The sequence below is a fragment of the Halobacillus sp. ABR2_026 genome (genome assembly GCF_056158545.1).
Genome location: NZ_JBSWTM010000001.1, coordinates 2272215 through 2328387 on the forward strand (window position 1 = coordinate 2272215; position 56173 = coordinate 2328387).

The window sequence follows — 56173 nt, forward strand, 5'->3', positions numbered from 1 at the left end:
ATTACTTTTGATGATATCGTTCATGCCGATAAAAAATAAGATATAGTCCGCGTCTTCAATTGATTTCATAACCGCCGCTTCGTTCATTTGGCTGAGCATACCGTCACTCTGCTGACCAGGGATGGCATAATTGTCTACCGTGACGTCGTGCTCTTTACGGTCATCGAACCACTGCTGAAGATTTTCGACATACCCGTGCCCACTGTCATCTCCAACGCCATAGGTCAATGAATCACCAAGAGCGACAATCTGTTCCTCATTTTTATGAGCGACCGATGATTGAAAACCAACCACGCCAAGAACAATTGCGGCCCCAACAATCAGGCCGATGGCCCATTTCTTATGTTTACTCATAGCTGCACCTCCGAATACGCCTCCTTTTCCCTACCTGATTCGGGTCAAAACCTGATTCTGATGGGGGATCCTGTTCATTTTAAACCTTGTTCACAAATGAAATTGTTTTGCGTGTTCTTTCGCAAAATCGATGATTTTTTGATACGTTTGCGGATCGAATTCTTTTTTCGTGGGATTATAAAGCGCCGCGTTATCTTCATCTATGATTTTGATACGTTCGCCACCTCTTACGTAAAGGGTGACATAAAGAAATGGATCCCTCATACCGAGTGTCACCCGCACCTCTTTCGGAAATTCAGCGGTCAGGAGCAGTCGGTCTTCCACTTGATTCAAACTCAATTGACTTTGAAATTTCAAATGATCGATCCCTTTGATTTGCAATTGTACGCACTCCCCATTTTTCATTATACTTACCTAACTATACGTCTTTTTAAACTTCAATGCTCCTGTTTGTTCCTTTTTTCACAAAGCTTTTACATACCGTCTATCCTCCTCCCCAGGATAACCGTTTACATGTTCTCTTTCCTAAACTTCATGTAAAAATATTATTTCACAAGTGAAATAATGAGCATAAAACCCGGCACCGCTCCCGTACCTTTCCGTACCAGGTACAGGATTTCAGTTCTCGGTACCAGGTACCACCATTCAGAAAACCGTACCTGGTACCAAACAGGTGGTACTCACAAAAGAAAAGAACCAAGGTCTCTCCCTTGGTCCTTCCCCTAACTCCTATATAAATGAGCATCTAAACCATCGTTAGGATTGTTCTTTTATCACAACACCGCGTCTCATCATTTCATCGATATAGACATCGCCAGGGACGATGGTTTCCGGTGGACATACACCTCGTTTGGAGACGGTGCCGGATCCGATCATTTGAGCCACTACGGAGATGGTATTCGCTGTCGCTCTTGCCATCGCTGTGACGTTTGTCGACCGGTCTTTGTACGTGACCATTTCATATTCGTAACCCTTCGACGCACCGGATTTCTCTCCACCGACTATGACTCGTAGAAGGACAGCATCGTCCTTATCTTTTAATTCAAGAATCGGATCAATGCTTTTCAGCAGGACTTCTCTCGTTTTGATCTCCATCCCACGGATGTGGACGGTCTCATCGGCTCCAGTCAAATTGAGATCGACCAGCAGCTTCATTTTTTCAGCATGCCCCGGGTAACGGATCGTCTTGTATTCCAAATGGTCGATATTCGGATAAGATTTTAAAAGCGTCGAAGTTCCTCCTGATGTATGGAAGGCTTCCAGAGGTCCGAATCGTTCAAAGTAGATGTTTTCGATTTCGGTCAACGACTCGACCTCACGGAGTCGGCCGTCCCTAATGATCGTTGACGGATCTGAATAATGATCCAACAAGCCTTCCATTGAAAATACATGGTTATATTCGAGCGGCGGATCCGGTCGGACAGGTATGCCTCCTACGAACAACCGGATCGATTGGAGCTTGTCCAGTTTTCCTGCCCCATACCCTGATAGGATATTGATCATCCCTGGGGCTACACCGAGGTCCGGGATGACGGTGACGCCCGCTTCTTTCGCCTGTTCATCCAGCTCCAGCACTTTATCTGTGATGTGACCGATATGACCGCCGAGATCGACGGAATGGACACCGACCTCAATGGCTGTACGGGCGACGATTTCGTTGAAGGAGTAAAAAAGGGCATTGATAACCACATCATACGAGCGGATGAACGCCGCAAGTTCGTTCCGATTGCCGGCATCCACTTTAAATCCTTGTATTTTAGGAGAACCCAACGATCGACAAACGCGTGTCGCCCGGTCCAAGTCGATGTCGGCCAAACCGACTTTCTCCACCCCTGAACTGTGGACGAGATCGCGTGCTGCTTCTTTTCCCATCAGTCCAGATCCTAGAACAGCTACTCTCATAGTCCGCACTCCTTTACCTCTATGAAATTACTCGACATCGATCTGAGCGCGCTGCAGTTTTCCACTGAAATCCACGTAGACCGCTTTCCATTCTGTGAAGACATCAAGAGCGGCCACACCTGAATCCCGATGACCGTTGCCTGTCCCCTTCGTCCCCCCGAATGGAAGATGAATCTCAGCTCCTGTCGTCCCTGCATTCACATATACGATGCCTGTATCCAAATCGCGCTGTGCCGCGAATACTTTGTTAACATCTTTTGTAAAAATCGAGCTTGATAGTCCGAATTCCACACTGTTATTGATTTCTACCGCTTCCTCAAAACTCTTCACAGGAATGAGGGATACCACAGGCCCGAAGATTTCTTCCTGTGCGATCCTCATGTCCGGCTTCACATCCGTAAACAACGTCGGAGCAAAATAATTCCCTTTCTTATGCTCCCCGTTTTCCATGATGTATCCACCCGTCAAAAGTTTTGCACCCTCTTCTTTCCCAATAGCGATGTAACTTTTCACTTTTTCAAGACCCGCACGGTTGATGATCGGCCCTACTTTGATCGATTCATCGAGACCATAGCCGATGGAAAGTTTGCTGATTTCCTTTTGAAGGCGCTCTTCCAGCTCATCTTTGACACTCTCATGAACCATGACCCGGCTGCATGCTGTACAGCGCTGACCACTTGTTCCGTATGCGCTCCACAGAATTCCTTCAACCGCGAGGGACAAATCCGCATCTTCCATGACGATGACACCGTTCTTTCCGCCCATTTCGAGTGATACTTTCTTCAGACGCTGCCCACATTTTGCTGCAATTCCACGGCCGACTTCATTCGATCCTGTAAAAGAAATGACGCGGATATCATCCTGTTCGATCATCGCTTCACCGACTTGGGATCCAGATCCGAACACGACATTGATGACCCCTTTCGGCAGCCCTGCTTCCTGGAAAATTTTCGCCAGTTCAAAAGCCATCATCGGTGTTTCTGTCGCCGGCTTCCAAACGACGGCATTCCCTGCGACGATTGCCGGGAATGACTTCCAAGTCGCGATGGCAATCGGGAAATTCCATGGCGTGATGATCCCGACCACCCCTATCGGCGCCCGGACACTCATCGCGAATTTGTCCTTCAATTCTGATGGGGTCGTTTGACCGAACAGCCGACGCCCTTCTCCAGCCATATAAAATGCCATATCGATGCCTTCCTGCACCTCTCCGCGCGCCTCTTCAATCACTTTTCCATTTTCCATCGTCAATAGCTGTGAGAGGCGTTCTTTTCTTTCTTTCATAATCAAACCAACACGGTACAGCACTTCCGCACGTTGAGGCGCAGGTACGAGTGCCCAGCTTTTTTGGGCCCTTTTGGCTGCAGCGGTTGCTTTTTCTACATCAGACGCTGCCGATAACGGAACATGGACCAGTGTCTCAGATGTCGCCGGGTTGATGACCGCTCGTCTCTCCCCTGTAGCTGGTTCCGTCCAATCTCCATTTATGAAATTCCTTAATTGATCTTCTTGAATCAATGTCACGATGATTTTCCTCCTTTGTTTCTTAATTGGCTGATCGTCGTGGATAAGGAAACCTGTTCAGGATCCGTTTCCACTTCGATGACGACCGGCTTGTCCAGAGCCAGCGCCCGGGCCAAAACTTTTCTAAACTCATCGGCTGTGGTCACATGAAAACCGGCGGCTCCCATGTTCTCGGCTATTTTCGAAAACGCAACGTCACCAAGGTCCGTCCCGATGACTTTTTCCGGAAAATGAATTTCCTGATGCATCCGAATCGTTCCGTACATTCGATTATTAAAAACGATACTGATCACAGGAATGTGATAACGGACTGCCGTTTCCAATTCCTGAAGAGTCATCATGAACCCGCCGTCTCCGGATAAAGAAACGACTGTACGGGAAGGATGCGCCAATTTCGCACCGAGAGCTGCCGGCATGCCATACCCCATCGCCCCTGACGTAGGGCCGATGTACCGATGCTTTGTAAATTGAAAATACGTGTGCAGCCAGCCCGCAAAATTTCCGGCATCATTCGTGATCATGCTATCTTCAGGGAGACACTTCTGTAGACAGGCGATGATTTCACCAATCAACATCTTGCTTCCAGGAGTCTCCAACGTAGATTCATAAGCTTCCCGACATTCCTCTGTCCACCGGGACACATCCTTCCCGAACTCCGCTGCTGCAAGTGCCTCAAGACATTCCCTGGCATCTGCCACAATACCGAGATCCGGAGGGAAGACGCAGCCGATCACTTCATCATCTATATCGCAGTGAATGAGAGACTGTGTCTCAAAAAGCGTATAATCCTGTGTTGTCACTTCCGATAACCTCGTCCCGACGGCGAGAATCGTATCTGCTTTGGCGACCGTTTCCAATATGTTCGGATGAGTTCCGAGGCCAAGATGCCCGCCATAATGAAGGTGATGATTCGATAAGACATCATGACGTCTGAATGTGCTGATCACCGGCGCTCCGCATTTCTCAGCCAGCTGCTGCAAAGCCTTTTCAGCCCCTGAAGACTTGACCCCTCCACCAGCTAAGATTAACGGACGTTCGGACATTCGGAGCCGTTCGACAGCTTCCGAAATTTCATGTGAGGCAGGTGCAGGTACAGGTCTCTGTACAGCAGGACCAAAGGCCATCAGGGCTTCTTTCTTCAACACATCCTCAGGAAGAGAAAGTACGACCGGCCCCGGTCTTCCGCTCATAGCGATTCTCAAAGCCCTTTGGACAATCTCCGGCGCCCGCGGCGGTTCCCGGATTTCCGCCACCCATTTGGCAATTGGACGAAAAAAAGCTTCCAAATCCACTTCCTGGAACCCTTCACGCCCCCTGAAATGCGTGTGGACCTGTCCTAATAGCACGACTAAAGGAGTCGAGTCCTGATAGGCCGTATGGACCCCAATGGCTAAATTTCCGGCCCCGACCCCTCTTGTCGCCATGACGACGCCGGGCTTCCCACTCGCTTTTGCATAACCTTCGGCCATGAAGGAGGCCCCGCCTTCATGGCGAGCCGAAATCAGTTCAAGCTCCGACGACTGCAAGATGGCATTCATCACCGGGAGGTAGCTCTCTCCCGGAACACAGAACACTTTTGATATCCCCTGCCTCTCCAGACAGGCAACGATAGCTTCAGCTGCGGTCATTCGACGTTGATCCATAGCTTTCACCCGCCTTTCATCGCTTTTTTCATACGGATGGATGCTTCGTGAAGCCTTTCAATCGGTACAGACAGACTCATCCGGAAATAACCTTCCCCCTTCTGACCGAAGGCAATCCGGGGGTGAGGATGATTCCGGCCTCGTCGAGCATTTTTTCAGCGAACCCTTGAGAAGTATAGCCCTCAGGGACACGTGCCCAGATAAAAAATGTGCCCTTCGGCATTTGTGGATGGATATTCATCGCCTGAAGCGCACTCATCATCAGATCGAGCCGCTGTTTATAGGTCCGGTTGTTCGTTCGTACTGAAGAAAAGTCACTTCTTAATGCTGTGGCACCAGCGAGTTGAATCGGTAAGAATTGACTTGTGTCCATGTTGCTCTTGAAAACACTCAAGGATCGGATAAGATCCTTATTTCCAACTACATAGCCCAAGCGCCAGCCGGACATGTTGAAAGTCTTGGATAGTGAACCAAATTCGACGCCGATATCTTTCGCATCAGCTGCCTGTAATAGACTAGGAGCTTTGTAATCTCCAAAAGTCACCAAGTCGTAGGCGGCATCATGGATCAGGGAAAGCTTATGTTCCTTAGCAAACCGTACCGCTTCCTCAAACGTATCCAGTTCCACCGTTCCCCCTGTCGGATTGTTCGGGTAGTTGAGGAGCATCATCTTCGACCTAGAAAGATCCCTGGAGGAAATGTGATCGAGTTTAGGAGCATACCCCTCCTCCTCATCCAATGGGAAACGGACATTTACTCCATGAGCCAGATGGATGGCTGATTGATAAACCGGGTAACCCGGATCAGGAACGAGCACACCTTCCCCAGGGTCCAGGACCGCACAGATCAAGTGGGCGATCCCTTCTTTTGATCCTATGAGGGTCAAAACTTCCGTGTCCGGGTCTAGCGTCACATCATAATGAGATCTATAGAAACCGGCGACAGCTTCCCGGAATTCCCGGCAGCCGCCATACGGAGAATATTTATGGTTCTTCGGTTTGCGCACTTCTTCTGTCATACGGTCGATGATGAAGGGTGGAGTCGGTAAATCCGGAGCGCCGATCCCGAGATCGATCACATCGATCCCTTGAGCAATTAACGCCAGTTTCTTTTTATGAAAAATAGAAAATAAATAAGGTGGCAGGCTCTGGACCTGCTTTGAGCTGTAATTCATGGAAAGACCCCCTTCTACGTTCTGGTTGTCCCACTGCTCTATCCTATTAGTGGAATAATCATTCTATGAAACAAAGTTTCCGGTCATGTTTTCTCATGTGTTACATATAGTGTGATATAGCCCATGAAGGACAACTCCCCTAATTCCATTGATCTGCGTTTCCCAAGCCAGTTGGATTCATACGTCGTATGGGTTCTTCTGGCTTTTTCCTATCGTGAAAGGGTGTGATGCATCGTGACGGCCGCATTAGAAGGCGTCCGTGTCCTTGATCTGACACGAGTTCTCGCCGGTCCATATTGTTCGATGATCCTCGGGGATTTAGGTGCTGAAATCATCAAAGTCGAAGCTCCGGGGGGCAGTGATGAAACCCGCTCATGGGGCCCACCTTTCAAGGAAGGTGTGAGCGCCTATTATCTTTGTGCTAATCGCAATAAAAAAAGTTTGACGCTCGATTTGAAATCTGAAGAAGGCAGGGAAGTGATGAAACGACTCGTCCGGACATCCGATGTCGTCGTTCATAATTTCAAGACAGGGACGATGGAGCGTCTCGGCTTCAGCTTTGATACCTTACGTAAAATCAATCCTCGTCTTGTCTATTGTTCGATTACAGGATTCGGGGAGACGGGGCCCAGTCGACATCTGCCCGGTTATGATTTCATCATCCAGGCGATGAGTGGTCTGATGAGCATTACAGGCGATGAACAGTCCGGCCCGCAAAAACTCGGAGTGGCCATCACCGACATCCTCACAGGTCTTTATGCCTGCATCGGAATCCAGACCGCTCTCCTCGAACGGGAACGCTCCGGAGAAGGGCAGAAAGTTGATCTGTCCCTGTACGACTCTGCTGTCAGTTCTCTCATTAATATAGGCAGTAATTTTTTAATGAGCGGAAACGTCCCTCAAAGACTCGGAAACAGGCACGCCAACATCGTTCCCTACCAGACCTTCCAATCACAGGATGGTGAGATGGTCATTGCTGTCGGGAACGACCGTCAATTCACTGCATTATGCCAAGTATTAGGACAACCAGCTCTTGCAGCAGACCCTCGTTTTTGCACCAATGCTCAGCGAGTGGAACACCGGGAGGAACTGACCGGAATTCTTCAGGAATCATTCAAGAAAGAAAGAACAGAGATATGGAAAATGCGCTGCCGGGAGAAAAACATCCCGTTCGGACCAATCCAATCGATCAAGGATGTCTACGAAGATGACCAACTCCAGGCAAGAGACATGTTCATCACCTGCCAGCATCCAACGGCCGGTGACATAAAGATGATCGGCAGTCCACTCAAACTATCCCGCACACCGGTGGATTATCAAAAACCCCCTCCGGGACCGGGTGAACATACAGTAGAAATCTTAAAAACACTTGGTTTTGATGAACAGACGATTCTCCAATGGAAAAAGGATGAAAAGGTTTAGGAGGGAACAAAATGGATTTTCAGTACAGTGATGAACAAGTGTTGTTAAGGAAGACGGTCAGAAGTTTTGTCGACCATGAAATCATGCCCTACATCGGTGAGTGGGACGCCAAAGGGCACTTTGATCATCAGACTTTGAAAAAATTAGCAAAGCTTGGTCTCATGGGGGTGTGCATCCCTGAAGCTTACGGAGGTAGTGGAATGGATTATAATTCCCTTGCCATCGTTTGTGAGGAGCTCGAGCGTGGAGATACAGCTTTCCGGACCGCGGTTTCCGTCCATACAGGGCTGAACAGCATGACCCTTTTGCAATGGGCGACTGAGGCACAAAAGCAGAAATATTTATCCCCACAGGCGAACGGGGAGAAAATTGGTGCCTTCGGACTTACAGAGCCCGCCGCTGGATCAGATGTGGCCGCTTTACAGACGACAGCCGTTCATAAAGGAGATCATTATGTCTTGAATGGACAGAAAACGTGGATCTCCTTATGTGATGTCGCCGACCACTTCCTCGTGTTCGCCTACACAGATAAAAGCAAGAAACACCACGGCATTTCCTGCTTTATCGTTGAGCGCACGTTTGAAGGATTTTCATCAAAAGCGACCAAAGGAAAACTCGGCATCCGGGCAGGTAATACAGGTGAATTGTTTTTCGATCAGATGAAAGTCCCTCAAGAAAACCTGCTCGGACAGGAAGGCGATGGATTCAAGATTGCGATGTCTGCCTTGGACAGCGGACGCTTCACTGTAGCTGCAGGAGCCTGCGGGCAGATCATGGCCTGCTTGGAAGCGAGCATCGATTATTGCCATGAACGGGAAACGTTCGGAAAAGAAATCGGCAGACATCAGCTCGTCCAGCAAATGATCGCAAAAATGGAAGCCGGCCTGCAGATGAGCCGCCTACTCGTCTTCCGCGCAGGAGAACTGAAAAACAAAGGCGTCCGGAACACGAGAGAAACATCGCTCGCGAAGTGGCAGGCTTGTGATTTCGCCAACCAGGCAGCTGATGATGCCGTACAGATTCACGGAGCCTACGGTTATTCGAACGAATATCCGGTCGAGCGCTATTTAAGAAATTCCAAAGCACCCGTCATCTATGAAGGGACGCGGGAAATTCACACGATCATGCAGGCGGAATATGTCCTCGGATATCGGACGGACAAACCATTGAGCCGAATGCTTCCTGCTTGGAAAAAATGAATATAAAAAAACAAACGTGTACGTTGTACACGTTTGTTTTTTTACGGTCATTTATGCTCTTCATACTCCCGCTTCAACAGCCCCATCCAAATTGAATCGTGATATTCCCCATCATAGAACAAGTCTTCCCTAATTCTTCCCTCTTCCTGAAAGCCCAGTTTTTTATAGGAATGAATGGCTCGATGGTTAAAAGAAAAGACATCCAGTCCGATTCGGTTCAAATTCAGTTTTTCAAAACCATACTCAATCAAAAGGGCCATCGAAGCAGTGCCATATCCCTTTCCCCAATAGGCTTGATCGAAAATGGAGATGCGCACAACTGCCTTTCGGTTCAAATGATCGATTTCAAGCATCGCCAAGTCCCCGATCATTCGGTTTCCTTCTTTCAGGCAAATAACTAAGTCGATTCTGGAATCGTCCCCTTGAATGCGCTCGAACCACTGCTGGACGCCCAGCCGGCTGAAAAATGCTTGTGTCCCTGTAAGCTTCCTCCCTACTTCATCCCATAACGCCTTTGTATAGAACCACTCTAAATCCTCTTTTTCAATCGGTCTCAAATATAACTGTTCATCTTCTAAAAATTTGATAGGATTTCCTGTCATCCCCCATCCTCCTTCGTCATTCCCTGCTTTAATCATAAATGGATACAGGTTCTGTTGAATAGGACAACTTTGACTTAGAATCGAACAAAGAAAAGCTCACCTGATCAGGTGAGCTTTTCCTTCTTATAAATAATTTTTTTAAGCGTTTCTGGAGAGAGGTGGTACGTCCTCGATAACTCTTCAAAGGACTTCCCTTTTGCATAATCTTTCTTGATGGACATATTCCTCTCTGCCAGTTCGTCTTTTATTCCCGACAAAGCTCCCCACTGTTCATGACGTTCAGGGGATTTCGGCACATAAAGGATTTCTCCCTGGATGTAGGTTTGCAGTTCTTTTAACAGCTTTTGAGGTAAGACTTTTTGTGCATTCACGTACTTCATTTATGCCAGCTCCTTATTAATTGGTGGCTAAATCATAAGGGGCAAAGCCAAATGAATATTTACGCTATGACGATTTAACGAACTCTATCCTCATGCAAAGAATCGCCATAGATTCATTGGCTCTGCATGAGCATTTCTCGTTTTCCCTTTTCTGGAAACCCATAACTCCATGTCTTTCACCTCAATTCATCTTTCATTTTATTTGGATATTCTGATTCGAACAACATAGGAATTATTGTTTCACACTCTTTGATAGGAACAGAGATGCATCCTGTTTCATGAAAATCTGCTTCCCGTAATGGAACGTTTTGACATGGTTGTAAAGGAATCCTGCCTTTGATAATTTCCCTTTCAGCTGATCGTGGGAAAAGCCCGGGTGAACGTTTGGGTGCTCAATCCGGTCGTTCAAGTCGAAATCAACGATTAACAACTCCCCGCCTTCGTTCAGGCAACTGTACATTTTCTCAAGGATTTTATCCGTATTCGGAATATGAAGCAGAACAAGTGACATCAAGATTACATCCACCTTAGTGTCTGGAGATTCAATCATGAAATCTGCACATTCAACAGTGGCGTTGGTCAGGTTTTGTTTTGAAATTTTTGTATGAGCTACATCCAGCATCTGTTGGGATGAATCGACCAGACGAACAGACTGTACAAGGTCCGAGACCTCCAAACCGACAAGGCCTGTTCCGCTGCCATAGTCCAGAAGGCTTTTGGACGAATGATGCTTGAGCTCTTCTCTGACTTCTTGGACGATGATATCAGCTAATTCTTTTCTTTCTTCCGTATCGTATTTTTTGGCCAGTTGTTCAAAAATATTGCTCTCCATGTCTTTTCCTCCATTCGGGATACTGTTCTATGATCCTGTTTGGAAATTTGGATCATCATAATGAGACAACAGACCATTCTTCTCCAGATGATTCTTGATTTCATCCACTAATGGCACGTGAGCAGCCACTGAAAATTTCCATGCCTGCTTCATTAGAAATTCTTCTTTTTCCATCCGCTCCCTAGCTTCAACCAAGTCCTCGAGCGATCGTTTGACCGGTTCCGGATTACTTTTCGCTAGTTGATTACGGTAATGTCTCGTAAAGTCGTTCGCTGTACAACCATTGACCTTAATAAAGTGTTTTTTCAAATTCTTCATAACAAAAGACCGAGTCCGGTCATCAGTGATTCTGTGACCTACGTGATGCAGATGCTTACAATCATGACAAAACCTGCACAGAGACTGGATGTCCTTCAAGATCAACAGGTACCTCTCTTCGTCATAGCTCCATACTTCATGAGCCTGCAGTTTCTCTTCGTCCGAAAATCCGCAGATTTGGCATCGGTGTCCTGCCTGTTCATGGACATGTCTACGAACAGCCGCCCACAATGAATAGGGGATAGCGTCTCTGACGGTTCTATTTTGTGCATAAGGCGGCTTGCGAATTTCAATTGATAATTTCCAACCTGCCATATTGTCCTCCCTATGTAACGTGCAGCAGTGAATGGCCACACGAGTCTCCGTCCCTTCTATGAAAATATTATACGGCTGATGAATAGGTAATGAAAGGAAAATAGCTTGCTCTTCTCTTATTCTGGCTTTCTTCAAAACCTGACCCCCACATTCGTTCTTCCGAAACCAGGTACACCATTCTTTCATTCCGGTACCGGGTACGCAAAAAAAGAGACGCATACCTGGTACCAAATATGTCACTTCTGTACCTGGAACCACAAGAGTAGCTGCCACGAAAACCTTATCCTTGTCGGTATTTTATCGATCTCTACGCATAAATGTGTAAGAAGGAGGCGTTGTGTATGGGGGATCTGGTTCCCTTTCCAAAAAAAGAGCCGACAGAATTCATCGTGCTGACCCCTGAAGAACGAGAAGAATTCGCCCATTTGACCTACCAGTTGATGGTAGAAGAAAGAATCATTCCATTCCTGCGATCTAAACGTCGGTTGAAAAAATTGATGAAAATCGGGTTAGAACGCGCAAAAGAGGAAGGTTACCATAAATAGGACCTTCCTCTTTTCTCACTCTTTCCATAAAAACGAACTCCCATCCTGCATGACCACATTCGGATGCTGATTCAATTCCTTCGCAAGGGATAACAAGGCTTCATCTTTATATTTTGCCTCAATCATACAGTCAATATGGTCTGTAGATCCATTGGTCTTCCTGACAAAATCCAGGAACATGCCGGTATCGATATAATCCGCATGACTTTTAAAGTCTTTCCCACTTTTAGGACTGGATATATGCATCTTAACTGGAAGTGGGGAATGTTTCCATGTATGGACGACCCGCTGCCAATGCATTTCCCAAGGGTCGCCATCATTATTGGCAAAATGGTGGTGCAAATCGAATACGAGCGGAATGTTCAGCTTTTCGCAAACATAAAGACCATCGTTCAGCGTGTAGGATGTATCATCGTTTTCAAGCATCACCATCTTTTGGATACCGGCCGGCACTGAAGCCCAATTTTCAATAAAACGCTCAAGCGATTTTTCCTTGTCATTGTAACGGCCTCCGATGTGGAACACACACCTGTGGACAGGATCGATGCCCATGTAATGGAGAAGGAGATAGTGATATTTGAGAACCTTCATAGACGTTTTAAAAATCTCCCGGTCTGGAGAATTAATAACGACGAAATGGTCAGGATGAAAGTCAATCCTCATGCTGTTTTCGTTCGCAAAAGCCCCTAATTCTTCCAGGTCTTCCTTTATCGGCTTCAAGTAATCCCACTCGCTGAGCTGTTCGTGTGTGGCCAGTGGGACAAGTCGTGAACTCAATCTAAAAAAATGGATGTCATGGGCTTTGTTATGTTTCAATAACCTCAAGCAGTTATGGATGTTCGATTTCACAATTCTCTCCAACTTGCGGGTGGCTGCTTCTACATCTCTCATTTCTGAAAAGCGTTTATTGGTTTGAGAGGGCGAGGCATTTTGCACATTCAAACTCATCGCCACATAACCAAGCCGGTACAAAGTCATCCTGTTCACCTTTTTCTTTTTTGCTTAGCTTGTGCGCCTAGAGTACTCCTTATGTAGGGAAGGAACGATCTGAATTTGAGACTACAACGTACCTGTAATCAAAAGAGGAAGGAATACGAGTAAGAGAAGCCGCAGCATAACGTTACGGCCCTCAGAAAAGAAATGCTTTCCTGATAAGCATTAAAAGTCAGTAAACCAATCATTCTATATGGTTTACCGCATGTAAACTGGCCTGTACGATAAACCTTTCTGGAGCGCTGCCGATAAAATCAAAAGGATAGCACGTCGTCAGTGTAAGTGTCGGTGTTTCACGGTCCACGATGACCGTTCTGTCGTCTTCATCGGTCACCCATGTCTTTTCCACTATATATTCATACCTTTTCTCTTCGTATTCAAAGAATAAAGAATCTCCTTTTTCGATATCCCCAAGCTTTGTAAATACCGTATCCCGGTGGCCGCTTAAAACCGTATGGCGCTTTTCGTCAGGAGTGGTCGTCCACGGGCTGACGAACATTCCAACCCCTTTATGCAAAGCGTTCTCATCGGTGCCCCAGTACGTAGAATACCCGCTGTTTAACAATGGAATGATCAAACGACCTACTTCCTCTCCTTTTTCAACACCAGTTTTCTCATTAGAAAACGTAGGTTCTTCTACTTCCTGAACCTCGGGTCTCACCCAGACTTTCTTTTGAATCTCTCCCTCCGTCTGCCATCCACTCATCTCTTCGGAACTGACTTTTTCAACCGCTCTTGTCGAATCCCACCATTGGAAGGAAAAATACATCGTGGATATGAACCCGGTGATAACAAGAGCATATAAGAATTTATTCAGCATGACGCCCTCTCCTTCCACTGGCTTTCTATAAACTATGTAATCTGATTCCATTATTGATCACACGGAATTTCCATTCATTTTCCAATAACCTATTAGCGGGTAAAATAAACCTTTCTGATGGTATAAAAAAGGCAGACAACTGTATGTTGTCTGCCCCTCTTCTTACTCTCCGCTTAAGTAGCCATTTTCATTCAAGAATGTTTCCGCCACTTCTCTGACGGAACGCTCTTCTACGTCCACTTCATAGTTCAATTTACGCATCGTTTCACTATCAAGCTCAGTCAAAGGTTTAAGGATTTCTTCAATCTCAGATTTGTTTTCATGGGTTTCCTTCGTCATAACCAAAGCCGCATTATAAGAAGGGAAGAAGCTTTGATCATCTTCGAGATTGATCAAATCAAGCTCTTCAATCCGGCTGTCTGTGGAGAATCCTACAGCTACGTCGACTTCATCTTTATCAATCGCATCGTACTGAAGACCATAGGTCATTTCTGACACGTTTTCATCACCAAAGTTGAAACCGTACAATTCCTCAACCCCAGGCAGACCATCTTCACGTTCTGCGAATTCTGCATCTGTCCCGAATTTCAATTCTTCAGGGTTGTCATTGATGTATGCGGCTAGATCACTAATAGACTGGATACCTAGTTCATCCGCTTGTTCTTTCTGCATGACAAGCGTGTACGTATTGTTCACATCTGAGAGGTTCGTCCAATACACGTCGTTACGTTCCATATCCAATTCTTTCACCGTGTCAAAAGCTTCCTGAGTATCAGCGATCGGTTCTTCTTCCATGTAAGTGACAAGACCTGTCCCAGTGTAATCCCAGGATACATCCACCTGTCCGTTCGTCAAGGCCTGACGCAGGGCAGAACTGCCAAGGTTACTCTTTTCCTCAACCGTATATCCTTGATCTTCAAGCATGATCGTAGACATTTGAGCAAGCAGGAACTGCTCCGTAAAGTTTTTTGCACCTACCGTTACTTTCTTTTCATCGCTGCCGCAAGCGGCAAGGACGAGAGCACTTAAAAGCATCGTGATCATGGCAACATGTATCTTTTTCATCCTTCATTCCTCCTGTTTATACTGATTCAATCGCTGATTTACGGGCTAAGCGGATCCCCTTCGGCACGAGCAGATGCTCGACGCCTCTGAATATTAAGTCAACAACGACCGCAAGCAGTGTAACCGGGACGGCACCGCTGATCAGAGTCTGGTTATCAAACAATTGGATCCCCGTGAAAATCCATACACCTAATCCGCCACCACCGATCAAATAAGCAAGCGCGGCTGTCCCGATATTCAAGACGACAGCCGTCCGTATGCCGGCAATGATCGATGAAGCTGCAGATGGCAGTTCGATCTTGAATAAGACTTGTGCCGGTGTCAGTCCCATCCCTTTTGCTGCGTCCTTCATTTCAGGACGGACTGAATCCAGCCCGGCAATCGTATTTTGTAAAATGGGAAGTAACGAATAAATATAGAGCGCGACAATCGCAGCTTTCACCCCGATTCCTAAGAAACCCATAGCGAGGGCCAGAACAGCAAGACTCGGGATGGTCTGGCCCAAGTTCGCCATATTTACGATCAACCACTCCGAACGGCGGAAGGAAGGTCTCGTAATAAGGATTCCGAGCGGAACTGAAGTAAGAATGGCAAGGCCCGCTGATATTAATACGAGTTCCATATGTCTCGTGAGCAGTTCCATGAACTTAGTGGGCTCATCGAAAATCTTACCGAACATGTTCTCGCTGAACGCCCAGAAAAAGAAGGCGATTACAAGGGCCCAGAGGATGATTCGGATGACATAGGACGTCACTTTTTTTGCGTTCATCTTTTAGCCTCCTTTATGCGCCTTTCACTTCTTGGTGCAGGAATTTTTCAATCAAGTCGAAGGTCAGGCTTCCTTTTGCCTGGCCTTGGCGATCGACGATCACCAGTTGATCCGCTTCCTGATTCAACAGCATGCTGATTGCGATTCTTAAAGAAGTATCGATCGAAATTTCTTTTGTATCCATAATCGTCTCTTCCTTATGCTTCAATCCGAACGTCGTAACCAGATCTTCGACACTGTAGAGAGACATGCTCCTCAACACCCGATCCTTCCCTACGAAATCGGATACAAAATCGTTGTTTGGGCGGATGAGCAGTTCTGACGGACGGTCATACTGCTGAACTTTCCCATCACGAAGCAAGGCGATTTTATCCCCCATGCGTACGGCTTCATCAATATCATGACTGACGAACAAGATGGTCTTTTTCACTTCTCTTTGAATGGCCAGAAATTCGTCCTGGACTTTTTCCCTGATGATTGGGTCTAGAGCTCCAAACGGTTCATCCATAAGCATCACTGGCGGGTCAGCAGCCATCGCACGGGCAACCCCTATCCGCTGCTGCTGACCTCCGGAAAGTTCATGCGGGAACCTTCGCCGGTAGTCATCCGGGTTAAGACCGACCAAATCCATTAAGTAATTGAAACGGTCTTTTTTCTTTTTGCGGTCCCAACCGAGAAGATCAGGGACGATCATGGTGTTATCTTCAATCGTCATGTTCGGGAAAAGACCATTGCTTTGAATGACATACCCTGTATTCCTCCGCATTTTGATCTTATCCATTTCGCGTACATTTTGACCTTGAATTTTGATCTCCCCGCCCGAAATGGATTCCAATTGGTTGACCATACGAAGAAGAGTTGTTTTCCCGCAGCCGGAAGGTCCAAGAAGAATGACAAGTTCTCCATCTTCAACGGTCATGGAAATATCATCAATGGCTTTGACATCCCCACCATAAACTTTCGTTACATCATTAAATTCAATCATGCGTCCACCTCTTTCTTTACGATCTAATACCTTTCGGCGTAATCCGGGCCTGAATGAATTTCAGGAGAAAGTCTGCAGCGAGTGCAAGCAGAGATACGAAAACCGCTCCCGCTAATACCATATTGCTGCTTCCCCGGCTGATGCCAGAGTTAATCAAAACCCCCAAACCACCCGATCCGATAAATGCGGCAATCGCACCAATTCCGATGTTCAAAACGGTAGCTGTACGGACACCCGCCATGATCAACGGAAGAGCGTTCGGAATTTCAACCTTCACAAGACGCTGGAAAGTCGTCATCCCAATTCCTTTAGCGGCATCCCTTATATTCGGGTCTACGTTTTGGATGGCTGTGTATGTGTTTCTAATGATCGGCAGTTGGGAATAGAGCACCAAGGCGATCAATGCTGGTAAAAATCCAATTCCTTGTCCAATAAGAGAGAGGACAGGAATCATAATACCGAACAAAGCGATACTTGGAATCGTGATAATAATAGACGCTACCTGCAGGATGGTTTCTGCCAAATATTTATTCGTAGTTAAATAGATTCCGAGCGGAACTCCGATTAATATGGCGATGACAATCGCAATACCAACGAGCTGCAGATGCTCCATCGTATAAGAAAAAATCGTCCCCCATTCTCGTTGGACGTAATTCATAAAGTCGGCCATCTTTTATGTACACCTCCTAAATCTAAACGTTTCATCGCTTTAACTATTAGCAAACGAATACAATGTTACACAAAATAAAGTTTATACACAAATAAAACTTTGTACAGTATATCCTGTACAAAGTTCAATAAAACGCTTACAATTATGAAAAATCTCCATCATTCGACCTTTTCCTCCAATATTCTACCTAATTTGAAATTTCTACAAATAAAGTTCCGTCAGGGTTGACTTGAGCGACCAGGACTTCTGTCTGATTCGTCACGCCATGTGTCTTTAACTGATCGCTTAGCCAGGCTTGACTGTACCCACTTGCATTCAATTGATCAACGAGGATTTGTCCCTGCACCATGACTACATGAGAGAACACAGCAGGTTTCGGTTCTATTTTCATATCACGAGGGTTAAGAGGGGAATAGTCGGCTTTTCGCAAAACACTTACGGAACCATCCGTTTCCAAAATGGCGGTCTGAACCTCACTGAAGCTGAATACTCCTGCTTTCCTCAATTCAGCAATAAGTTCGTCAACGTTGAAACGTACTTTTTTCATGTTCTCCACTATAATTTTCCCATTGTCAATCAGCATCGTCGGTTTACTGTTCACCAACTTCCGGATCGTTAAACTTTTGATGGTTAAATAATCAATCAGGAGCACCAGCACAGCAAACGTCAACAAACCTAAGGATCCTCTTGCCAGACTGACACTGGGGGAGAGGAAGGTCGTTGCCGTCATAGACCCCATCGTGATCCCAGCGATAAAATCGAACAATGTCATCTGTGAAATCAGTTTTTTACTAAGGATTCTTGCTAAAACGTACAACCATATAAATACGGTCACACCTTTGACGATGAATTCCCAGCCAATATCCATATATGCTGTGCCCCTCCTTTTCGGATAGTATCCGTTGGAAAGGAAGGAATTATGTCCTTTTGATCCAGCAGTAAAAAAACAGCAGCCCTGTTTCAGGCTGCTGTTCCTTTCAATCATTCCGGTTCCGGAAGATACTTTGTATAGAAAGCCCCTAGAATGAAGCACACTCCGAGGGTGAACCATATCACAATGCCACCGAGCTCGAACATATAGGAGAGCAGAGCGACTACAGGTGCGAGGATAAACGCACCAGGGGTCACATAGCTTTTCCATCCGTGGGAATTTTTCATATCTTTCCTCCGCTTATAGAGGATGAACGTATAAAAAACTACGAGTACAACGGTTATTCCAATCATCAACAATTCCAAATTTCATTCTCCCCGCTTATGTATTTCTTTTCCTGTAATCCTGTTACACGTTTATCGAGTGCAGTTAAGGGCCCCTCCCTCCTTTTTGGAAAGACATCTAACGCTTCATCTTATCGTCAGAGAATTTGTAGGAAGTGGTCGGAGGAATGCCTGGATTTCCGTGAGGTACTGTGAGCCGCCTCCGGCTCTGCTTCCGTGTTCTCCTGTTGTGTCGGGTACTCCATAGAAGTCTCAACCACCGTATAGGAAGAAGCACGAAAAGACCTCGGATCGAACATATGAATCATTTATCCCTCTTCAACAAGATGTTTGTTTAATCAAGTAAGATAAAAGCATGAAAAAAGCTTTTATCTACGGGGTTAATACAGCGCTCAGGACGAAAACTCCTATAAAGTAAAAGCCGATTAAAGCTTTCCATGACAATGGCTTTCTCATGAAACCAATTATCTTCCTCAGCCATCGGAAAAGAGAATACATGAAAAGAAACAATAGTCCATATCCAATGAAGCTCCATCCTTCACCGATGAGGATGACGAGTGTGTTATGGAGTAACGTGAACAAAAGCATGAACAACAGAAACCATAGCTGTTTGAACTTAGCAAAATCGCTTTTCCTTGGTCGTTTTTCCTGCTGCATAAGCGAACCCCTCTCATATTGAAGCGCTGTCATTCCCCATAACCTTACCACTACCAGTTCCTTCTAGTCAAAGTAGTCCAGAAGAACTTTTTGGAATCTCTCTTTTTCTTCCAAATGCGGGTAATGGTTGCTCATTGTGAAAACGATATGGTCAGCCCCTGGAATAGCATCAGCCATTTCTTTCGAGTATTCAGGGGGACACTGGACATCATACGCTCCAGAAATGATCACCGTTTCTGCCGCGATTAGTGGAAGCTTCCGACTCACATCAAAAGTATGTAGTTCTCTTGAGAAAAAATTCATACGGGAAGTCGACATCTTTTTTTCAATCGAACCATTAAAATAATGGTCATGAAGATCCGGGTCTCTTAACGATAGTTTCGTCCGTTCCGTCGTCAGTATTCTCCTGGATTCAGGAGAAAGGTCTTTTTGTTTCAAAGACTCAACCAATCGCTGCATCTTGGAAAAATCGGGATGGGAGCTGTGATAAATGCAATCTTCTGAGAACGTCATATATTCCCGGGCTGCCGCATTCGCAATGATCAACGGGTGAAGATGAATAGAGAAGTAAATTCCATACACGACTCCTAGCATCCCACCGGTAGAGTGGCCTGCAAATCCCCACCGGTCAAGGCCGACCCCCTCCCTTACAGCTTCCAAATCAAGCACACTGTCCAACATCGTCATCTCATGGGCAGCTGTTACTTGATCTGAATTCCCACAGTTTTTCAGGTTGATTAAATAAACATGATGAGTATCGACGAATGCCTCTGCAAAGTAGTCTCCCGTTTCATTGAATTCCGAATATAAATGCGTGACCGCAAGAGGAGGACCTTCCCCTTTTTCAAACACTTCAAAAACACCTCGTTCTGTCTCGATCATCCTTGTTTCCCACTTCATACAGGTTCCCCTTTCTATATGAATAGTCTCCTCTACGATACCATATATGAAAGCGGTTTAATTAAAGAGTGCAGTTGTCGATCGATGACTGTTTGGTTGGTTCCAGGTACGGATTTTCGGGATAAGGTTCCCGGTACAGTGCTCTGCCGTTTTGGTACCGCGAACCGGAAAGTTAGATAGCGTACCTGGTACCGAATGAACAAAACGCAAAACCGGTACATCCATACTCCCTATGTGTACCTGGTACCCAATAGAGAAGGACAAGTACCAGGAGTGCTGTTCGACTTTTCACAATGTGAGCCGAAACGTTTGCTTGAATGGGTTTGCTCTGAAATAATAAAAACAAAATCAATGGACGGGGGTTTTTTGATGGAACGTTTCATCCGCTCCGATCAATATCACTTCATAAAACATCAGGCATATACCCTGCTGAATGGCCATATGACTACGAATGACCGTGCTGTCACCCAGGCACTCAAGTCTATGGCGGAGGAAAAAGTACTTGAACTATTCGAGGGTTTAGATGATGTTCACAAACAATTAATTGCTCAAGCGAGTAAGGTCGAGGATGAAACAGATGCCATCCTCTATTTTTCCAGACTGAAACAATACGTGGTCCCTTTTCCAAAGCTTAGCGAAGACGATATGAAGCGACTATTCCCTAAAGTAAAAAAGTTGAAAGTCCCTGCCATTCCAGAAGAAGAGTGGACTGACCTCTCCTATATCGGTTGGAACGATGTAGCTGCCAATCGTAAATATATGATCTCGACAGTAGATGGTGAGCTAACCGGTGTATACGGACATTACAAACCGTTGCAGCAGAAAGGCATCTGCTCCATTTGCCATGAACAAGAAAAAGTGGGCATGTTCACAGCTACGATCGAAGGCAGAAGGGATGAGGAAACCGTGAGTCGGGGCAATTACATTTGCCATGACAGCCGGAAATGCAATGAAAACATTCAGAGCCGGACACATCTTGAATCCTTCATCAAACGAATGAAAGAATAATAAAAACAGGTCCTTTCCTATACAGGAAGGACCTGTTTTATTATTCTTGTTCCGTCTCATAATCAGGTGAAACCGCTTTTCGGATGAATAATGCAACGACAAAAGTTATACCCGCAAGACCTAAAGCAAACCAATAAGCCTGGTGGACCCCGGCAGTCATAGCCTGATCCATCATTTCTACAGTCTTTTCACCTGTTTGGTTCCTGAGGTAATTTCTTTCTCCCTGACTCAGAATGCTCACAAATATTGACACTCCGAGAGCCCCACCGATCGGCTGCAGCGTGTTGGCAATCGCTGTTCCATGAGGATATAAGTGTTTCGGCAGTTCGTTCAAAGCGTTCGTCTGTGAAGGCATGAGCACAGCCGACACAGATAACATGAGCAAAATATATGCGAGTATGAACGACCAGGCCGGAATTTCAGGGTTGATGTTACTGAAAAACACCATGACAGCTACTAATGCAAGCGTACCTGGGATGATCAGCTTTCTTGGCCCGAACTTGTCAAAAAGCGTTCCCATAACCGGTGACATTAAGCCATTCAATAGTGCGCCCGGAAGAAGCAGTAAACCTGCTGCTTTCGCGGAGAAACCTAAAGGCCCCTGCAGGTACATGGGCATGACGATTTCTGAAGCAAACATCGCCATAATGACGATTACGAATATGGTAATGCCTCTTGCATAACTTTTATACCTAAAAACCCGGACATCCAATAACGGTTCTTCCAATCGCAGCTGCCTAAAAATAAAGAACAGCAGACTGAGAAAAGCGACAGTGAGTATCATTAAAATCGTCGGTGAGGAGAAACCAGCTCCACTCTCCCCTGCACTGCTGAAGCCATAAACGATTCCGCCGATCCCGATCGACGAAAGGATAATCGATAGCACATCCGCTTTCGGACGGGTCACTTCCCCAACATTTTCTAAATATTTGACGGCAAACAGGATCGAGAACAGAGCGAATGGAATGACGGTGATGAACAACCATCTCCAACCTAAAAAGTCGACAATGACCCCCGATAGTGTCGGACCGATGGCTGGTGCGAACATAATGACAAGACCGAATGTCCCCATAATCCGCCCGCGCACTTCTGGTTCATATAACAAAAGAAGAGCGTTCATGATTACAGGAATTAACAAACCTGTCCCCACGGCCTGTATCATTCGACCGGCAAGCAGCATCGGAAAATTAAAGGCAGCAGCGGCAATGATGGTACCTGCAAGGAACACCGTCATGACTCCTATGAACATCTGTCTCGTTGTAAACCATTGGATCAATAAAGCTGAAACTGGCATGAGAACACCCATCACCAGCATAAAACCTGTGGCCATCCATTGGACCGTTGGTGCCTTCAGGCCAAATACTTCCATTAATTCCGTCAGAGCTATGTTCAATAGCGTTTCATTAAGAACAGCAAAAAACGCTCCGATCATAAAGGTTACAAGAATGATTTTTCTGTTGTATTGCTTTTCCATAACGATCCCTCGAATTCTCTTTCTATATTTGAGCCTTCCTTATCTTATACCTTCCACTCATCTGCCAGCAATCCATAAACCTTGTGATCGACATAATGATCATACAACCACTCGACTGAGCGGATTCTTCCTTCCTCCTGGAAACCCAGGCGCTTAGGAATAGCTGCACTCTTCTCATTTTCTGCTGCTACCCGGATTTCTACACGATTCATATTCATATGTGAAAATGCATGGTCAATCAAAGCTTCGACTACCCGGGACATGACTCCTTTTCCTTGGAACGAATCTCCCAGCCAATAACCGATTTTCACCATTTCATGATCAGCATCGATTTCATTATAACCGGCCACACCGGCCACTTCACCATGATACATAACCAGGGTTGTCAAACTTCTCCCCTCTGCATACCCCTTTCTCCCTGACTCGATGAATGCCTTTGTATCCTCTATGGTCTTGGTAGTGTCCAGCCAGGGCAGCCACTCTCTGAGATGTTCACGCGAGTCATCCGTGACACGGAACAAAGCTTCGGCATCATTTTTCTCAGGAAGCTTTAACATCATTTCTTTATCAATGCTATGTACAAACATACTTTCTCCCCCTTTTTCATCATTTTACCATGAACCTTTGACAAGGAAGTAAAGTTAAGGTAAATTACAAATGTACGAACAATAAACTTAATGAATTATAAAATATTCGGTTTTTAGGAGTGTGTTCCATGGAAAATGTATTTGATTATGAAGATATACAGCTAATTCCCGCAAAATGTGTGGTCGATAGTCGTTCGGCCTGTGACCCTTCCGTTACACTTGGAAACTATACATTTAAGCTGCCGGTCGTCCCTGCAAACATGCAGACCATCATTGATGAAAAGATTGCGAATCAATTGGCCAGAGACGGTTATTTTTATGTGATGCACCGCTTCGATCCAGGTAGTCGTCTGGCTTTCGTCGAAAAAATGCACACCGAAGGATTGATCGCTTCTATCAGTGTAGGTGTGAAACCGGAAGAATATGAATTTGTTCAAATGTTGGCATCAAAAGAGTTGATTCCCGAATACATCACGATCGATATTGCCCATGGCCATTCCACAGCCGTCATCAATATGATACAACACATTAAGCAATTGCTTCCTGACACGTTCGTCATTGCTGGAAATGTAGGAACACCAGAAGCCGTTCGTGAACTAGAAAATGCAGGCGCGGATGCTACGAAAGTCGGAATCGGACCTGGGAAAGTTTGCATCACTAAAATCAAAACAGGTTTTGGTACCGGAGGCTGGCAGCTGGCAGCCCTAAGATGGTGTGCAAAGGCAGCGAGTAAGCCCGTCATTGCAGATGGAGGCATCCGGACCCATGGGGATATTGCAAAATCCATCCGTTTCGGGGCATCTATGGTGATGATCGGTTCCCTTTTCGCTGGACACGAAGAATCCCCTGGTGAAACAGTGGAAAGAGACGGCAAACTATATAAAGAATACTTTGGATCCGCTTCTGAACACCAAAAAGGGGAAAAGAAAAACGTGGAAGGCAAGAAAATGTTTGTGGAGCACAAAGGCGCCCTTCATGACACACTTACAGAAATGGAGCAGGATCTGCAGTCGGCAATCAGTTACGCAGGTGGATCTGACCTTGACAGCATCCGCCACGTCGATTACGTCATTGTCAAAAACTCGATATTCAATGGTGACAAAGTCTATTGAACATTGAACGGTTGACTATTCAGCCGATGAAAAAAAAAAGCCCTTTATAAGGGCTTTTTTTGTTCAGGATTTCACCGGTATATAAATATCAAGATGAGGATCGTCAAAATCTCTATCTACTGGATACTTTTCAAATTTCAAAGGAATTTCATCATAATAGATTTCCTCTGGGTTGAGAGCAAGCTCACATTTCCCTTCCCTGAACCATTGATAAATAGAAGCGTAGGTTTCACCAATATCCTTTCCCTTCGGATGATGTACCTTCAAATATCTCAATTCAGGTATCCTATGCTCTATAAACCCATGCGGAACCGGAGAATTTTCCACTTCGAAACCGCTGTAATGTACGAAACCACCTTCGATCCAGTGGTAAGAGCAACCCCATTGCACGTAAGGGTTCACAGGCCCAAGCTCCACCTACCTTAGCCTTCTCCACTTCTCTGATCATTTCTTTCAATTGAGGAATTTGTTGATAGGATCCCGTCCATTTTCTTCCTCTTATTCTAAAACTGGGCAGCGTAATAATGTCAGCATCCATACCATACCACCTCCTTCCATCCTTGAAGGATCAGCTTCTAGGGAGAACCTAGTGGTCTTGAGATAGACCCTTTCTGTTCATATTCCCCCAGGAACTTTTCCTTTTGGAAAGGAATAAGAATAACCCTTCACACCTCCACCAAACGAGAAGAGGGCGATACCAGAAGCTTTCGGTCAAAGCCCACACATACAATTGGACGACACTTTTAGGATCAGGATTTTTATGGTAGGTCCACTCCTCCAGCAGCACGGCTAAGGAAGAGATCATGGAGCCATAGACGACGGTCAGCATCCCGACCACAAGTGTAATCTCTACAGATACAAATGAGAAGAAAAGGCCGAGAATGATGATTAAATATCCCAAGCCTTCAAACAGGGCGCTTAACAGCTCCACGAACAAATAATAAGGAAGGGAAAAAACACCAATCCCGCGATAGCGCGGGTTTCCTAACATTTTCCTGTGCTTCCAAAGCGTTTCTGCCAGACCCCGCTGCCACCTTTTTCTTTGGGCGCGAAGGGAGGACATAGTGGAAGGAGCCTCTGTCCAGCAGACCGGATCCTGGATATATTCAATCCGTTGTTTAGATTTCTCATCCTTAAGGGTTCGGTGGATCCGTACGATCATTTCCATGTCCTCCCCGACGGTCCCCGGGTCGTAACCTCCCGCTTTAATGACACGGTTTTTTTCGAATACACCGAAGGCTCCTGATATAATTAACAGGATGTTTAACTTGGAAAGACCCAGTCTTCCAATGAGAAATGCACGGAAATATTCGACGATCTGCAAACGAAGCATTGGCTGTTTTGGTAGTCCTATCCGCTCGACAATTCCTTTATTGATCCTCGATCCATTCGCAATTCTGACGGTACCCCCAGTAGCGGTTACGGTTCCATTTGAATCGATAATCGGTTTCATCGTTTTCAACAGGGCATCACGGTCCAGGATTGAATCCCCATCGATGGCCGCAAAATAGGGATATTTCGAAAAATTGATCCCGGCATTGAGCGCATCCGCTTTTCCTCCATTTTCTTTTCTCAATAAGTAAAGGTTTGGATAGATAGATGACTGATAGCCTTCGACTATATCCTTGGTAGTAAAGTGACGCCTGACCGCTAAATCTATAAGGTTCATTTGGAACGTTTCAATCATCTTCCGAGCGGTACTGTCCTTTGACCCGTCATCAATGACAATGACTTCAAACTGCGGATAATTCAACGAGAGCATGGAACGGGCAGTACTGACGACTCCCACTTCTTCATTATACGCTGGAACGAGCACAGAAACCGGAAACGTATCTGTATTGATGGCCGTGTCCTCGATGAGTTCCTCTCGGTGAAGCCCGCGCTCCTTCCTGATTTGCGGACCTGCGATGAAAAACAAGGAAAGGTACACGACCGCGACGATGATCATATAAATGATGACAAGAAAGGCCACTGTTTCTATGATCCAGGTTAAGAGATCTACATTCATGCCGTTTCACCCACTTTCACACTCAGATGCTGTCTTGCCATCGATCGAGCAAATCGATCTTCATGATGATGGAACGTATAGGCAAGCAGATGATCTCCTTCAGGAAGTTTTTTCATCGCTTCACAAGCCGCATAACGGACCCACCATTCAGGATCACCAGCAAGCATTATTAGAGAGTCCTTCGAAGATGTTAACTGCAAACTGCCGGCAAGCTTTGCGGCGTACATTCGTTCTTCCCAAATCTCCGAATCAAAGAATCTGTTCAGAAGAGCCGGGTCGGAACAAGACTTCATTTCTGTCAAACTCCGCAACGATTTAAGTCGGACTTCTTTTGATGGAAAAGCGAGCATCTTTTCTACAAATGGAAGATGTTTCGTATCCTTTACTTCTCCAAAGTATGAGATGACCGCTAAATGGACCTGTCTTTGGACCATCCCTGGTTCATCTTCAATCAAAGCGAGCATCTGTTCAATGAGATCTTCTTGAAAACGGCGCAGCATTTGTTTGATGAGCCGCTGAGGTATATTTTCCGATCTCAGAAGGATGCGAATCAACCGTTCATCCTGAAAGGCAGAGAGAACCCTAAGAGTTTGACGGTACTCTTCATCATTCTCATTTAATTGCAGGAAATGTTCCCATACGTCATTTCTCAAATCTTCCATTTGAAAATCTTCAATATAGTAGAGCGTGTTCACCCGCTGTGCCCAGCTCCCTCTTCTTATATAAAGACGGTAAGCATCACCTAAGTGTGTTCTTGCGGATTCCCGCACTCTCGTATAATCAATCGATGGGTTGGATTGATCCACATAGCGATCAAGCATGCGCTCGACAAGGAGGATCCGGCACCTCTTATCGCTTGGGAAATCCGGGCATTCTTCTGATTCCCTTTTCAGGAATTCAAAGAATGGACGCTCACAAGCTTTCAAATAATTGGATAACATTTCTTCATCTCTTGATCGATTCATCTTTGATACCACCAGAGTAGCAAGTAAACTTAACTGGATAACAAGCAGAATCACCACTGTCCAAATGATAAATGAGATCATCCACTACCCCTCCTTCCATCAACGGGCGATTATAATGAACACATGTGCAACAGTCCCACGCCTATAGGCTTAAGTGTTATCCATAGTATGACAGGACGTTTCGCATTTTTCTATACATAAATGTTGAAAATGAAGGAAGGACTGCAAACGACTTAGTGAAGGTGGAATTCCTTAGTTCCAAAGGCCCTGGTGACGATCAGGCCCGTCGGGATTGTTCAAAGCTGTAAAAACAAAAGGCTCTGTTAAAGGTCAGTGTTAATATTTGTATCAACGTATGGAAGGGACAATGAAAGATAGGATGGCAAAAAGGGATTTATTTCCAATTATCGAAACCTTTAGATGATCTTCTTTCACGATGTAACCATTGAATCTTGTTGGATTATTATTTCGAAACTGAATTTTTAGCTAAATGGCAGGATTGTTTAAGACTTGATTTCGAGACTTTTGTTGAGTGGATGGGGGGCTACGGGGAATCGCTCGCTTTCCGCGGGGAGCGCGGTGAGCCTCCTCGGACTACGTCCTGCGGGGTCTCACCAAGCACTCTCTTGCTCGTAGATATCCGGTTTCTGCGCCTAGCGGCTAGTGAGACTTCCCTCGCTTCTGTACGATAAGTCAACATCGAATCCCTTCGTTCTTCGTGTTTCCTTTATCTCCTCCAGCTCAGTCCAGTCCATACGCCGCTGAACGAGGCGCCTGCACACTTAAGGTAGGAGTCTCGCCATTCCCCTCCGCCCCTTTGCCATATAAGTGTCTCGAAATCACTACTTGAAAAATCAGCTTGTATGGGTAAGAGAAGGGAATGATATCATCTCTACCCCATGAACGTTTAGCATACGCAAATGCTTGATACTACGTATGATCTGCCCGCCTAGGGGAGAAGAATTGGAAACTTACGAATCCATACAGATGTTCGAACCTCAACCATTCAAGCTCACCATTTTTAAGATGGCTTCGAGTCACTTATAAGGTAAAGGGGGCGGAGGGAAACGGTGAGACTCCTATGGGACGTGTGGGACAGGTGAGACCCCGGAAGGCGGAGCCTGAGGAGGCTCACCGCCCGCCCCATGGAAAGCGAACCTTTTCCCTGAGCCCCTAGAATCTTCCAAACATCTCGAAGCTGAGTTTTCAAGAAAAGGGAGCTCTAATTGAATAAGTTAAATATAAAAATGAGGAACTTCCATAAAATTGAAAGTTCTTTTTTTATAGTAATATCAAAAATAAACTTTAACAGAACCAAACAAAAAAAGCTCAGTACAATAACTGAGCTTCTCTTTACGGCTTTTCTTTATTCTTCCGCAGCTAATGCATCGGCTTTTGTTTTATGGACGGTTCCGAGAGGGTGCTCAGGCGGAGCGTAAATCGAATAAAGTTTCAATGGCTGCCTCCCGGTATTGGTAATATTATGCCATTTGCCGGCAGGGACCATAACGGCATAGTCATCTGATACACGCTGTTGAAAATTCAATTGATCCTTGGAGTCTCCCATTTGAACAAGCCCCTGCCCTTGTTCAATTCTTAAAAATTGGTCGACATCAGGATGGATTTCCAAGCCAATATCATCCCCCGGCGAGATGCTCATCAACGTCACCTGTAAATGGTCTCCAGTCCAAAGAGCTGTTCTGAACGTGCGGTTTTGTTTGGTTGCCTCATCGATATTCAAGACGAAGGGCTGACTGCCATAATCCTTCAGCACCACCCGCCCTTCTCCTCTTGAATAAGCGACAAGCCGGTTCGTAGTAATCATTTTATCGTGACAAGCCCGGTAAAAGACATTCCCAAGCGGCGTGCCCTGATTTTCTACATACGCTTTTTGGTAGTCTTCAAATTCCTCTACTCCCTGATCATAGCCAGTGCGCAGTCCATCTTCGAAAGTACGGACATCCACTTCTGACCTTTCATACTCAGGGGTTTCTCCAGTGAGAGACGTATAGAGATTCAAAAAGTGTTGGTAGTGCCTTTTTTCATTTTCGAGCACATGCTTGATTTCATTTCTATATGTTTCATCCGGGGCAACTTCCGCCAGGCGCTGAAAAAGCTGGACAGCTGATGCTTTCTTTCTGATTCCATTTCTTATATCTTCCTTGCTTTCCTCCTCACTTCTGAAAGGTCCTGCCGCATGGGGGCCATATGGAAATTGATTCATCCACCTCATTCCTTTCTCCAAAACTATAAACATGTCTATGCGTAAAAGGTACGAATCATACGTCTATACGTTTAGGAGAAAAGTAACCCCCCGTCCAAAGACAGGGGTTAAACATTCGTATGTGTAGCTTCCGTTTCCACACGATCCAGGAATTCTTCCACCACTCGATCATTTCCTTTTTTATTGGCAAGCTTCATCATAGCTTTTCCTACGAAATTCACTCCTTTGTTCTGACCGGAGTACGTGAGTTTCGTTTGACGCTCATCGACCTGTTCAAGGAAAAAGGAGGCGGTCACTTCAAACGCCCGGCCAATAATGAATGATATCTTTTTATGTTTGTGCGCCGGTGTGTCTTCATAAGCGAGAGTTTCTACTATATAAGTTTCAAGACGTTTGCCTTCACGGTATGTTTGTCGGTGTTTAGCCCCGACTTCAGTTTCCGTTTTTTCAATTAGTTCATGTTCTTCCACTTTAGGCATAATACGTTTGATGTGTTCATCCTTAAAAAGTTCCCACACTTCTTCGATAGGTGCTTGAATCATTCGATCGTTTTCCCACTGGATCATTCGTCTTCCTCCCTGCCGGATTGTAAAAATGTATCGATATCAGAAAGTTTCCCCCTCAGGTTTTCGATTTCCTCCTGTATCCTGTTTCTTTTTTCCTGCAATAATTCCTCTAGATGTGAAAAAGATTCATCTTTCATCACTTCCATCATTTCCTGGATTGAAAAACCCAGCTCACGCAATTTCGAGAGCATGACCGCTAAAAAATAGCTGCCATCATCATAATATTTGTAACGGGTATCAGGATGAATGTAAGCAGGCTCAAGCAGGCCAACCTCTGCATAATAACGCAGCGTTTCTTTACTCAAGCCTGTAAGTCGTGAAAATTCACTGATTTTGTACAAGCTGCAACCTCCCACTACACATAGTAAACCGTGGGGTGCACCACAGAGTCAAGTCCTCATTGTTTCCCAAAGCTCCATGTCCAGTTCATCTTCATCTTTCCAACTATGATACAGCTCAATATGCCAGGTTTGTGGTTCCCGCTCATACCCTTCACCTTCCATCCATTGGTGTAAAGATAGATAAGCGGCCCTGATGCCTCGACGTAAACCCTTATTGGTTGCAATGGCATAAGTCCACCTTACCAGTATCCATCGTGTTCCTACATGCACTCCCCTGGAATAAATGACCCGGTTTGGACATCACTTTCAGGAAAATGATCGTAAAGACTGGCAGACGCTCTAGAGATTCCCAACAAATAATCTTCGTCCTTACAATGGACACGATAGCCTATGAGGTCGATTCTTTCTTTTTCCTCAAGTGAGTATGTATTTTGGGTCACACTCGTACATCCGTCCCTTGGTTGTTGGTGCTTTCCACGGGTTCTATTACCCTTCCTCATCCGGTGTAAACGACCCCAGGGAAATACCCCACCGGTTTCAAACAGGATACGTGCCCGATTCACTTCCTGTCCTGATCAGCGACCCCTTTACGGTAAACATAGCTCACTCGTTCATAATCCATTTTGCTTTCGTAAAATCGATGGGTTCTCATCCGGCTGATCCCTGAGGAAAGCGCAATACTCCTATACCCAAGTTCTTTTGCCCAATTTTCTACGAAAGAAAGAAGCTTTTCTCCGTATCCTTTGGATCGATGACTTCCTGCTGTCACCAAGTCACACACCCATACGAAGCGTCCATAATAGAGGGTTGTCATTTCTTTAAAACCTGTAACCGCCGCTATTTCCCCTTCTGCATACAAGGCAAAAAGGTGATAACGGTCTACAAGGACCGCTTCTTTTACCAGCTCTGTGTATTCTTCTACTGTCAAATGATCCCTTAGTTCACTCATTACAGAAAACGCTGCTTTTATCTCATCATCTGTCTTCAATTCTAGAATTTCATCCATTGACAACTACCCCTTTCTCTTTTAAGCAAAAATCAAAAACATGGGAAATGCGATGAGGACTAACGACGTCCACAGGATGATGATTGTCAGGACAGGTGGCAGTTTTTTCTTTCCTTTTCCATCATACCAACCAGAAAATTGCCACCTGTTCCGGTAAAGGACAAACAGCACAGCATATACTCCAAGACCACCGATCCACTGATATTGTTCCGACCGTGGATGAATGCTGTATAAAGGACCGAGCACCACCCATACCACCACACCTCCGAATAGAAATATGAAAACGATCCGCAATAGCTCTGCCAGTACTTTCATGAACTAACCCTTTCCAAACTCTCAACAATTTTTGACCTATAGAAAGAAATTCAATAGATCATTCATAATTCCTTCATATAGAAACAGGAAATCATCTTATATGAGAGCGTGGATGTTCCACACCGCAGAAATTACACTTAGATTTTGTCGAAACAGGGTATGGGGATATATAAATAAAAAAAGGAGTGTCTTCCATTGACCTTTAAATTGAATCAACATGCACCAGACTTCAACCTTACATCCGTCCAGGGGGAGGAGTTCCATTTTTCCGAGGATTTAAAAAACAATGATCACTGGTACTTATTCGTATATTTCCGCGGCTCCTGGTGCCCGGTCTGCATGAGTGAGCTCGACGAATTCCAAAACTCACTACCTTATTTCAAAGACCACAACATCAAATTTGCAGCTATCACCCATGAAAACAAAGAGAGCCTGGAAAAGATGGTACGTGAACACGACTTCACCTTCCCTGTCCTAATCGATAAAAACCTTGAATTCCTATCCAACTACCACATTCATTATCACGATGAACATGCCCCTTACGAAGATCACGGGACCCACGGCGAACCTGCTTATTTCCTTACAGACGAGCAGGGACGCGTTCTTTACCAACAAAGACAAACGAGCCCATTCGGACGTCCTCATCCAGATGAAATCAGGAAAATCATCAAGTATATCAGAAAGAATATGAAATAAATCTCAGGCGGGCTTCTATTCGGAAGCCCGCCCACTATTTATAGGGCTTTTTCTGCAAATTGTACGGTCGTAGCCTTCTGAACATCAGGACCTTTTCATACTTATGAGAAGAATGGTAAAAAGAGGGTGATGTAATGATGGAAGAACAGATTCTCAAGGCGATTACAGAACTAGAACGAGCCGTTCATTCCAGGCAGACGAGCGAAGGAGTCTTTTCTTTTTGTTTTGAAAACAGCTTGGGCACAGATGCCAGTATGATCCTGTTGCTTCAATCGTTTACAAAAGAAAAGCATCTCCTACACCAGCTGTGCAAACGCATCGCCTCCCTTCAACACGAAGATGGCTATTGGAAACTTTACAAAGATGATAACGGTAACCTGTCGGCAACCATTGAAGCGACTTTCGCACTTCTCTTTGCAGGATTTTATGCAGAGACAGATCTGCCGGTGCTCAAAGCGAAGGAATATATCCGAAGGCATGGTGGGTTGAACCGCGCCCATTCCATGACAAAAATAACGCTTGCCATTTATGGCCAATACTCTTGGCCGAATGTTTTCCATCTGCCTGTCCACCTCATTCTCCTGCCGCCCTCCTCCCCTGTCTCATTTTACGATTTCAGCAGTTACGGCCGTGTACACATGGCACCTGTGCTCATTTTATCCGACCAGGCATTTGTTATGCGCGACCAACGGATTCCTGATATGAGTGATTGTCTTCGGAGAGAGAATGACCAATCCTTGGCAGAAGAAAGCCGCTCTCTTTTGTCAAACATAGAGAATGCTGTCACTTCTCTCTCAGGGATACCACACAAGTTATATTTGTTATCTAGACAAAGATTGTTAACTTATATGATCCAGCGTCGGGAGAATGATGGGACATTGTACAGCTATTTCTCCTCAACCTTCTACATGATTTATGCATTAATTGGCAGCGGGTACCGAAAGAATGACCCCTTAATCAAACAAGCGATTCAAGGATTGATCCATCATACCTGTCGAATAAACGAGAGCCCGCACATCCAAAATTCCCCACCGGATATATGGGACACCGCACTTCTTTGCCATACCCTGGAGCAGTCCCCATCTTCCTTTCAAGCTCTGGAGGCGTCCCGAACCTTTTTATTGAAGCATCAACACACAAAATTCGGAGATTGGATGGTGACGACCGACTACACGGAACCCGGTGGATGGGGGTTTTCAAAGAGTAATACCATACACCCGGATGTCGATGATACGACCGCCGCTCTAAGGGCGATTAAAAACGACGCTTCTACTGCTAACTATTTTACAAAAGGTTTGAAATGGACCCTCTCCATGCAGAATGAAGACGGCGGATGGCCTGCTTTTGAAAAAGGAAAAACAAACCCACTCATGAAATTCGTACCGATTGATGGAGCAGAGGCAGCTGCCACTGACCCTTCCACCGCAGATTTAACAGGCCGGACCCTTGAATTTCTTGGAACGGATGCTCGTTTTCCTCTGACAGATCCAAAGATACAAAAAGCGGTCCACTGGTTAAGAACACATCAGCAGAAGGATGGATCTTGGTATGGACGCTGGGGAGTCACCTATATATACGGCACATGGGCTGCGCTCATAGGGATGCGGGCAGTAGGTGTAAGTAAAGATGACCACTCAATCGTTAAAGGCGTCCGCTTTCTTGAAACGATACAAAATCAGGATGGTGGATGGGGCGAATCCTGCAAGAGCGATCAGCAAAAACAATACACTCCTTTAAATGAGAGCACACTCTCGCAAACCGCGTGGGCATTGGAAGCTTTAATGGCGGTTTACGAGCAACCTACGCCTGCCATTTCCCGGGGAATGGAATGCCTCGTCAGGAAACTGCAAATCAGGGACTGGACCTATTCATACCCTACAGGAGCAGGACTTCCCGGTCATTTTTACATTTACTATCACAGCTACAATTACATCTGGCCGCTTCGTGTTTTGAAGAAATACTTGAAACTATTGCATGAGTGAGGTTTATTATTGGTATGGAGGTGTTTTTACAGGCTTAGGACTACGAGGTAAAGGGTCGCTTTCCAGGTGTCGGACGCTGAGACCGTAGCCAGTTTGTAATTATCACCAACAAACGTTAACCGAAAAAGAGCGTGGCCCGATGGAGGTCACGCTCTTTTCTCTTCCATATACACTTCTTCTCGTTCATCGCTCGATGAATTGTCCAACTTGTACACCAATACCCCGCCAATCAGCAGGACGATACCCACGAGCTTGGTCCAGGAAAGAGGAGAAGCATCAAAGCCGAACCATCCTCCGGTGTTAATGAGAAATGCGATGACAATTTGAGATATAAGAGCAATCGATATAGCATAGGCGGGTCCGATCAATGTTACTCCCCGCATGAGGAAGAAGACGATCCCTACACCGAATACACCACCGAAAAGAAAGATTTTGTTAACATCACCGAATTCAAATAAGCTTCTTTGTTCAATGGAATAAAAGACCGGCAGCGAACAGACAAGGCCTAAACCGAGCACCAGTGAAGTCGTCGCCCACGCCCCCGTCTTTTCACTGACACGGGCATTGAATACATTTTGCAGACTGATCAATATACCAGCCACGATAGAGAATACAATTCCGATCATGGACTCCCTCCTTATTCATAAATGTTTCCATTTGCAAGGTGCCTGAGTCTTTCCAAGTCCTTGATTTTAATCGAGCCATTCGCTCGTTCGATGATTTCCTCAGAAACCATTTTCTTCAGCACTCGGTTTAAATGGCGGTAACTTGTTCCGACCCATTCAGCAAGTTCCGTCAAATTTTCGGTCCGCATTTCCTGATGAAAGAGGGTTCCTTCCCCATCAGAAGAGATCGAAAGAAAATAGCTTGCCACCCGAACTTCAACAGGATAAAGCATATGCATGCTCGTCGCCTGCGACTCCGAATAAAATTTGTGAGCCACTGTTTCCAATAAAAAACGCAGAAAAGCCGGGTGCCTCTCCTCCAATGACTTCAAGGCATCAAATGGAGCAGCAAGCATCACTCCTTCTGAAACGGCTTCAACCGAATTGATCACAGAACTTCCTTTGACATACTCCACATCCCCGATGACCCCGAGCGGTCGTTTGAAGCGGTTGATAAGTGATTTCCCTTCAGGGGTCAGGGTGTATATTTTGATTTTCCCTTCCACGAGCAGATACATCTCATCCAAGGTTTCGCCAGGAGCAAAAAGGACGTCACCTTTCGCGAACGTATACACTTTGAATTTCGGGATAAAAGCTGAAGGAAAAATGATGTCCAGCTCATACTTCTTAATGAACGAATAGGCATCAATTTGTTTGTTTTCTTTCATAGAATAAACTCCTTTGTTACAACTGGAAAAGGATGACACCTGCAAGCATCATGACCATTCCCACCCCTTGTCTTTTCGTGACAGGAACTTTGTTCTCACCGAACCAGCCTTTCGATTCGATGGCGAAAGCAGTTCCGATCTGGGATACGAGTAAAATCGCGATGGCGCTTGCAGGACCAATCATCTTAATGGCCGTCAATTCTGCGAAAACGACAACAACTCCGAACGTCCCTCCAATCAAATATAGGAACGGGACCTGTTTAAAGCTTTTCCCTTTTCCATCTCTGACATTAAAATAAATAACAATGGCGATTGAAAATGCGACGAGATGTACCATCGAAGTGGTGTGCCACCCGCCGATCGAATCACTCATCCTTGCGTTAAAGATGCCCTGCATCGTGATGCACAAGCCTCCAAGAAGTGAAAATATAGCACCTTTCATCTGTCATCCTCCTATTCTGAACTCTATTTAAAAGGATAGCGTTCATTCCGGAAAGGACATATGTCCTAAAGGCATAAAATAATGGGTAAATTTTAAAATGTCTTTTGGTTTAGTCTCATTTCAAACCGTATGTATGTCCTGTTTTCGTTAGTAATGACCACATGCTTGGCATAAGAAAAAGACGCTTTAGGAGGAAGCGTCTTTTTCTTTCATGAGCTGTTCGCTTTTTTGAACACGTTGTTCGAGTGTTTTTTTAAGTTGTTCTTTGTATTTTTCTTCAACGAGTATATAAAGGAAATCTCCGGCTTTGATTTCTGTTTCCCCGTATGGTGTGATGACTTCATTGTTGCGGATGATGGCGCTGATGTTGGCGCGGTTCGGGAAGCTTACTTCGTGAAGCTTCTTGCCGACGACCGCTGATTCAGCGTTCGTTTGATATTGGATCATTTCGGCTTTGGCTTTCCCCATCGAAATCAGTTCAATGCTGTGGTGTGGAATGTCTTTCTTCGGACCGACGAGGTTCATTTTTTTCGCTACCAGCGATATGGTAGAGCCTTGGACAAGCGCTGACGTTAAGACAACGAAAAAGACAAGGTTGAATAAATTCTGGCTATTCTGCAGACCTTCCACAATCGGAAAAGTAGCAAGTACGATCGGAACGGCTCCTCGCAGACCAGCCCAGGAAATGAACAACTTTTCCTTTGTCGAATAGTTCATTTTGATCAGCGACAGAAACACTGCGATCGGTCGTGCAATCAGGATGAGAACGATCGATAACAGGATTCCGTTGAGCATAATGGAAGATGTGAACAGTTCACTAGGAAAAACGTAGAGGCCGAGGATGACGAACATGAGGATCTGTGCCATCCAGGCGAAGCCTTCATTGAACTGGAAAATGGAGTAGCGGTAAGTCAATTCACTGTTACCGATGACAAGTGCCGCTACATAAACGCCTAGAAATCCACTCCCCCCGCTGAATGCGGTAATACTGTAAGTGGCTAAAGCAAAGGCGACTGAAAATATTGGATAAAGCGCACTGGAATCCAGTTTGATCCTGTTAATGGAAAGAGATGCTAACTTCCCTAATCCAAGACCAAAGATGAGACCGATTCCCATCTGCAGGAAGAATGTTGGAATGAGCATCCAGAATGATGCTTGTTCAGAAGTGATCAATTCGATAAGCGATAACGTCAAGAAAACGGCCATCGGATCGTTGGTCCCGGATTCCGCTTCAAGCGTCGCGCCCATTTTCGCTTTGATATTACGTTCCTTCAATGCAGCGAAGACAGCAGCTGCGTCCGTCGAACCTACGATCGCACCGAAAAGAAAGGACTCAAGCCAGCTCAAATCAAACAACAAATAAGCAGCAAGACCTACAAGAAGGGAGGTGATCAATACACCGGCCGTAGCGAGGGACAAGGAAGGAACGGCAACCGATCGTACCGTCCCCCATTTAGTGTGCAGGCCACCTTCGAACAAAATGATGACGAGAGCAAAGACTCCGATAACCTGAGCGGTTCCCGCATCACTGAAATAAACGATCCCCAGTCCTTCACTTCCGAAAGCCATACCGACCATGATAAACAGGATCAAGGCTGGAATTCCCCATCGACTGGAAAACTTAGCGACTAATACTCCGCTGAATAATAATAGTGCAGTAAGTAATAAAAATGAATCCGTCCCAAAAGCATCGAAAAACATGTAGATTTAGATTCTCCTTATACACCTTTTATAAGAATTGGTGTGGGTTTATGTCAAGAAAAAGTAGAGACTCTGCGGAACACAGTTAGCATTTGCGTAGAAATACATGGAGAAGTATGAATAATATTCTATAATTATCCTATATCCGCGCCTTTAAATCAAAGAAATCACCTTTTCTCTTTCAACCATTTATGCATCCACACAGCTGCCTGAGCCCCGTCTCCCATTGCTGTCGCTACGAACTGCGAATGATCGACGACATCCCCGGCTGCAAATAAGCCATCACAACTGGTCATTTTTGTGCGAGGATGGATGAGAAGGTGTCCTTTACTGTTAGTTTCAGCTCCAAGGTTTACGGCAAGTGCGGATTGGACCTTGTTCCCCTCAAATCCAAGGAAAGCTTTTTCCACTTTCCAAGTTTCCCTGCCTGCCGTCCCGATTGCTTCAAGCTTTCCATCCTTATGGAACAATTGAGTAATCTCAACATGCTGCACATGAATCTTTTTTTGACGGAGCTTGTCTTGAACTTCAAGGGAAAGGGGTTCGCTACCATGATTGAAAAATTCGAGATCTTCATTCCAATGCCCCAAAGTAAGTGCCATCCGTGCCCCTGCTTCTCCAGATCCAATGACCGCTGTTTTCTTACCCATGATCTCATAACCATCACAGTCCGGACAGACGTACGCCGATACCCCTAAACAGTCCAAGAGCCCCGGAATAGGAGGCAACTTTTCTTTTACCCCTGAAGCCATTAAGAGCGTTTGTCCCGGAAATACACGACCGCTCCCCGTTTCTACAGTAAACCCTTCCCGGACATTGACCACTTCATCCCATAAAAATTCTACACCAAAGGACTTGGCCTGCTTCCACCCATCCTGTCTAAGCTGACTTCCACTGACTCCACCCGGAAACCCGAGAATATTGTTGTACTGTTTACAAAGACTCGATCTTCCTCTGCCATGATCAATGACTAACGTGCTATGCTTATACCTCCCGAGCATGATGGCCGCCTGGAGCCCCGCCAATCCCCCGCCGATGATTATGCTGTCATAGGACAATGTCATCCTGCTCCTTTCTGTGGTCTTCTTACTTTCCCCCTATCGTTTCCACTCATTCCCCTTTATAATATAGAAGGACGAATCTAACGTATAGAAAAGGTGTTAACAATATGAGTTTATTGACAGTAAAAAACCTGAGTCACGGCTTTGGGGATCGGGCGATCTTTGATGACGTGTCTTTTCGTTTGTTAAGAGGCGAACACATCGGCTTGATCGGAGCGAACGGGGAAGGCAAATCTACGTTCATGAATATTATGACAGGAAAACTGGAGCCCGATGCCGGGAAGGTGACATGGTCTAAAAGAATCCGGATTGGATACCTCGATCAGCATGCTGATTTGAAGCAGGGCATGTCCATACGGGATGTGCTCCGCACCGCTTTCCAGTATCTATTTGATATGGAACAGGAGATGAACGACCTTTTCGCAAAAATGGGAGAGGTCGAACCGGATGAGCTGCAGGAGTTGCTGGAAGAAACAGGTGTCCTTCAGGATATGCTGACAAACAATGATTTCTACACCATTGATGCTAAAGTCGAAGAAGTAGCCAACGGGCTCGGTCTTCAGGAGATCGGTCTTGAGCGTGATGTTCACGATCTCAGTGGCGGACAGCGTACGAAAGTCCTTCTTGCCAAACTGCTTCTTGAGAAACCTGACATCCTGTTGCTCGATGAGCCGACCAACTACCTCGACGTTGAACACATTGAGTGGTTGCGGACATACCTGCAGAATTACGAGAATGCTTTCATTCTCATTTCCCATGATATCCCGTTTCTGAATAGTGTAGTCAATTTGATCTATCATATGGAAAACCAGGAGCTGACCCGCTACCCTGGTGACTATGATGAATTCCTCCGTGTCTATGATATGAAGAAACAGCAGCTCGAAGCCGCTTATAAAAAGCAGCAGAAAGAAATTGCGAATTTAAAGGACTTTGTTGCTCGTAACAAAGCGAATGCCGCTACTAGTAAAATGGCAATGAGCCGTCAAAAGAAGTTGGATAAGATGGATGTCATTGAATTGGATGCAGAAAAACCAAAGCCTCAGTTCAACTTTAAACAGGCCCGCACACCAGGGAAGTATTTGTTCGAGACTAAAGATCTCGTCATCGGGTATGATGAACCCCTATCCCGCCCGCTCAACCTCTCGATGGAGCGTGGTCAGAAAATCGCGCTCTCCGGTGCCAACGGGATTGGAAAGACAACCTTGCTGAAGAGCATCCTCGGAGAAATCCACCCGGTTTCAGGTTCTGTGCAACTCGGGGAACATCTCCATATTGGATACTTCGAACAAGAACTGAAGGAAATCAGTAATAATACGTGTATCGAAGAAGTATGGGAAGAGTTCCGTCACTTCACTCAATACGAAGTTAGAGCCGCTCTCGCGAGATGCGGGCTCACCCGTAAGCATATTGAAAGCAAAGTGCAAGTATTAAGCGGAGGCGAAAAAGCTAAGGTCCGCCTTTGTAAACTGATCAATAAAGAGACGAATCTGCTCGTTCTCGATGAGCCGACCAACCACCTCGATGTTGATGCAAAAGCTGAATTGAAGCGTGCCTTACAGGAATACAAAGGAAGCGTTCTTCTCATTTCCCACGAACCTGATTTCTATGAGGGTGTCGTTACTGATGTATGGAATTGTGAGGATTGGACGACAAAAGTTTTTTAAACGGTGAAAACCGCCGTTGAGCCAAGGCATCTGCTTTCCAAAATTTTTTCATTGACCTATAAAATAATCGCTAATAAAATGTGGTCACGATTTAGAGAAATGCTCTCTTTCGTGATCACATTTTTTATTGGAAAGGAGGTCTTTGTCATGCTCTATCGCTCCACGGTTTATCTTGTAGGAATGCTCATCAATTTCTTCGGGGTCGCCCTTCTGATCAACGCGACACTGGGGGCTGGCTTTTGGACTTCATTTTTTATCGGCGTCTCTGAACATTTCGGTTATACGGTCGGATTTTGGTATGGAGCTTTTCAATTGATCATCATTTTTATCAATGCCAAGTTGATGAATGCTCTACCGGAGTCGAGAGCTGTCATTCCTGTATTTTTGGAAAGTTTAATTTTAGACTTCTGGCTGGAGCTCGTCTTCGCGAATGTTGATCTGTCTTCTGCACCATTTGCTTTACAATTGTTGACGTTGCTTGTCGGTGTCGGATTCATCGGTTTGGGTGTGGCGATTTATATTCTGCCCCAATTCCCAAGAGCACCTGTCGACCAGCTGTTCCTGGCTGTTAGTGCAAGATTCAACCTGAGTCTTCAAGCAGGACAAACCTTGGTTGCGGTAATTATGACAAGCCTTGCCTTTGCCATTGGCGGCCCGGTCGGCCTTGGTACTCTTGCTCCGATGATCCTACTAGGACCGGTCATCCAATTCATGTATACGAGAGCTTATCCGCTGTATTATCGTCTGCATCCCGGCGGGGAAGCCGCTTATCAGGAAGCTACCTGAAGCATAATTCATGAATCACCTTTCCATCCTGTGGTATATTACTTCTGTAATCGCAAGGAGGAGGGAAACAATAATGAGTGACAAACAGACGAAAAAGCAGGAAATTTTACAAGCCGCTCAATTTAGACATGCAACGAAGCAATTTGACCCGAATCAGACGATTCCAGAAGATGATTTCAAATTCATCCTGGAGGTCGGCCGGTTATCCCCGAGCTCTTTCGGATTTGAACCATGGAGATTTCTAGTTGTTCAAAGTCCTGAATGGAGACAAAAAATTAAAGACACGGCGTGGGGGGCCCATGGAAAACTTCCGGATGCCAGCCATTTCGTTATTTTTCTTGCAAGGACCAGAAAAGATACTCAGTACGATTCCGAATACCTGCAGGATCATTTGAAGAATATTAAGCAGATTCCTGATGACTTCCTGGAGAAATTTCTCGGGCGTATCGAAGAATTCCAAAAAGAAGACTTTGAACTCCTGGATGGCGACCGCCCTCTTTATGACTGGGCTGGTAAACAAACGTACATTGCACTTGCCAACATGATGACGGCAGCAGCAGAAATCGGAATCGATTCCTGTCCTATAGAAGGTTTTGATATTGATACAATGAATGATCTCCTCCGGAGTGAAGGCCTTCTCGAAGATGACCATTTCAGCATATCTGTGATGTGTGCTTTCGGTTATCGCGCAGATGAACAACCCGAAAAATCCCGGCGTCCATTCGATGATGTCGTGAAATGGATTTAACATAAAAGAAGGAACTTCCATGACGGAAGTTCCTTTTTTATGTTTGGCTTATTCAACGAAAGCTCCCGTTTGTGGAAGACTCAGTTTTGAGATGTTTGTGTGGGAGTTAGGGGCTGCGGGGGATGACTCGCTTTCCGCGGGAGCGCGGTGAGCCTCCTCAGGCTTACGCCTTGCGGGGTCTCACCCAGCACTCTTTTCCTCATAGATATCCGGTTTCTGCGCCTAGCGGCTAGTGAGACTTCCCTCGCTTCTGTGCGATAAGTCAACATCGAATCCCTTCGTTCTTCGTGTTTCCTTTATCTCCTCCAGCTCAGTCCAGTCCATACGCCGCTGAACGAGGCGCCTGCACACTTAAGATAGGAGTCTCGCCATCCCCCTCCGCCCCTTAAGTCTCAAACCCCTTCATGAATCATCAGCTATTCTAGTTGGTGAGATAATAAGGATCATACGCCCAATCCGAGGTGCTTGAACCCGGAAAACTTGATACATAGCGTTTTATGCCTACAACAATCGGAATTGTGAAGACCATCCAATGTTGGTAAAAGGGTTCGTTTACCCCGCTCTTGGAATGGGGTGGTTGGGAAGCTGGGAGACTCCCGTGGGAGAAAGGAGATCGGCGAGATCCCGCAGGGCGATAAGCCCGAGGAAGCTCGGCACTCCCCCACAGGAAAGCGAGTAGCTTCCCAGCCACCCCTGGCACTCAACACAATAACGAACCCCGAACCCTCTCGAAATCAAGTCTTCAACAATCCTGCCATTTTGCTTAAGACTCCGTTTCGAAATAATAATCCAACAAGATTCAATGGTTGGATCGTGAAAGTAAATCATCTAAAGGTTTCGGAACTTGGACATAAATCGCTTTTTATCATCCTACCATTCATTGTCACTTCCATCCGTTGATGCAAATATCAATACTGAACGCATTTGAACACTTACTGTGGAACAGTCGTTGAATCTCCTCAGGTTCCATACCAAGCGAATAAATACCAACATCAAAACTTTAACAAAGGATTTTGTTTAAAAATCGACAAGAAACGGTTGTTGTTCTTCATCCAAGCAAAGCTCAATCCTCTGCCAGAAGTTGCCCCAAGTTACCATCTGCTGAGCATCTTGCAATGTAAAGAACCCCACCTCCAGCGCTTCATCTGTCGTTGTAAGGGAGCCCCCAACGACTTTTCCTGTAAATAAAGTGTTGCAAATGGAGCGATCGACATTTTGAAAAACGCCACAGAACTTGGTGACTTCAATCTCCAATCCGCATTCCTCTTTGGTTTCCCGAACGGCCGCTTCTTTCAAGGATTCCCCTTCCTCTACCTGTCCGCCGGGCATTTCCCAGCCACGTTTTGGCCCCTTGATCAATAATACTTCGTTTGCTTCATTTAATACGATGGTCGCTGCTGATACGATGTGTTTCGGTGTTTTCATCCATAGTCCCCCAATACCTTTGAAAGATTTTTAGAATCACTTCTTTACGGGGGAACTGAAGGCGTTTTAAATGTTCGAGATATGTATCCAAAGGATAGTACGCCTCATATTTTTTGAACCGGACCCCTTTTTCTTCCAGTTCAATAATGCCGTAACGTGCGGAAGGCTCGTGATGACATCCGAGGGCCCCCGGGTTAAAGAATATCCTTTCATTGATAGAAAAATGGTGTGCTTCGTGATCATGCCCGAAACAGACAACAGCCCCATCCCTCAGATCATCCAGACTTGCAAAATTATCTGCATTAGGCGGACCGATTTGGTCGAAAGGATCCATATGGATAGGAAGACGCACGGATTCTGAGTCCATTGGATAATGTTGAAAATAGAAGGTACGTCCACCCGCCTCCGTAGATATCGTTCGCGGTAATTTCTCAAGAGCCTTTTCATGCTTAAGAAACAGTTGGTCCGCAATCCACTGGTGATGCTCTTTCACATTGATCCTGCTGTGAGGGTACCGTTTCCCATTCATCAGAGCAAGGACAGCTTCATCATGATTTCCTGTGACCATTTCAATATTTTTCTGAGAAAATAAGAGCTCACATACTTGATTGGAAAAAGGCCCGATCCCAATAAGGTCTCCTGTACAAAAGATCCGATCTACCTGTTGTTGATTTATTTCCCTAAGGGCAGCTTTGAGTGCGTAAATATTCCCATGCACATCTGTTATGACAGCCAACCGTTTCATTCATGAGAGCCCCTTCCTTTGATTGACGTCCCAATTCCCCACTACGTCCAAGCTTTTCATATCATAGTTTCATAGAATACATTATCCCTCTCAAGTGAGGAGGTGATAGATATGTTTCGTACAGGTGACCGGATCGAAGTCTTTTCCGCGGGAACATCCATCGGGACAGGTGTGTTCATCCAGTTCAGTTCACAGAACGATGTGCTGGGTCTTGACCGTGATTTCCTCTTATGGGTTGATGACAACGATCAATCCACCCATTTGACGGATATCAACTCCATCAACATCCGCAGACTTGCATAACTTCCTGATTAAACCGGACCTTATGGGTACGGTTTTTTCTCTAGTTTATGCGTTATCCTTTATGAGGATGTCAGATTGGAAAGGAACAAGTCCAAGGTCTTATTATATAATTCCGGCTGTTCCAAATGGACAAGGTGTGAGGCAAAAGGAAGAACAGCTACGTGAATCGTACCGTATGAATTCCTAAAGCCTGCAGCCCCCTGTCGCATATAAATGAACCGTTCCCATCCTTCTCCATGAATAGAATCAAAATAGGCAAAGGTTTCTTTATCTACCAATAAATTCATCCGAAACTTTGATTCTTCGTCATTCAGCTCTTTCCAATGATCAGGTTTGAAAGGTACCACCCCTGAAACCGTCAAAGAGTTGATCAGTTGAGGATGTTTGTGTGCAACAAACAGGCTGATGAGAGCCCCGAACGAACAACCGGCCAAGTGAACACTTATAAATCCCATGGATTCTATGGTTTCCACCAGATCATCGGCTGCCCGATCATAATAATCATCCAAATCTTGAGCAGGAGATTTACCATGTCCTCTTAAGTCCGGGACAATCACTTGATATTGCCGCGAAAAATATTCACGTTGCTGAACGAAATCTGTTCTACCAGTCTGTAACCCGGTATGAAGAAAAACCAACGGCTCCCCTTCTCCTGTAATTTCTGTATGTAAAATCACTTCATGAGCCCTCTAGCATTTGCAGATCATTAATAGATTTCCATCAGGATCTCTAAAATTGAAAAAATGTCCGAATTGGATTTCCGAGACGATCTCTATCCCTTTCTCATCCATGTAGGAATAGGCAGCTTCTATATCATCGGTGTTGAAATGAAAAGCAGGTGTTTGATAAACAGCTGCTTCTGAATATACCTTGCTGTCAAGAACCACCCCTGCATGTTTCATAGGGAGAACATAGAGGTGGCCACCTGGAAATTCATCTTCTGCCTCTACACCAAGGAGATCGCAATACCAATCACGGGCTTTCACAATATCTTTCACCGGAACAAAAATCGCTCCTGCTTCGTTATGAATCGGACTCTTCATTTTAGATTCCTCCTCTAAGATTTATCGACCTAAAAACCCACCATCCGAATGGATGACCTGCCCTGTGATCCAGGCGGCGTCAGGACCCACTAAAAAACGGATCAGATTGGCAGCGTCTTCTGCCTTGCCAAGTCTGCCCATTGGAAACAGGTGTTGGAGACTTTGTCGTGTATCCTCATCCATCCACCCCGTATCTGTAGGACCGGGATCGACCGCATTTACGGTAATTCCAAGTGGAGCGAAAGCTGTTCCCAACGGAGGCGTAATCGCTTTCAATGCCCCTTTCGTTGAAATATAAGCAAGATTCTCAGGATCTGGTCCTCCAGAAACAAGGAAGACAATTCTCCCTCCCTCTGCTGAATCAAATGTCTTTTCAAACAAATGAGCAAAGGCCTGACTCAAAAGAATCGGCCCTTTGTTATTAACGCTGTAATGATCGTCCAACAACTGGGACGTCAGATCCTGGTAGTTCGCGTTCACGCTATATGCAGCGTTATGAACCAATAGAGATGGCACTCCCAACTCCCGAACGACATTTTGTAAAATTAGCTGTGGAGCTTCATCGTCCCTCAAATCCATTTCCATATGAGAGACTCGGATCCCATAATCTCTTAATTTCCCGGCCAATGTTTCAGGCCAATGATTTTCAACACCCACTCCGTCCTCCTTATCATACGGGCGATAGTGGGTGAAAAATAAATCCGCTCCATGCTCCGCGAGCTTCAGACATGTGCCAGTACCAATCCCGCGTTTACGGCTCACCCCAGTGACTAGCGCGACTTTCCCTTGTAAAGGTTTTTCTTTTTGTCCCATTTCTTATCAACTCCAGTTATTTCTGTTCAATTGCTACACTACATACTTAGAAATTACTCTCCTTAATGGCACGCTTCCTCCGATGCCATTTTTCCAGTAGATCCGTTTCCTGTTGCTTCGTTAAACCTGCATGCTCAATACTCTCATGTCGATTTCGATCCCATTGATAAGTAGCTGCGATGGTCTCTTTTAACGGTCGAAACGTCAGTCCACTTTCAATGGCTTTTCCAGCATCTTGACTGAAGTTTTTCTCAGTCGGGATCCAAACCGGTAAGTCTTTCCATGGACGGATGCCTTCTTCCTCCAAAAATTCGGAAGATACCCATGTGAAGGTCACATCTTCATTGAGAGTCGAGGCACATGTTTGCAGGAACTCCTCCATCGTAAGGTTTCCTCCAGGGCCATTGGCATTGAAAATTCCTGAGACGTCATTGGCTGCCATATGTACCACCCAATCGGCAAGATCCCGTCCATCGATGAACTGGACCTGCTGATTCTTCCTCCCTGGAGCCAGCACTTCCCCACCTGCAGCTACCCTTGAAGGCCAATATGTGAAACGATCGGTCGGATCGTGAGGGCCAACAATCAAACCAGGCCGGATCATCACGCTTTTATCTTTTGCCCTATTTTGGATCACCTGTTCACAATGGGCTTTCAAAGGACCATAGAAAGCAGGTTCAAAAGAATGCGCTCGTTCCGCCTCGTCCAGTTGTTCCTGACGGAGTGTCATAGGTTCAGTGGTTTCCTGCAACCCGGAAACAGCGGTGAGATCCGGGTAGACCGATATGGTTGAAATGAACACATACTTTTTAGTAACCGGAAGAAGGACGTCCAACCCCATAGATACGATGGATGGTTTGTATCCGCACGTATCGATGACGGCATCCCATTTTTGCCCCCTCACTTTTTTTAGATCCTCATGAATTTCCCTGTCTCCGTATATGTGTGCTACTTCAGGGAATAAACCTGGATTGGTCTTCCCTCTATGGAATAATGTCACTTCATGGCCCGCATTCAAGCACGCCTCTACGATATGCCGGCCAAGGAATTTTGTACCCCCGATGACGAGCAGCTTCATCTTTCTTCCCCTCCTATTGTCCGCTCTTCCTCCATCGACTCGACCAAAAAGGACCGATCTTCAGGGAAAGAGAGCGCTAAATCAATCAATTCCACTCGGGAAACCCAGCGAATTTCATCGATTAATCCGTCTGGGTCCTGAATGGACATTTCTCCTCCTGTGACGGTGCAGGAAAAGTATTTCACATAAACACCGATCCCTTCATCCCGGTCGGTTTTTGACTTCAAATATTTGTCTACCGAAACTCTGTATCCGGTCTCTTCGAAGGTTTCTCTTCTACAGCACGCTTCAAAGCTCTCGCCTTCGAAAACCCCGCCCGACGGAATGGACCAGGTCTTTTCTTCTTCTGGCTTTCCCTGAAGAACCATAAGGAGCTCCTTGTTTCTATTGATACAGACAGCTGCCGCTCCCCGCCACTCACTCATGGCTCAGGATACTGAAAAGCAAAGAATCCCGTCGACCTCCCTTCATTTTTAAGTGGCCGCGCAGCCGTCCTTCCCTCTGCATGCCGCATTTTTCCAATACCCGAATGGAAGCTTTGTTTTCCGGATGGCACGTGGCCTGAATTCGTTTCAAATCCTTCGAGACAAAACCTTCACGAATCAATTTCCGTGCCACTTCTGTTCCGGAACCCCTGCCCCATTCATCTGGATGTAGAATATAAGCCAACTCTCCAACTTGGTGATACTCATCCAGGATGGCTAACTCGGCCAATCCAACCAATCTCTTATTGGATTCCTGCAAAACAGCCCAAGCATACTTACGCGGGTCGGCCTGCCTGATTTCATGGACGAGACGCTGGATATAATCCTGGGTCTCCTTTGCCGAATTAGGTCCCCAAGGCTGGAACTCACATGACTCATTCCTCGACGCATAGCGATGAACTTCTTCCCAATCTTCCTGTTTTATTTCACGGAACAACAACGTCCATACTCCCCTTCCGCTTTCTATGGTCCATGATTCTACTTTCCTGAATCGTGAAATGATGATGAATTTCACCCTCATTGTCTAAAAAGGTCGGCAAATAGTAGGAAATCATTGGGCTGACCCCCTGGTTATCCATCGAGAGAATCCAGTCCCGGTCTTTCCAACATAAGATTCCCTCTTCAGTCATCACTGGTGTCGGATAAACAAAGTCCTCTTCAACTTCTACGAGGAAGGCATCCATACCGCCCTCCTTATTTCCATCAATTCTCCAGGAAATAGTCCCTTTGTAGTGAAAATGTTCTTTAGTAAAAGAAAGTCCGGTTTCTTCTGCGACCTCCCGTTGGACACTGGACCGAGAAGACTCGCCTTCTTCCACTTTTCCTCCGACTCCGTTCCACATCCCCTGCAGAGGGGCAGAGTTCCTATTGAGAAGCAATATGTCTTTTCCTCTTTTTATGTAACAAACCGTATAGCTGATATTCATTCCGTACCTCCCGGGCACTCAGGGGTGTCCTGATTTCATTTCATGCATATTAATGATTCTGCCATTTTTTTAAGCAACCCTTGTTCCACTTCTACATGTACACGATAAAATCCTTTAATCATTATCTTCTGTTCTACCCTGTCATCTGTCATTTCTCAGCACGAAATTTATGGTTGAAATACCCAATCTGAATGTATAAAAAAAGCACAATCCGAGAGTGAATTGTGCTTTTCTCTGTTTATTTAACAGGGATCCATATTTCTGAATAATAGTCTTCACTATATGGATCTCCTTCCCGATAGACTTCGAGTTCAGGGCCTGGGGCCTTTTGATAACCGCTGGATGGGAACCATTCGGAATATATTTTCTTCCAAGTTGCCTGCATAGCATGAGGCATCGCACCATGAACTTCAAATTTGGCCCATTTTGATTCTGGCACGGTGTTCTTCTCATATCCTTGCGGCGGTTTTCCTACGCTCGATACAGCAATCCAATAATCAATGGAGCTCTTCTCCTTCCCCTTTGTTTCTTCACAGACGCCCAGCAGGCCTGAAACCGGCCCGGTGTTTTGCTTCAACAAGTCTGTCGTCGTGCTTTCTCCGTTCACTTTCATCCACATCTCCGGAATACCCTTTACATGTTCCTCCTCACCCACACAGGAAAATTCTTTCTTTATACCGACAATTTGAAACGCGTCCTGTTCTATGACTTCATATTCCATCGGTTCAGCTCCTTTCAGGTTTACCTGGATGACCAGTCGATTGTGTGCGGTCATCTTCCCCCTGTAATTCCGTGCTACTCTTGGTGAAATGCCATGCAGTTTCCGGAAAGCCCGGGAGAAAGATTCGGGAGATTCATAGCCATAAGTCAATGCGATGTCAATGATCTTCCGCTGCCCTTTCCTCAACTCCTGCGCAGCCAGCGTCAACCTGCGTTTTCTTAAGTATTCAGCCACCGTCATATCTGTAAGCAAACGGAACAAATGCTGAAAATGGTAAACGGAAGTATGAGCCGCTTCTGCAATCTCCTTCATTGAGAGTTCCTCCAGTAAATGATTCTCCATAAAATCGATCGCTTTCTGCATCGATTGAATCCAGGTCATGATGGTTCCTCCCTCACTTTCACTCTATCAACAATTTACCATGAAAGCATGACCTCACGTGCTGGCAATGGTCAGGTTTTCCTTCCCTTTTCTCCTGATCCTTATTAAAGATATGGAAATGTGGTTAAGGGCGAACGAAAAAGGGAAGAAAAGCTTATGTAAATCTACAATTAGGAGGTTGAAAGATGACTGCAAAGAAGGTTTTGATCGTAACTGGCGATGCCGTTGAAGCTTTAGAAGTATACTATCCATATTTTCGCTGTTTAGAAGAAGGTTTTGAAGTGGATATTGCCGCTCCTCATCAGAAGAAATTGAACACGGTCATTCATGATTTCGAAGACTGGGAGACATACACAGAGAAAAAAGGCTATATGATCGATGCCAACAAGACGTTCGAAGACGTAAACCCGAACGATTATGATGCGCTTGTCATTCCAGGAGGACGAGCCCCGGAACATATCCGCATGCATGAGGACCTCCCGGGAATTGTCAGTCATTTCTTTATCGCCGAAAAGCCGATTGCCGTCATGTGCCATGGCAGCCTGGTCCTTACAACGATCGCTGATGTGGTGAAAGGACGTAAAATGACGGCCTATCATGCGTGCCGTCCAGAAGTGGAAAGCATCGGTGCTGAATATGTAGATGAAATGAATTATGTTGATAACAACCTCGTTTCCGGTCATGCCTGGCCGGACCTGCCCTCCATCATGAAAGAATTCGTAAATCAGGTGAAAGAATCAACTGTCCATTCATAACCCGTGAACGGTCACAGAGTAAAGAATGGTTCCATTCCAAAAAAGGCGATCAGCTTTCTACAGCTGATCGCCTTTTTCATCAAGTCAATTGACGTTCGTAAATAATCTCTTCCGTATTCAGATCGACAGCATCTACTTTCATATTCAATACTTCGTCTGTCTTCATATTCTTCGATCCCCAAAGCCGGATGAGATGATGAGACTTCGTATCATGGAAATTCAACTGTACCGTTCGAAGTTTTCCATCTTCAAACTGTTCATCCTGGATCCAGCATTCCTTGAATTGCATCGTGTCCTGGCTCAATATGTAATCTTCCATCATCTTTTTCAATTCTGGAAAAGCCATTCCGTCGTTTTCTATGATCACACGTTGAAAGTCTTTTTCCTCTGTGATTTGAAAGGTCTGCTTTGAATCATTGGTCATATTTATTCCTCCTGATTAATCATTGATCATAAGACTATTTCCCTTTAAGAAGACGCTAAAAACCCAGGAACACAAGAAAAAAGCTGACATTCCATTCTATTCAGACGGAAAGTCAGCTTGGCTCCATTCATGATGTTTTTCGTTCCTCTTGTTCAACCGTTCCAGAAAGATTTTTCTCCTGAACGAGTCCTTGTTCTCTCGCCATTTGTTTTGCGACTTTTGGTGCCAGCCAAACAGGTGGCAGCAACAAAAGGGATACCGGGACAGCGGTCACGACGATGAAATTCTGCAAAGTTTGGATACTGCTTTCCCCAATCCCTAGAAGTGTGGCAGCAATCGCTCCGAACAACAGCGCCCAGAACACACGGAGAGCTCTTGGCGGATGAGTATTTCCAGTCAACGTCACGGCGACAGAGTAGGACATCGAATCCGCTGTCGTAGCGACGAAGATGACTGTAACGACCAAGAAACCAGCGGCCATGACCATACCGAAGGGCACTTGTTCCATGATCGCCATGACAGCAGCTGGCATTCCGGTGTCATTCAGAGCTGTGGAAATAGCACCAGGTGATTCGAGTTCATAGAACAGACCAGAACCACCTACAGTGGCAAACCAGAAATTACTGACAATCGGTGCAATGATAGCAACCGCGAGGATCAATTCACGGATGGTCCTGCCTCGTGAAATACGACTGATAAACATCGCCATCGCCGGTCCGAAACCAAGGAACCAGCCCCAAAAAAAGACGGTCCAATATCCGAGCCATCCACTATCTCCGCGATACAGACTCATGCGAAGAAAATTCTGGATTTGATAGGCTTCTGCGCCGATGAAAGAGTCTATGATGAACAATGTAGGACCAACAATCAGCATCCCCACCATCAATATGACAGCAAAACCTACATTCACCCGGCTGAGGAGTTGTATTCCTTTATCGACTCCTGAAGCCGCTGACACGGCAGCAATCGCTACAAGGAAGATGATGACGATCGACTGCGTAAACATCGTGTCCGGAATACCGAACAAGTAATCGAGGGCATAACCGACTTGTAGACCTAAAAATCCAATTGGACCGATGGTACCAGCAGCAACAGCGACAATTGAAACGATGTCCGCTGCAGCACCGATTACACTTTTTTTATTGAAGATTCTTTCCCCTACCATTGGATATAAAATAGTCCGGGGCTTCAATGGATACCCTTTATGGTAGTGAGCGTACATAAGGACGATAGTGGCTACTGTACCAAGGCAGGCCCAGGCAGTGAATCCCCAATGGAAAAAACTCTGAGCCAAACCAGGAATAACAGCCTCTGCGTTCGACATTCCCTCATCAGCAAAAAGCGGTGGAGTCGTCAAAAAGTGATAAATCGGTTCCCCAGCGGCCCAGAACACACCGCCACTTGCCAGCAGCGTACAGAGAATCATGGAGACCCAGCGGAACCAGCCATTTTCTGGCCGGTCAAGCTTACCTAATTTCACTTTTCCATATTTCGATAAAGCTAAACAGACGCCAACCACGAAGGTTGCGAGCAGCAACAACTGCCAAAAGGCGCCGAAGAATGTAACAGAAAAGTCGAACGAGCTCGTGATCCATTCTCCCATCAGTTCTTTATTCAATAGAGACATCAATAAAAATAAGACGAGAAAGCCTCCACTGATGCTGAATGTGACCCAATCGATCTTCGTTCTCCTATTCGTTTTTCCGTTCATTATTTTCCCCCTAGGTTTATTAACCTGCTATAGTTAAGTTTATTTAAATGATGTTCGACGAAGTTTTTTTCTTGAACGTTTAGAAAACAGTTTCTCCTCTTCATTTCCGACTTTTTCACATAGGGATTAATTATAGAGATGTTCGTACATCTCGTCAAAGGGGGAGTTTGATAAGGAAAATTAGAATGTAGAAGCATTCAACAGCTGAGGTCACATAAACGCCTGTAAGATGTAAATCTATCTGCTGGTTGGTCCTCATGCGGTCTTATACGAAGATTGGAAGGGATTACTGTACACCCGAACAGTAGAAGAGTTATAAATATCTGCACAGAATTTCCCCAGGAAGACCATCGATTTCACACAAACGATCCGATATAAACTCATGCTTCTCTAAAATCCTTCTGGAGGCATAATTCTCGGGATCAATCGTAGCGGTCAACTTTTTCAGGTTCGTTTTTTCTTCCGCCATTATAATCAGCTCTTTGGCGATATGAGAGCCATGCCCACATCCCCAATAATCCGGAAGCAACATGTAGCCGATTTCCGCTTCTCCCTTCTTTCCATCCTGCAAAGTCAAGTGGCCAAGGCCCACAAATTCACGAGTAGAATCGAGCTGTATTTTGTAAGAGCCACAAACAGGATGTTTCCCATTGCGATAGAGTAGTTTTGTGAAGCTGAGAAAAGCCTCTTCCATTGGAATGGACCGCTCCGTTATTTGAGCCATCACTCTATCATTGGATAAGAGGCTGAAGTAATATTTGAAATCGCGCTCTTGGAATTTCGTTAGATTCAACTTCGACATAACCCTCCTCCTTTCACGATTTGGATGGCGATCATTCATCTCTTTCCTTCAATAACCGGTCCAATTGATCCTCAATTCTCCCGACTCTTTTTTTCAAGTTGATCAATAAAACGATAACCGTCAAAAACAGAAGCGGGACAACGATCAAAAGAAATAATGATACCAACTGCTCTTTTATAACCGGATCCATCGTAACCCCCCTGAAAAAGTTGTCATTTCGAATCCCACACTTCCTCTTTCTGTTCTTCTCTAAAATAAAACCGCTGATCCTGCAGAAGTACAAGTCCTGCCAGCAGGAAACTGACTACAAGTAATAAAGCGGACGATGCGATGATGCTGTAACGTACAGGAATCAAATCCCCTGTAAAACCGACCAATAAAACAAATACAATCTGTAGGAAACTTTGAAAAGTTCCGTAGATGCTCGAGATCCTTCCCATCATATGAACAGGCACGTTGTTTTGGTAAAAAGTCATGAATCCAGTACCTGAAAAAGAGTTAAAAAAGCCCAATATAAGAAAACCGACGGCTACACTCCAAAATGAAAAAGAGAAAGCATATACGAGATAACCGCACGCAACCATAAAATACCCCACGGCCATCAGCGCTCGAACTGACAATTTACCTGCAAGGAGCGATACCGCAGCCGCCCCTACTATTGATCCCGCGCCCGTGAGACTGATGAGTAAACCATAATCACTTTCAGATAAACCGAGAACCTTTTGAGTGAACACCACTTCTTGAGCATCCATACCAAGGGCAATGATCATAAAGAATTGGGCAAGAAAATACACTTGTACGATATAGAGATGACTTTTACTAAAATCAAAGACTTCTTTCCAATCTTTTCGCCACGCCTCCAAGTTGAGCTTACGTCCAGTTTGTTCTCCCACTCCGTTCACATTCGGAAGCATATAAACCATGGCAGCGGATACCAAGAAGGAAAAAGCATTTACCCAAATGGATACATGTACAGAAGTGACGAGCAGGAGAACCCCGGATATAGCTGGCCCGATTAAAAAAGCACTGGATGTGATCAAACTTCTAAATGAATTGAACCGCTTCCGTCCTGACTCTGGAACGAGAGTCGTTATGTAAGTCATGGCTGCGGGTTCAAAGAATGCTTTTGATATCGAAAGCAAGACCAAACACCCGTATATAGGCCAAATCGACGAGAAAAAAGGAAGCACCGCAACAAACAGGGCCCGAATGATGTCTGTTCCGATCATCATTTTCCTAAGGTTCAAACGATCGATTATACTACCGGACCAAAACTTCGTAACCATGGAAGCCACAGGACCAATGATCCACAAACCTGCTACCGCAGTTGCTGAACCTGTCATTTGTAAAACCAAAACATTGATGGCTACGAGATAAATGAAATCCCCTAAAGTGGAAGTGCCCAGACCGAATAACAATAAGAATGAATTTTTTTTGGAAACGCGCGAATCCTGAATAGTAACACCCCGTTTACGCACCCATTCTCCAATATTCAGAAATTTCCTGTATTCCAATAATAAATGTCACAAAACCTTCATAACTGAATAGATGAACGACCGTGGAAAGTAAGTAATAAGTAAAAAATTATAAGAGAGAAGACTATTTCCCTCTTGGACGTTTTTCTATCAACGTCTCAAATACATATAAAATAAATAGCACTCCCCCAACGGCTACCGGCAAACCGATAAGAAGATAGTATACGTTTTTGGGCACATCAAAAACACTGGTCAGATAAGAGAGGGTAAACATCCAACCAAATACCGTGATATATTTTAATACGTTTACCATAAACATTCTTCCTGCCTATTCAGAAAGGGTATGCTCGCATTCACTTCTTCAAATAGAAAGTGTATATCCATCAATAACTCTTCATGAAATCGCACTTCATCCACCTTATTTATGTAACAAATCTTCTTAAATTTATTCTTCTCCTTTATGAAAGGGACTCCCTTAACGTTTCCTGCCATAAAGAAATGACCCTTCCATTTCTCCCCGGAAAATTCATAAATGCCGGTATGAATTTCCTGAAGCTCTCCCACCTGTACGCCAATCTCCTCTAACACTTCACGTTTGGCACAGGCTAGTGAGGTCTCCCCCTCTTCTCTCTTTCCTCCAGGGAAGTTCCATAAGCCCCTCATGTCTTCAACGACGAGAACATTTCCTTGTGGATCACCGATCCATACGCGTGAAAAATGGCGCATTCCAACCCTCCTTTCTAATTACTGTGTGAACCACCAGATCCAAAACAATACAACGGA

The 56173-nt window shown here is 45.3% G+C and carries 65 protein-coding genes and 1 pseudogene (1 of these 66 running past the window's edge); 12 read left to right on the forward strand and 54 right to left on the reverse strand.

The annotated features are described in order from the left end of the window. The 6 genes and pseudogenes from ACXADE_RS11770 to ACXADE_RS11795 form a co-directional block, all read right to left on the reverse strand. Positions 1–354 carry the start of a DUF459 domain-containing protein gene (locus ACXADE_RS11770; RefSeq protein ID WP_474980656.1) on the reverse strand. Its footprint begins 354 nt before the window's first position, so only the first 354 of its 708 coding nucleotides appear in the window; its start codon is at positions 352–354; the stop codon falls past the left edge of the window. Positions 355–444: 90 nt separating this feature from the next. Beyond that, entirely contained in the window at positions 445–735 is a 291-nt protein-coding gene (locus ACXADE_RS11775) for a hypothetical protein (RefSeq protein ID WP_474980657.1), read from the reverse strand. 375 nt (positions 736–1110) lie between these two features. Then, positions 1111–2256: a saccharopine dehydrogenase family protein gene (locus ACXADE_RS11780; protein WP_474980658.1), complete on the reverse strand. Its 1146-nt coding sequence runs from the start codon at positions 2254–2256 to the stop codon at positions 1111–1113. A 27-nt stretch (positions 2257–2283) separates the two neighbouring features. Beyond that, complete coding sequence (locus ACXADE_RS11785) at positions 2284–3780, reverse strand: aldehyde dehydrogenase family protein (RefSeq protein ID WP_474980659.1); 1497 nt, start codon at positions 3778–3780, stop codon at positions 2284–2286. Continuing rightward, positions 3777–5423 carry a thiamine pyrophosphate-dependent enzyme gene (locus tag ACXADE_RS11790; RefSeq protein WP_474980660.1) on the reverse strand — a complete coding sequence of 549 codons (1647 nt, stop codon included), beginning with the start codon at positions 5421–5423 and terminating at the stop codon, positions 3777–3779. The genes ACXADE_RS11785 and ACXADE_RS11790 overlap by 4 nt, the downstream gene beginning before the upstream one ends. Before the next feature lie 5 nt (positions 5424–5428). After that, a pseudogene (locus ACXADE_RS11795) lies at positions 5429–6597 on the reverse strand (aminotransferase class I/II-fold pyridoxal phosphate-dependent enzyme). A 234-nt stretch (positions 6598–6831) separates the two neighbouring features. Between ACXADE_RS11795 and ACXADE_RS11800 the strand changes: the two are divergent. Next, positions 6832–8019 carry a CaiB/BaiF CoA transferase family protein gene (locus ACXADE_RS11800; RefSeq protein ID WP_474980661.1) on the forward strand — a complete coding sequence of 396 codons (1188 nt, stop codon included), beginning with the start codon at positions 6832–6834 and terminating at the stop codon, positions 8017–8019. A gap of 11 nt (positions 8020–8030) precedes the next feature. Beyond that, the gene (locus ACXADE_RS11805; RefSeq protein WP_474980662.1) at positions 8031–9218 is read left to right on the forward strand and encodes an acyl-CoA dehydrogenase family protein; all 1188 of its coding nucleotides are present in this window, start codon (positions 8031–8033) and stop codon (positions 9216–9218) included. 47 nt (positions 9219–9265) lie between these two features. On the opposite strand, the gene ACXADE_RS11810 is transcribed toward ACXADE_RS11805, so the two are convergent. The 4 genes from ACXADE_RS11810 to ACXADE_RS11825 all read right to left on the reverse strand — a co-directional run bounded on the left by ACXADE_RS11810 (position 9266) and on the right by ACXADE_RS11825 (position 11800). Then, positions 9266–9820, reverse strand: a complete 555-nt coding sequence (locus ACXADE_RS11810; protein WP_474980663.1) for a GNAT family N-acetyltransferase — start codon at positions 9818–9820, stop codon at positions 9266–9268. 104 nt (positions 9821–9924) lie between these two features. Next, positions 9925–10200 (reverse strand): CD3324 family protein, encoded by a 276-nt coding sequence (locus ACXADE_RS11815; RefSeq protein ID WP_474980664.1) that lies wholly within the window; start codon positions 10198–10200, stop codon positions 9925–9927. 232 nt (positions 10201–10432) lie between these two features. Next, positions 10433–11032, reverse strand: a complete 600-nt coding sequence (locus ACXADE_RS11820; RefSeq protein WP_474980665.1) for a class I SAM-dependent methyltransferase — start codon at positions 11030–11032, stop codon at positions 10433–10435. A 27-nt stretch (positions 11033–11059) separates the two neighbouring features. Beyond that, positions 11060–11800: a hypothetical protein gene (locus ACXADE_RS11825; RefSeq protein ID WP_474980666.1), complete on the reverse strand. Its 741-nt coding sequence runs from the start codon at positions 11798–11800 to the stop codon at positions 11060–11062. Between the two features lie 206 nt (positions 11801–12006). Between ACXADE_RS11825 and ACXADE_RS11830 the strand changes: the two genes are divergently transcribed. Beyond that, a complete protein-coding gene (locus ACXADE_RS11830) occupies positions 12007–12210 on the forward strand; it encodes a hypothetical protein (protein ID WP_474980667.1) in 204 nt (67 codons plus the stop codon). Positions 12211–12225: 15 nt separating this feature from the next. Here the strand turns inward: ACXADE_RS11830 and uvsE are convergent, their stop codons facing one another. The 10 genes from uvsE to ACXADE_RS11880 all read right to left on the reverse strand — a co-directional run bounded on the left by uvsE (position 12226) and on the right by ACXADE_RS11880 (position 20284). Then, positions 12226–13188, reverse strand: a complete 963-nt coding sequence (uvsE, locus tag ACXADE_RS11835; RefSeq protein WP_474980668.1) for a UV DNA damage repair endonuclease UvsE — start codon at positions 13186–13188, stop codon at positions 12226–12228. A 199-nt stretch (positions 13189–13387) separates the two neighbouring features. Further along, the gene (locus ACXADE_RS11840; protein ID WP_474980669.1) at positions 13388–14023 is read right to left on the reverse strand and encodes a class D sortase; all 636 of its coding nucleotides are present in this window, start codon (positions 14021–14023) and stop codon (positions 13388–13390) included. 162 nt (positions 14024–14185) lie between these two features. Next, positions 14186–15088 carry an ABC transporter substrate-binding protein gene (locus tag ACXADE_RS11845; RefSeq protein ID WP_474980670.1) on the reverse strand — a complete coding sequence of 301 codons (903 nt, stop codon included), beginning with the start codon at positions 15086–15088 and terminating at the stop codon, positions 14186–14188. A gap of 16 nt (positions 15089–15104) precedes the next feature. After that, positions 15105–15857 carry an ABC transporter permease gene (locus ACXADE_RS11850; RefSeq protein WP_474980671.1) on the reverse strand — a complete coding sequence of 251 codons (753 nt, stop codon included), beginning with the start codon at positions 15855–15857 and terminating at the stop codon, positions 15105–15107. Positions 15858–15870: 13 nt separating this feature from the next. Then, complete coding sequence (locus ACXADE_RS11855; protein ID WP_474980672.1) at positions 15871–16842, reverse strand: ABC transporter ATP-binding protein; 972 nt, start codon at positions 16840–16842, stop codon at positions 15871–15873. 16 nt (positions 16843–16858) lie between these two features. Continuing rightward, on the reverse strand, positions 16859–17512 hold the full coding sequence (locus tag ACXADE_RS11860) for an ABC transporter permease (RefSeq protein WP_474980673.1): 654 nt from the start codon (positions 17510–17512) through the stop codon (positions 16859–16861). 187 nt (positions 17513–17699) lie between these two features. After that, entirely contained in the window at positions 17700–18380 is a 681-nt protein-coding gene (locus ACXADE_RS11865; protein ID WP_474980674.1) for a DUF421 domain-containing protein, read from the reverse strand. 113 nt (positions 18381–18493) lie between these two features. Then, positions 18494–18748 carry a hypothetical protein gene (locus ACXADE_RS11870; RefSeq protein ID WP_474980675.1) on the reverse strand — a complete coding sequence of 85 codons (255 nt, stop codon included), beginning with the start codon at positions 18746–18748 and terminating at the stop codon, positions 18494–18496. 351 nt (positions 18749–19099) lie between these two features. After that, on the reverse strand, positions 19100–19384 hold the full coding sequence (locus ACXADE_RS11875; protein ID WP_474980676.1) for a hypothetical protein: 285 nt from the start codon (positions 19382–19384) through the stop codon (positions 19100–19102). 63 nt (positions 19385–19447) lie between these two features. Then, positions 19448–20284 (reverse strand): alpha/beta fold hydrolase, encoded by an 837-nt coding sequence (locus ACXADE_RS11880; protein ID WP_474980677.1) that lies wholly within the window; start codon positions 20282–20284, stop codon positions 19448–19450. Positions 20285–20653: 369 nt separating this feature from the next. Here ACXADE_RS11880 and ACXADE_RS11885 point away from each other — a divergent pair, with 369 nt between their 5' ends. Next, positions 20654–21292: a FusB/FusC family EF-G-binding protein gene (locus ACXADE_RS11885; RefSeq protein WP_474980678.1), complete on the forward strand. Its 639-nt coding sequence runs from the start codon at positions 20654–20656 to the stop codon at positions 21290–21292. A 40-nt stretch (positions 21293–21332) separates the two neighbouring features. On the opposite strand, the gene ACXADE_RS11890 is transcribed toward ACXADE_RS11885, so the two are convergent. Together ACXADE_RS11890 and ACXADE_RS11895 are read right to left on the reverse strand one after the other, a co-directional pair. Then, on the reverse strand, positions 21333–22766 hold the full coding sequence (locus ACXADE_RS11890) for an MDR family MFS transporter (RefSeq protein ID WP_474980679.1): 1434 nt from the start codon (positions 22764–22766) through the stop codon (positions 21333–21335). Positions 22767–22810: 44 nt separating this feature from the next. Next, a complete protein-coding gene (locus tag ACXADE_RS11895; protein ID WP_474980680.1) occupies positions 22811–23353 on the reverse strand; it encodes a GNAT family N-acetyltransferase in 543 nt (180 codons plus the stop codon). Between the two features lie 128 nt (positions 23354–23481). Between ACXADE_RS11895 and guaC the strand changes: the two genes are divergently transcribed. Next, a complete protein-coding gene (gene guaC, locus ACXADE_RS11900; RefSeq protein ID WP_474980681.1) occupies positions 23482–24465 on the forward strand; it encodes a GMP reductase in 984 nt (327 codons plus the stop codon). A 63-nt stretch (positions 24466–24528) separates the two neighbouring features. Here guaC and ACXADE_RS11905 read toward each other — a convergent pair whose 3' ends face one another. The 10 genes from ACXADE_RS11905 to ACXADE_RS11950 form a co-directional block, all read right to left on the reverse strand. Continuing rightward, positions 24529–24867, reverse strand: a complete 339-nt coding sequence (locus tag ACXADE_RS11905; RefSeq protein WP_474980682.1) for a GyrI-like domain-containing protein — start codon at positions 24865–24867, stop codon at positions 24529–24531. Continuing rightward, positions 24752–25003 carry a hypothetical protein gene (locus ACXADE_RS11910; protein ID WP_474982276.1) on the reverse strand — a complete coding sequence of 84 codons (252 nt, stop codon included), beginning with the start codon at positions 25001–25003 and terminating at the stop codon, positions 24752–24754. Before ACXADE_RS11910 ends, ACXADE_RS11905 begins: the two co-directional genes overlap by 116 nt. Positions 25004–25051: 48 nt before the next feature. Then, a complete protein-coding gene (locus ACXADE_RS11915; RefSeq protein ID WP_474980683.1) occupies positions 25052–26473 on the reverse strand; it encodes a glycosyltransferase family 2 protein in 1422 nt (473 codons plus the stop codon). Next, entirely contained in the window at positions 26470–27519 is a 1050-nt protein-coding gene (locus ACXADE_RS11920; RefSeq protein ID WP_474980684.1) for a HEAT repeat domain-containing protein, read from the reverse strand. Before ACXADE_RS11920 ends, ACXADE_RS11915 begins: the two co-directional genes overlap by 4 nt. A gap of 1285 nt (positions 27520–28804) precedes the next feature. After that, entirely contained in the window at positions 28805–29662 is an 858-nt protein-coding gene (locus ACXADE_RS11925; RefSeq protein WP_474980685.1) for a cupin domain-containing protein, read from the reverse strand. Between the two features lie 107 nt (positions 29663–29769). Continuing rightward, positions 29770–30228 carry an SRPBCC family protein gene (locus ACXADE_RS11930; protein ID WP_474980686.1) on the reverse strand — a complete coding sequence of 153 codons (459 nt, stop codon included), beginning with the start codon at positions 30226–30228 and terminating at the stop codon, positions 29770–29772. Continuing rightward, a complete protein-coding gene (locus ACXADE_RS11935) occupies positions 30225–30569 on the reverse strand; it encodes a MerR family transcriptional regulator (protein ID WP_474980687.1) in 345 nt (114 codons plus the stop codon). Before ACXADE_RS11935 ends, ACXADE_RS11930 begins: the two co-directional genes overlap by 4 nt. Positions 30570–30829: 260 nt before the next feature. Continuing rightward, positions 30830–31009 carry a hypothetical protein gene (locus ACXADE_RS11940; protein WP_474980688.1) on the reverse strand — a complete coding sequence of 60 codons (180 nt, stop codon included), beginning with the start codon at positions 31007–31009 and terminating at the stop codon, positions 30830–30832. Positions 31010–31128: 119 nt separating this feature from the next. Further along, the gene (locus tag ACXADE_RS11945; RefSeq protein WP_474980689.1) at positions 31129–31575 is read right to left on the reverse strand and encodes a GNAT family N-acetyltransferase; all 447 of its coding nucleotides are present in this window, start codon (positions 31573–31575) and stop codon (positions 31129–31131) included. A gap of 21 nt (positions 31576–31596) precedes the next feature. Beyond that, positions 31597–31890, reverse strand: a complete 294-nt coding sequence (locus ACXADE_RS11950) for a hypothetical protein (RefSeq protein ID WP_474980690.1) — start codon at positions 31888–31890, stop codon at positions 31597–31599. A 195-nt stretch (positions 31891–32085) separates the two neighbouring features. On the opposite strand from ACXADE_RS11950, the gene ACXADE_RS11955 reads away from it, so the two are divergent. Continuing rightward, entirely contained in the window at positions 32086–32586 is a 501-nt protein-coding gene (locus ACXADE_RS11955; RefSeq protein WP_474980691.1) for a peroxiredoxin family protein, read from the forward strand. Between the two features lie 134 nt (positions 32587–32720). Further along, a complete protein-coding gene (locus ACXADE_RS11960) occupies positions 32721–34568 on the forward strand; it encodes a terpene cyclase/mutase family protein (RefSeq protein ID WP_474980692.1) in 1848 nt (615 codons plus the stop codon). A gap of 146 nt (positions 34569–34714) precedes the next feature. On the opposite strand, the gene ACXADE_RS11965 is transcribed toward ACXADE_RS11960, so the two are convergent. The 5 genes from ACXADE_RS11965 to ACXADE_RS11985 all read right to left on the reverse strand — a co-directional run bounded on the left by ACXADE_RS11965 (position 34715) and on the right by ACXADE_RS11985 (position 39108). Further along, positions 34715–35194, reverse strand: a complete 480-nt coding sequence (locus ACXADE_RS11965) for a DMT family transporter (protein WP_474980693.1) — start codon at positions 35192–35194, stop codon at positions 34715–34717. An 11-nt stretch (positions 35195–35205) separates the two neighbouring features. Further along, positions 35206–35901, reverse strand: coding sequence for a Crp/Fnr family transcriptional regulator (locus ACXADE_RS11970; protein WP_474980694.1), 696 nt, complete (start codon positions 35899–35901; stop codon positions 35206–35208). Between the two features lie 16 nt (positions 35902–35917). Further along, positions 35918–36343 carry a DMT family transporter gene (locus tag ACXADE_RS11975; RefSeq protein ID WP_474980695.1) on the reverse strand — a complete coding sequence of 142 codons (426 nt, stop codon included), beginning with the start codon at positions 36341–36343 and terminating at the stop codon, positions 35918–35920. Between the two features lie 186 nt (positions 36344–36529). After that, positions 36530–38044: a potassium/proton antiporter gene (locus ACXADE_RS11980; RefSeq protein ID WP_474980696.1), complete on the reverse strand. Its 1515-nt coding sequence runs from the start codon at positions 38042–38044 to the stop codon at positions 36530–36532. 167 nt (positions 38045–38211) lie between these two features. Beyond that, positions 38212–39108, reverse strand: a complete 897-nt coding sequence (locus tag ACXADE_RS11985; protein WP_474980697.1) for an NAD(P)/FAD-dependent oxidoreductase — start codon at positions 39106–39108, stop codon at positions 38212–38214. Positions 39109–39212: 104 nt separating this feature from the next. On the opposite strand from ACXADE_RS11985, the gene ACXADE_RS11990 reads away from it, so the two are divergent. The 3 genes from ACXADE_RS11990 to ACXADE_RS12000 all read left to right on the forward strand — a co-directional run bounded on the left by ACXADE_RS11990 (position 39213) and on the right by ACXADE_RS12000 (position 42303). Then, complete coding sequence (locus ACXADE_RS11990; RefSeq protein WP_474980698.1) at positions 39213–40769, forward strand: ABC-F family ATP-binding cassette domain-containing protein; 1557 nt, start codon at positions 39213–39215, stop codon at positions 40767–40769. A gap of 147 nt (positions 40770–40916) precedes the next feature. Then, positions 40917–41555 (forward strand): YczE/YyaS/YitT family protein, encoded by a 639-nt coding sequence (locus ACXADE_RS11995; protein WP_474980699.1) that lies wholly within the window; start codon positions 40917–40919, stop codon positions 41553–41555. 73 nt (positions 41556–41628) lie between these two features. After that, the gene (locus tag ACXADE_RS12000) at positions 41629–42303 is read left to right on the forward strand and encodes an NAD(P)H-dependent oxidoreductase (protein ID WP_474980700.1); all 675 of its coding nucleotides are present in this window, start codon (positions 41629–41631) and stop codon (positions 42301–42303) included. 1017 nt (positions 42304–43320) lie between these two features. Here ACXADE_RS12000 and ACXADE_RS12005 read toward each other — a convergent pair. Next, on the reverse strand, positions 43321–43728 hold the full coding sequence (locus ACXADE_RS12005) for an NUDIX hydrolase (RefSeq protein WP_474980701.1): 408 nt from the start codon (positions 43726–43728) through the stop codon (positions 43321–43323). Next, the gene (locus ACXADE_RS12010; protein ID WP_474980702.1) at positions 43679–44473 is read right to left on the reverse strand and encodes a metallophosphoesterase family protein; all 795 of its coding nucleotides are present in this window, start codon (positions 44471–44473) and stop codon (positions 43679–43681) included. The genes ACXADE_RS12005 and ACXADE_RS12010 overlap by 50 nt, the downstream gene beginning before the upstream one ends. Before the next feature lie 111 nt (positions 44474–44584). Between ACXADE_RS12010 and ACXADE_RS12015 the strand changes: the two genes are divergently transcribed. Then, positions 44585–44776, forward strand: coding sequence for a hypothetical protein (locus ACXADE_RS12015; protein ID WP_474980703.1), 192 nt, complete (start codon positions 44585–44587; stop codon positions 44774–44776). A gap of 59 nt (positions 44777–44835) precedes the next feature. Here ACXADE_RS12015 and ACXADE_RS12020 read toward each other — a convergent pair whose 3' ends face one another. The 8 genes from ACXADE_RS12020 to ACXADE_RS12055 form a co-directional block, all read right to left on the reverse strand. Next, positions 44836–45453, reverse strand: a complete 618-nt coding sequence (locus ACXADE_RS12020) for an alpha/beta fold hydrolase (protein ID WP_474980704.1) — start codon at positions 45451–45453, stop codon at positions 44836–44838. A 12-nt stretch (positions 45454–45465) separates the two neighbouring features. Then, positions 45466–45819 (reverse strand): VOC family protein, encoded by a 354-nt coding sequence (locus ACXADE_RS12025; RefSeq protein ID WP_474980705.1) that lies wholly within the window; start codon positions 45817–45819, stop codon positions 45466–45468. 21 nt (positions 45820–45840) lie between these two features. Beyond that, positions 45841–46632, reverse strand: coding sequence for an SDR family oxidoreductase (locus tag ACXADE_RS12030; RefSeq protein ID WP_474980706.1), 792 nt, complete (start codon positions 46630–46632; stop codon positions 45841–45843). 46 nt (positions 46633–46678) lie between these two features. After that, positions 46679–47710, reverse strand: a complete 1032-nt coding sequence (locus ACXADE_RS12035) for an SDR family oxidoreductase (RefSeq protein ID WP_474980707.1) — start codon at positions 47708–47710, stop codon at positions 46679–46681. Beyond that, entirely contained in the window at positions 47707–48135 is a 429-nt protein-coding gene (locus tag ACXADE_RS12040) for an NUDIX hydrolase (RefSeq protein ID WP_474980708.1), read from the reverse strand. The genes ACXADE_RS12035 and ACXADE_RS12040 overlap by 4 nt, the downstream gene beginning before the upstream one ends. Next, the gene (locus ACXADE_RS12045) at positions 48128–48634 is read right to left on the reverse strand and encodes a GNAT family N-acetyltransferase (RefSeq protein WP_474980709.1); all 507 of its coding nucleotides are present in this window, start codon (positions 48632–48634) and stop codon (positions 48128–48130) included. Before ACXADE_RS12045 ends, ACXADE_RS12040 begins: the two co-directional genes overlap by 8 nt. Continuing rightward, positions 48621–49121: an NUDIX hydrolase gene (locus ACXADE_RS12050; protein WP_474980710.1), complete on the reverse strand. Its 501-nt coding sequence runs from the start codon at positions 49119–49121 to the stop codon at positions 48621–48623. Before ACXADE_RS12050 ends, ACXADE_RS12045 begins: the two co-directional genes overlap by 14 nt. Before the next feature lie 238 nt (positions 49122–49359). Beyond that, the gene (locus ACXADE_RS12055) at positions 49360–50223 is read right to left on the reverse strand and encodes an AraC family transcriptional regulator (protein ID WP_474980711.1); all 864 of its coding nucleotides are present in this window, start codon (positions 50221–50223) and stop codon (positions 49360–49362) included. 185 nt (positions 50224–50408) lie between these two features. Between ACXADE_RS12055 and ACXADE_RS12060 the strand changes: the two genes are divergently transcribed. Then, positions 50409–50978 (forward strand): DJ-1/PfpI family protein, encoded by a 570-nt coding sequence (locus tag ACXADE_RS12060; protein WP_474980712.1) that lies wholly within the window; start codon positions 50409–50411, stop codon positions 50976–50978. Positions 50979–51057: 79 nt separating this feature from the next. Here ACXADE_RS12060 and ACXADE_RS12065 read toward each other — a convergent pair whose 3' ends face one another. The 7 genes from ACXADE_RS12065 to ACXADE_RS12095 all read right to left on the reverse strand — a co-directional run bounded on the left by ACXADE_RS12065 (position 51058) and on the right by ACXADE_RS12095 (position 56116). Further along, positions 51058–51402 carry a hypothetical protein gene (locus ACXADE_RS12065; RefSeq protein ID WP_474980713.1) on the reverse strand — a complete coding sequence of 115 codons (345 nt, stop codon included), beginning with the start codon at positions 51400–51402 and terminating at the stop codon, positions 51058–51060. 127 nt (positions 51403–51529) lie between these two features. Next, a complete protein-coding gene (locus ACXADE_RS12070) occupies positions 51530–53113 on the reverse strand; it encodes a BCCT family transporter (protein WP_474980714.1) in 1584 nt (527 codons plus the stop codon). Between the two features lie 313 nt (positions 53114–53426). Then, positions 53427–53915, reverse strand: coding sequence for a GNAT family N-acetyltransferase (locus tag ACXADE_RS12075; protein WP_474980715.1), 489 nt, complete (start codon positions 53913–53915; stop codon positions 53427–53429). 31 nt (positions 53916–53946) lie between these two features. Beyond that, a complete protein-coding gene (locus ACXADE_RS12080; protein ID WP_474980716.1) occupies positions 53947–54105 on the reverse strand; it encodes a hypothetical protein in 159 nt (52 codons plus the stop codon). A 22-nt stretch (positions 54106–54127) separates the two neighbouring features. Continuing rightward, a complete protein-coding gene (locus ACXADE_RS12085) occupies positions 54128–55393 on the reverse strand; it encodes an MFS transporter (protein ID WP_474980717.1) in 1266 nt (421 codons plus the stop codon). Between the two features lie 121 nt (positions 55394–55514). Beyond that, a complete protein-coding gene (locus ACXADE_RS12090) occupies positions 55515–55703 on the reverse strand; it encodes a hypothetical protein (RefSeq protein WP_474980718.1) in 189 nt (62 codons plus the stop codon). Then, positions 55697–56116: an NUDIX domain-containing protein gene (locus tag ACXADE_RS12095; protein WP_474980719.1), complete on the reverse strand. Its 420-nt coding sequence runs from the start codon at positions 56114–56116 to the stop codon at positions 55697–55699. Before ACXADE_RS12095 ends, ACXADE_RS12090 begins: the two co-directional genes overlap by 7 nt. Positions 56117–56173 lie beyond the last annotated feature (57 nt).

Excerpts from the sequence above, each read along its gene's own strand:
- ACXADE_RS11780 (WP_474980658.1), bottom strand. The coding sequence starts at position 2,256 with ATGAGAGTAGCTGTTCTAGGATCTGGACTGATGGGAAAAGAAGCAGCA.
- ACXADE_RS11790 (WP_474980660.1), bottom strand. The coding sequence starts at position 5,423 with ATGGATCAACGTCGAATGACCGCAGCTGAAGCTATCGTTGCCTGTCTG.
- ACXADE_RS11805 (WP_474980662.1), top strand. The coding sequence starts at position 8,031 with ATGGATTTTCAGTACAGTGATGAACAAGTGTTGTTAAGGAAGACGGTC.
- ACXADE_RS11810 (WP_474980663.1), bottom strand. The coding sequence starts at position 9,820 with ATGACAGGAAATCCTATCAAATTTTTAGAAGATGAACAGTTATATTTG.
- ACXADE_RS11815 (WP_474980664.1), bottom strand. The coding sequence starts at position 10,200 with ATGAAGTACGTGAATGCACAAAAAGTCTTACCTCAAAAGCTGTTAAAA.
- ACXADE_RS11820 (WP_474980665.1), bottom strand. The coding sequence starts at position 11,032 with ATGGAGAGCAATATTTTTGAACAACTGGCCAAAAAATACGATACGGAA.
- ACXADE_RS11830 (WP_474980667.1), top strand. The coding sequence starts at position 12,007 with ATGGGGGATCTGGTTCCCTTTCCAAAAAAAGAGCCGACAGAATTCATC.
- uvsE (WP_474980668.1), bottom strand. The coding sequence starts at position 13,188 with ATGACTTTGTACCGGCTTGGTTATGTGGCGATGAGTTTGAATGTGCAA.
- ACXADE_RS11840 (WP_474980669.1), bottom strand. The coding sequence starts at position 14,023 with ATGCTGAATAAATTCTTATATGCTCTTGTTATCACCGGGTTCATATCC.
- ACXADE_RS11845 (WP_474980670.1), bottom strand. The coding sequence starts at position 15,088 with ATGAAAAAGATACATGTTGCCATGATCACGATGCTTTTAAGTGCTCTC.
- ACXADE_RS11850 (WP_474980671.1), bottom strand. The coding sequence starts at position 15,857 with ATGAACGCAAAAAAAGTGACGTCCTATGTCATCCGAATCATCCTCTGG.
- ACXADE_RS11855 (WP_474980672.1), bottom strand. The coding sequence starts at position 16,842 with ATGATTGAATTTAATGATGTAACGAAAGTTTATGGTGGGGATGTCAAA.
- ACXADE_RS11860 (WP_474980673.1), bottom strand. The coding sequence starts at position 17,512 with ATGGCCGACTTTATGAATTACGTCCAACGAGAATGGGGGACGATTTTT.
- ACXADE_RS11865 (WP_474980674.1), bottom strand. The coding sequence starts at position 18,380 with ATGGATATTGGCTGGGAATTCATCGTCAAAGGTGTGACCGTATTTATA.
- ACXADE_RS11875 (WP_474980676.1), bottom strand. The coding sequence starts at position 19,384 with ATGCAGCAGGAAAAACGACCAAGGAAAAGCGATTTTGCTAAGTTCAAA.
- ACXADE_RS11880 (WP_474980677.1), bottom strand. The coding sequence starts at position 20,284 with ATGAAGTGGGAAACAAGGATGATCGAGACAGAACGAGGTGTTTTTGAA.
- ACXADE_RS11885 (WP_474980678.1), top strand. The coding sequence starts at position 20,654 with ATGGAACGTTTCATCCGCTCCGATCAATATCACTTCATAAAACATCAG.
- ACXADE_RS11890 (WP_474980679.1), bottom strand. The coding sequence starts at position 22,766 with ATGGAAAAGCAATACAACAGAAAAATCATTCTTGTAACCTTTATGATC.
- ACXADE_RS11895 (WP_474980680.1), bottom strand. The coding sequence starts at position 23,353 with ATGTTTGTACATAGCATTGATAAAGAAATGATGTTAAAGCTTCCTGAG.
- guaC (WP_474980681.1), top strand. The coding sequence starts at position 23,482 with ATGGAAAATGTATTTGATTATGAAGATATACAGCTAATTCCCGCAAAA.
- ACXADE_RS11910 (WP_474982276.1), bottom strand. The coding sequence starts at position 25,003 with ATGGATGCTGACATTATTACGCTGCCCAGTTTTAGAATAAGAGGAAGA.
- ACXADE_RS11915 (WP_474980683.1), bottom strand. The coding sequence starts at position 26,473 with ATGAATGTAGATCTCTTAACCTGGATCATAGAAACAGTGGCCTTTCTT.
- ACXADE_RS11920 (WP_474980684.1), bottom strand. The coding sequence starts at position 27,519 with ATGATCTCATTTATCATTTGGACAGTGGTGATTCTGCTTGTTATCCAG.
- ACXADE_RS11925 (WP_474980685.1), bottom strand. The coding sequence starts at position 29,662 with ATGAATCAATTTCCATATGGCCCCCATGCGGCAGGACCTTTCAGAAGT.
- ACXADE_RS11930 (WP_474980686.1), bottom strand. The coding sequence starts at position 30,228 with ATGATCCAGTGGGAAAACGATCGAATGATTCAAGCACCTATCGAAGAA.
- ACXADE_RS11945 (WP_474980689.1), bottom strand. The coding sequence starts at position 31,575 with ATGGATGAAATTCTAGAATTGAAGACAGATGATGAGATAAAAGCAGCG.
- ACXADE_RS11950 (WP_474980690.1), bottom strand. The coding sequence starts at position 31,890 with ATGAAAGTACTGGCAGAGCTATTGCGGATCGTTTTCATATTTCTATTC.
- ACXADE_RS11960 (WP_474980692.1), top strand. The coding sequence starts at position 32,721 with ATGATGGAAGAACAGATTCTCAAGGCGATTACAGAACTAGAACGAGCC.
- ACXADE_RS11965 (WP_474980693.1), bottom strand. The coding sequence starts at position 35,194 with ATGATCGGAATTGTATTCTCTATCGTGGCTGGTATATTGATCAGTCTG.
- ACXADE_RS11970 (WP_474980694.1), bottom strand. The coding sequence starts at position 35,901 with ATGAAAGAAAACAAACAAATTGATGCCTATTCGTTCATTAAGAAGTAT.
- ACXADE_RS11975 (WP_474980695.1), bottom strand. The coding sequence starts at position 36,343 with ATGAAAGGTGCTATATTTTCACTTCTTGGAGGCTTGTGCATCACGATG.
- ACXADE_RS11980 (WP_474980696.1), bottom strand. The coding sequence starts at position 38,044 with ATGTTTTTCGATGCTTTTGGGACGGATTCATTTTTATTACTTACTGCA.
- ACXADE_RS11985 (WP_474980697.1), bottom strand. The coding sequence starts at position 39,108 with ATGACATTGTCCTATGACAGCATAATCATCGGCGGGGGATTGGCGGGG.
- ACXADE_RS11990 (WP_474980698.1), top strand. The coding sequence starts at position 39,213 with ATGAGTTTATTGACAGTAAAAAACCTGAGTCACGGCTTTGGGGATCGG.
- ACXADE_RS11995 (WP_474980699.1), top strand. The coding sequence starts at position 40,917 with ATGCTCTATCGCTCCACGGTTTATCTTGTAGGAATGCTCATCAATTTC.
- ACXADE_RS12000 (WP_474980700.1), top strand. The coding sequence starts at position 41,629 with ATGAGTGACAAACAGACGAAAAAGCAGGAAATTTTACAAGCCGCTCAA.
- ACXADE_RS12005 (WP_474980701.1), bottom strand. The coding sequence starts at position 43,728 with ATGAAAACACCGAAACACATCGTATCAGCAGCGACCATCGTATTAAAT.
- ACXADE_RS12010 (WP_474980702.1), bottom strand. The coding sequence starts at position 44,473 with ATGAAACGGTTGGCTGTCATAACAGATGTGCATGGGAATATTTACGCA.
- ACXADE_RS12015 (WP_474980703.1), top strand. The coding sequence starts at position 44,585 with ATGTTTCGTACAGGTGACCGGATCGAAGTCTTTTCCGCGGGAACATCC.
- ACXADE_RS12025 (WP_474980705.1), bottom strand. The coding sequence starts at position 45,819 with ATGAAGAGTCCGATTCATAACGAAGCAGGAGCGATTTTTGTTCCGGTG.
- ACXADE_RS12030 (WP_474980706.1), bottom strand. The coding sequence starts at position 46,632 with ATGGGACAAAAAGAAAAACCTTTACAAGGGAAAGTCGCGCTAGTCACT.
- ACXADE_RS12035 (WP_474980707.1), bottom strand. The coding sequence starts at position 47,710 with ATGAAGCTGCTCGTCATCGGGGGTACAAAATTCCTTGGCCGGCATATC.
- ACXADE_RS12040 (WP_474980708.1), bottom strand. The coding sequence starts at position 48,135 with ATGAGTGAGTGGCGGGGAGCGGCAGCTGTCTGTATCAATAGAAACAAG.
- ACXADE_RS12050 (WP_474980710.1), bottom strand. The coding sequence starts at position 49,121 with ATGAATATCAGCTATACGGTTTGTTACATAAAAAGAGGAAAAGACATA.
- ACXADE_RS12055 (WP_474980711.1), bottom strand. The coding sequence starts at position 50,223 with ATGACCTGGATTCAATCGATGCAGAAAGCGATCGATTTTATGGAGAAT.
- ACXADE_RS12060 (WP_474980712.1), top strand. The coding sequence starts at position 50,409 with ATGACTGCAAAGAAGGTTTTGATCGTAACTGGCGATGCCGTTGAAGCT.
- ACXADE_RS12065 (WP_474980713.1), bottom strand. The coding sequence starts at position 51,402 with ATGACCAATGATTCAAAGCAGACCTTTCAAATCACAGAGGAAAAAGAC.
- ACXADE_RS12070 (WP_474980714.1), bottom strand. The coding sequence starts at position 53,113 with ATGAACGGAAAAACGAATAGGAGAACGAAGATCGATTGGGTCACATTC.
- ACXADE_RS12075 (WP_474980715.1), bottom strand. The coding sequence starts at position 53,915 with ATGTCGAAGTTGAATCTAACGAAATTCCAAGAGCGCGATTTCAAATAT.
- ACXADE_RS12080 (WP_474980716.1), bottom strand. The coding sequence starts at position 54,105 with ATGGATCCGGTTATAAAAGAGCAGTTGGTATCATTATTTCTTTTGATC.
- ACXADE_RS12090 (WP_474980718.1), bottom strand. The coding sequence starts at position 55,703 with ATGGTAAACGTATTAAAATATATCACGGTATTTGGTTGGATGTTTACC.
- ACXADE_RS12095 (WP_474980719.1), bottom strand. The coding sequence starts at position 56,116 with ATGCGCCATTTTTCACGCGTATGGATCGGTGATCCACAAGGAAATGTT.